Genomic DNA, 49805 nt, shown 5'->3' on the forward strand with positions numbered 1-49805 from the left:
GTCATGACAGTAGGTCCTCTCAATCAGGGCTTACACAGACCATTGAACACGCCCCGATTGTCAAGCACTGTCCCGGACTAACCCCCAGAGTAGGTGCCCACGGCACCGAGGTGGGGCATCGGAATCACTGGAGCCGCTGAATCCAGTGGTCGGCATCCTCAACGGCTGCTGCGGGCCCGATCCGATACCCGCATATCTCCGATGATTCCAACGAATCGTCCACGGCTGCCAACATCGCCTGCCTGACAACGTCCCGGGTTCGCCGAGGACGTCCTCATCGGCCCGAGAACGACCCAGGCCCGACCAAAACGTCCTCTTCATCCCCAAACCCTCCCGAACGTGGAGGGTTTGGGGATGAAAAGGTCGTCTTCGGCGCACCGGCACCCCACCGAAGACGACCGCTGCATCGCAGGCCCTGATCCGAATCACCACACCCACAAACGCCAAGAGCGTGTCACTAGTACCGATCTCGGCACGTAACAACTACCGACCTCGGCACGTCAGCCCACCACACCCTCAAACCGGAAGAGTTCCTGTCCCGCACTACGCCAACCAAAACCCCGATCCTAGGCAACAGGTTAGCGGCGATAACTCTGGCTGGTCGGTGCTTCGGCGGCCGTGGCGTGAGGCAGGCCGCATCAACGGGCCGTGCCTCCCCGGCCGTTCCCAGGCACAATGCCTAGTATGCCTCGCGCCGCGCGGCTCGCGGCACACGGATCTGAATCAAGGAGTTGCTTGTGGCCTCGAACCAGCCCCGCCCCACTAAGGCCGAGCGCCGGGAGGCGGCCCGCGCCAAGGCGCGAGCCATGCGTGAGGAGCAGGAGCGTCGCGAACGACGCGCCCGGATCGCTCGTCGCAGCCTCCTCGGTATTGGCGGCCTGGCTGTGGCAGGAACCGTGGCCGCGGTTGTGATCACCGGACGCAATGACGATCCCACCCTGGGTGGGGAAATCGCGCCGGAGGCGTCCGCAAGCGGCGTGCCCGCCACCGTTCGTGCCGACGGCTCCATCGTTTTCGGGTCGAATCTGCAGCCGGGCACTTTCACTGATGGCGCCCGCAACCTCCATATCTACTTCGACTACAGCTGCCACCACTGCGCCACCTTCGAAGAACTCCACAACGCGGAGATCGAGACGTTGCTGAGGGAGGGCACCGTCAACCTCGTGCTGCACACTGCGCGGTTCCTGGAGCAGACCGACCAGGGGTCGTGGAGCAACATGGTGTGCAATGGCATGGGAGTCGTCTTGGATCAGGAGCCCGCCTCCGCCTTCGCCTTCCACAAGGCCGCCGTGGCCCGGTTCGGTGAGATCTACGCAGCTCAGAACTTCGCGGCACTGAACGCGGAGTCGGTTGCGCAGGCGGCCACCGAGGCGGGTGTCAGTGACGCAGTCGTGCAGCAGATTGGAACCGCGATTTCCGAGAACACCTACTCCGCGTGGCTGAAGCTGAACCGTGAGACCTTCTCCAAGGGGCCGGTCGAGGGCACCCCGGCGGTGTATCTGGACACGGACAAGCTTGATCTGTCCACCATTGCCACGAGCAGTGGGATCACCGATCAGATCCGGGGGGGTGCCGAGTCCGCACCGCGCGAAACCTCGGCGCAGTAACGGCGGGCCGACCCACCGACCGGTCGCGTGGTGAACACACCGGTCAGGACCGGGTAGGCTCTGACCGCATGCCGCGTTAGCTCAGTTGGTAGAGCAGCTGTCTTGTAAACAGCAGGTCGTCGGTTCGAGTCCGACACGCGGCTCCACGTTTTCCCGCGCAATCATGCAGGTGGCCGGTCCGCGAGTCGCCGCCAGTCCCCGACAAGCGGGCCCGCCACAACCACCAGTGTCCAAATGCGACGAGCCGGTTAAGGGCGATCGGAGCGGAGCATGCGCCTGGACGAGGCCGCCTGCTGAGACCGGCATGGCGCTTTACGACGCGCGTCGATAAGGTGAGGCTTGCCTGTATGAGTGTTGGTCGGTGGGTGCCGACCGCGCAGTCGAACTATGAGGGGATGTGGCAGACATGGCAGTGGTCAGCGCTTGGGAGGTCTATGACGCCCTCATTGATGACATCCCCGAAGGTCTGACCGTCACGGCCTCCAACCGCGGCCCCCGTTGGACCCGCGTGTTCAACTCTGCCGACGGCGTGGGCTCGGCCTGGTCGATGGCCGTCACCAGCCGCCCGGCCGCGTCCGCCGGACTCCCGGACGTCGACCGCCCGCTGCGCGACGTAGCCGTCCTGGCCAAGAGCTGGAACCTGGCTGAGGCGAGCCTCGGCCTGGCCGCCATCAACTCCTGGTACTCGCGCGCCGACGTCGCCGCCACCCACGGCTTCACCCCCACCGGCGCGGATCTGACCTGGCGACAGGTCTTCGACCCCTACGGGGAGGCCGTCGCCGACCGAAAGGTCGCCGTCATCGGGCACTTTCCCTTCGCCCGGCGCGCACTGTGGCGTGCTAGCGAAGTGTGGATCCTGGAGCGCGACCCGCGTCCCGGTGACTACCCGGACACCGCCTGCGAGTACCTGCTGCCCCAGGCGCACTACGTGTTCATCTCCTCCTCGAGCCTGGTCAATAAGACCATGCCACGGCTGATCGACCTGGCCGTCGGCGGCGGTGCCCACACGGTGCTGGTTGGGCCCTCCACGCCCATGCATCCTCTGTTCCTCGACCTGGGGGTGGCCACCATCACCGGTTTCGTGCCCGCGCCCGAGGTTCGGCCCGGCGTCGACCTGGAGGAGCTGAGCGCCTCCGGCCAGATCGGCCCCGGAACGCGCATGCACCTGCACGCCGTCGGCGAATAGACGGGCATGACACCGTTGGCGAGTAGATGCGCGTGCGTCAGGGCAGACGCCAGTCGACGGGCGCCTGCCCCATCCGCTCCAGCTCCGTGTTCGCACGGGAGAAGGGGCGCGAGCCGAAGAAGCCGCGGGATGCGCTCAGCGGGGAGGGGTGCGGGGAGGCGATGATCGGCGTCGAGCCCAGCATGGGGGACAGGGACTGCGCCGGCCGGCCCCATAGGATGGCCACCAGCGGCCGCTGCCTGGCCACCAGTGCCTCAATGGCCCGCTGGGTGACCTGCTCCCAGCCCCAACCCCGGTGTGAGGCGGGCTTGCCCGGCTGCACGGTCAGCACCCGGTTCAGCAGCATGACCCCCTGCGACGACCATGGGGTCAGATCTCCCGAGGTCGGGCGCTCCACGCCCAGATCGCTGACCAGCTCGGTGTAGATGTTCTCCAGGCTCCGCGGCGGCCGCACCCCCGGCTGTACCGAGAAGCTCAACCCCATCGGGTGACCCGGAGTGGGGTAGGGGTCCTGGCCGACGATGAGCACCTTGACGGCGTCGAACGGGTAGGTGAAGGCGCGCAGCACATCGGTGCCCGCCGGCAGATAACCGCGGCCGGCGGCGATCTCCTCACGCAGCTTGGCGCCGATCTCGTGAATGGTCGGCTCCACCGGCGCCAGCGCCTCGGCCCAGGAGGGGTGGATGATCTCGGACAGCGGCTTCGGTTCGGTCACGCCCCGAGCCTACTCGTTGTGGATCGGCCCGGGATGTCGGCGCGCATCTGCTGCCGCGATGGCGCCCTCCCGGTATCCTCGTCATGTGAGCCGCTACGACTACCCCGATGACGAGTTCGACGCCGACGACGACGCTCCGGTGCCAGTCGGGGTTCATCGAGCCCAGGTCCCGGCCTGGCGCAGCTGGATCCCGCTGCTGGCCATCCTTATCATCGTGCCGCTGCTGGCCTGGGGCGCCGTCGGGCTGCTTGGCCGACACGCGACTGGGGCGGGCGGGCAGTCCACGGCCACGGCCGCCGCTCCGGCGCCGGGCGGGGCCGATGATCAGGACACGCAGACCGGCGGCCAGGAGCAGGGCTCCCCGGAGGCGACCGCGCAGGCCACCGCCGATCCGGCCGGGAACGCGGACTTCACCACCGGAGTTACCGTGCACAACGGTACCGACACCTCCGGTCTGGCCACCCGCACCGGCGAGAAGTTGAACAATGCCGGCTTCACCTCCGTCACCGTCTCCCAGGGCGTGTACGACCTTGAGGAGCCGGCCTCCACGACCGTCTACTACGCCTCTGAGGATCTGGTGCCCACCGCCCAGGCCGTTGCCGCCGCACTCGGGGCGGGCGAGATCGTCGAGTCCGCCGAGGAGGCCCAGTCCAACCCGATTGTGGTGGTCCTGCGCAACGACTACCAGGAGTAGTTCCTCCTCGAGGTCGATTGAGGGTGCGTGTCCGGGGCGATGGCGATGGTCGTGGTGGTCGGGCTGGAGATGGAGGCGCTCGACGTCCTGGCACATCGGTCCACCCTGCAGCGCCCGGACGGTGGCTTCACGGTCGCAGTGCGGTGGCACACATGTCCAGGCCCGCCGGGGGTGTGGCGCCGGGGGAGTCGTGGCGCGACGACGGCCTGCCCGCAGTCGAACTCCACCGCCGAGATCGGTAGAAGTTACGTGCCGAGATCGGTCGATATGGCTGCCGAGTCCGGCACAAGTGACGTACGGAGAGTTCTTTCACACCCCGTTTCGGGCCGACGGCGAACCTGAGCGTCTTGCACTCAAGGGTCGAGAGTGCCAGCATTGCGGTTAGCACTCGGACCCGGAGAGTGACAAGCCGCTCCCCGGATCCGGTGAACGACCCAGGCCGGCAGGTGAGGGTCGGCGTCGGACGGGACATGAGCGTCCGGCGCCGGTTCGTCCGTCGCGGGCACCCGCCGACCACCACCCGATACAGGAGCAGTAATGCCCAAGACCATCGCCTTCGAAGAGGAGGCCCGCCGCGGAATGGAGCGGGGCCTGAACACCCTCGCCGACACCGTCAAGGTCACCCTCGGCCCCAAGGGCCGCAACGTCGTCCTCGACAAGAAGTGGGGCGCCCCGACCATCACCAACGACGGCGTGACCATCGCCAAGGAGATCGAGCTCGAGGACCCCTACGAGAAGATCGGCGCCGAGCTGGTCAAGGAGGTCGCCAAGAAGACCGACGATGTCGCCGGTGACGGCACCACCACCGCCACCGTGCTGGCCCAGGCGCTCGTGCGTGAGGGCCTGCGCAACGTTGCCGCCGGCGCCAACCCGATTGCCGTGCGTCGCGGCATCGACAAGGCCGTCGCCGCCGTCGTCGAGCGCCTGCTGGCCGACTCCAAGGAGGTCGAGACCCAGGACGAGATCGCGGCCACCGCCTCCATCTCCGCCGCCGACGAGCAGATCGGCGCCTTCATCGCCGAGGCCCTGGAGAAGGTCGGCCACGACGGCGTCATCACCGTCGAGGAGTCCAACACCTTCGGCCTCGAACTCGAGGTCACCGAGGGTATGCGCTTCGACAAGGGCTTCATCTCCCCCTACTTCGTCACCGACGCCGACCGTCAGGAGGCCGTCCTTGAGGACGCCTACGTCCTGCTGGTCGAGTCCAAGATCTCCAACGTCAAGGACCTGCTGCCCGTGCTGGAGAAGGTGATGCAGTCCGGCAAGCCGCTGGCGATCATCGCCGAGGACGTTGAGGCCGAGGCCCTGGCCACCCTCGTGGTCAACCGCATCCGCGGCACCTTCAAGTCCGTCGCCGTCAAGGCCCCCGGCTTCGGCGACCGCCGCAAGGCGATGCTGCAGGACATGGCGATCCTGACCGGCGGCACGGTCATCTCCGAGACCGTCGGCCTCAAGCTCGAGAACGCCACCCTGGAGGACCTGGGCCAGGCCCGCAAGGTCGTCGTCACCAAGGATGAGACCACGATCGTTGACGGCGCCGGTGACAAGGCCGCTATTGAGGCCCGCGTCACCCAGATCCGTAATGAGATCGAGGGCTCCGACTCCGAGTACGACCGCGAGAAGCTGTCCGAGCGCCTGGCCAAGCTGGCCGGCGGCGTCGCCGTCCTGAAGTCCGGTGCCGCCACCGAGGTGGAGCTCAAGGAGCGCAAGCACCGCATCGAGGACGCCGTGCGCAACGCCAAGGCCGCCGTCGAGGAGGGTATCGTCGCCGGTGGTGGCGTTTCCCTGCTGCAGGCTGCCACCGCTCTGGACGCCCTGGACCTGGCCGACGACGAGGCCACCGGCGCCGCCATTGTGCGCGTCGCCCTGGAGGCCCCGCTCAAGCAGATCGCCATCAACGCCGGCCTTGAGGGCGGCGTCGTGGCCGAGCGCGTGCGCAACCTGCCCACCGGCGAGGGCCTGAACGCCCAGACCGGTGAGTACACCAACCTGCTGGCCGCCGGCATCGCCGACCCGGTCAAGGTCACCCGCTCCGCGCTGCAGAACGCCGCGTCCATCGCGGGCCTGTTCCTGACCACCGAGGCAGTCGTCGCCGACAAGCCCGAGCCTCCGGCTCCGGCTGCCGGTGCGGGCGCCGGTGATGACATGGGCGGCATGTACTGATCGGCTGACTGTCCGGTCGGTTCGACCGGTTCGGCCGGTCCGGTCCGTCGGTAGGCGCGCGCCCTGCGTGCAGCCTCCGGTGGGCCGCCGGCCCCTTCACGACGACGGCGGGCCGTCCCCTGCGCGGGCAGGAGGGCGGCCTGCCGTTGGACGTACCACTCATGCGGGCGGGGCCTGGTAGCTGAAGCGGCCGGAGTTGGTGGCTTCGGCGTCGTCGTAGGAGGTGGCGGACTGGTCCAGGGCCTGACTGATCGAATCCAGACTCGCCTGCACCTGCAAGGCGGTGACATGCCAGTCGGCGGCGCACGCGGCCATGGAGTCGGAGGCGCCGCCCGTCCAGGAGGACTGGAGCAGCGCTATGTCGCCCTTCATCCCGTCCACCTCCGTCTGGATGGTGGAGATGCGGGTGCGGGCGCGGGTGGCCGTGTCGGAGACGGCCTGGGTGTCGACGGCGAAGACGGGCATGACGGGAGCCTTTCGGTGAGACTGGCCGAGGTACTTCGGGCTCGGCCTGCGGGTGGCGCCGCGGCAGCGACGCCTGAAATCACCGTAGGGACTTGGGCCGGGGTGCCGCATCCACCGCCGTCGAGCCCTGTGGATTCACCCTGCACGAACCGTGCCTGTGGATACCGGTGAGCTTTGGGGCAGAGTGTCGCAGAACGGCACAAACGCGCCATGGGCGGCAGTCAGACCGGCGTAAAACGTTGGAATGACGCGGGTGCGGATTCGGCTCCAGCAGGCCGGAGCGCCGTTTGTGCCGATCTCAGACAGTCTGCCGGTTCCCACAGATGGGGTTCGTGCGGGGGCAGTCCACAGAGATCGCCGGGGGCAGTGGCGTGGTGCTGCCGGCTGCGGGCAGCCTCGGCCCATGCGACGATGCGACGACGACCTTCTGGCGTGGGTGAAGTCCTGCCATGGTGCGGTTCGGCTCCGGGACCTGGAACTCGACCGCACTGAGTACCGCCACGTCCAGAAACTGGTCGAGACTCATGCGCTGATAGCGCACCCCCATGGGGTAGTGAGTCTTCCCGGCGTGGGTTGGGATCTGGTTCTCGCACGTATCCACGGTGGGGTGATCACCTGCCTACATGCGGCTGCGTACTACGGTTACCCGCGCCCGCGTCTATGGCCGCCGGTGCACCTGGCCGTCCCGCACAGTGCGGATCGGGCACCGGTCCGCGGAGAGATGCTGCATGTCGAACGCTCCCTCGAACTGCCGCCTCCGACCGAGTTCCCGGTGGCACCGGTTCCGCTCATGCTGGCCCGCTATCTGCGCTGCGACCCCCGCAGGGAGGGGCCGTTGATGGCCTGTGACGCTGCGCTTCACCAGGGGCACACCGGCACGGACGCCGTCGCGGCGCTGCTGCGCGGCCCGGGATCGCGGCAGGCTCGGCAGCGCCTGGCCCTGACCAGTCCGCGGGCGCGCTCGCCGCTGGAGACCCTGGCCCGTCTGCAACTGCATGACGCCGGGATCCCGTTCGCCGACGGGGTGGACATTCCACGTGTCGGGGAGGTCGACCTACTCGTCGATGACTGGCTGGTACTGGAACTGGACGGCTACACCTACCACGAGGACGAGTTCCAATTCGCCCGCGACCGCACTCGCGATCGAGAGCTGGTCAGGCAGGGCTACCGGGTCGCTCGCTTCACGCGCCAAGATGTGGAGCTTGGTCGCGTGGGAGCCGAGATCCACCAACTCCTGGCCGCCCGCAATCGCGCAGTCGAAACTGTCGCAGATCGGCACAAACGTGCTGCCAACGGCAGCCTGCCCGGCGCAAAACGTTGGAATTACGCCAACGTGAAACCGGCGTGAAGCGCGCGCAGCGTCGTTTGTGCCGATCTCAGACAGTTGACGGTGTCAGTCGGCCGACGAGCCGACGATGGGTTCGGTGATGGCGGCGAACTCGCCCGTGCGCGCCTCCCGCAGCGCCTTGGCTTCCTCACGCTTGACCCGCAGTTTCTCCGCCAACTTCGCACGCTCTGCCTGCGCCAGGCTGGCCCGGTCTGCAGCGGCCTCCTCACCCGGGCGCGGCTTGGCCAGCAACTGGTCCAAGTCATCGGCGCAGGACTCCAATGAGGTCGTGTGTGCCTCGCCCGCGTCGGCGGACGTACGGGAACGGCCCGTGCGCGGGACGCCCTCCGGAGGTGTCGGCGCGGATGTGGAGGAGGAGCGGCTGGGCTGCGGGGGCGCAGGTGCCGAGCCCGGTGCGATACGCGAAACGGGCGGGGCGGCATACGGAACGTCGTCGTCCTCGCCCGCGGCCTCCAAGCCACCGAGGCGCGGATCCGACTCCCTGCGAGCAGGCGGTCGAGGGTCGACGGTGCCCTCTGCAGGTTCCGGCTCACGCATGGGCGGGTCCTCAGGTGCGGTGGCATCGCCGGGGCTGGGTGGCGCCGGCGAGACCGCGGGCGCCTTTGGCGCGGAGACGCCAGCCTGCTCGCACTGACAGGCCGTACCTTCGGCGCCGTCGACCTGCGGGAAGTTCGCCAGCTTGTCCTGCAGGTGCCGCTTCTCCGCCTCCAGGTTCTCCCGCGCCGGCAGCTCCCAGCGGGCGCCGAGCGGGGAGGAGAACAGCGTCTCGCGGTCCAGCAGCCGGGTGATGATCGCCAGGCGCGCCCGCAGGTAATCCTCCATGGGGATGTGCGCATACTCCTCACGCACGGCCATCCGATAACTCTTGTACTGCTGCGGCTCGACGGCGAGCGCCCCCAGATCCGCATCGTTGAGCGCCTGGGCGTCAATGTCGTTATTGGCGAGGTTGTGGCGCTTGAGGTTCAGAATGAGTGCGCACACGCGGTCGACCGTGTTGTCGGGAACACCGAGCGCTTGCAGGCTCTTGGCGGCGTAGGCGGCGGAGGCCACCTCGTCCTCACCGCCGTTGCGCCGGTAGGTGGACTCGCTGGCAGTGGAGAACACGCATCCGTGGTACCAAGTGGCCAGGCGCATGACATCGGGGTTGTGGGACTCGTCGGCAAGTTCGTCTACGCGCGCCAGCATGTTGATGACGTGCTTTAGGTTGTGGAAATGGCGGTCCGGGCTCGTCCACCGGGAGATCAGGTCCTCCCCAGTGGTGCGGATCTGCTCCACGGAAGCAGTGGCCCCGACCGCCTTGATACAGCGGACGAAGGCCGGGAGCAGCCACTGGGGGGCGTCGATCGCGTCCATTTGGCTCATGAGAAAGCCTCCGAGATGAGATGAAACGCAGCCATGGTAGGACCGTCGGCCGGGAACTTGAAGCCCCAGGGATGTTCTACCCGCCACCTTTGGGGACGTGGTGTACGCCCAGAGCGATGACGGTGTGAGATGCACCCGCGATCACTGCGCGGTTGGGTTCATGACGGTGCTTTCGATCAGTACCAGGTTGCTGAACTGGTCGAGGATGCTCAGAGCTTAGGGGCGGTTGACGATGAACTTGACCGGATCATTTGGCCGTGCTGTTCCGCCCCTCATCAAGGAGATTTCGGTGAGGGCTCCGGCCACCGTGCCTCCTCCTTGACCATGAGCCGGACTTGTTGGACGGCATGGTCCACGGCGCCCGGCTGCAGGTCGAGGGTGGGCAGGGCCGGTCGCACCTAGCGGCGTCGTCCATGGATGGCGTCCAGCTGTGCCGAGGCCTGCTGCCAGGTGCCTTCGGGCAGGTCTGTGGGGGTAGTGCCCTCATCGGGCAGGATCACGTCCATGACGAGTTGGGCGTCGTTGTCCCGCTCCCGGTAGGGCAGGCGTATGGCCTGCCAGCCGGTGCCCAGCGCGTAGGCGAGGAGGAACTCTTCGTCCATGAACTGGGCGGTGACGGTCGTGCCATCGGTGATTTCGATGCCGGAAGACTTGATCAGGCCGCCGGTGTGGCGCTTCTCCCACGCGTCAAGGGTCGCCTTCGCGCGGTCGCGGGTGGCGTGTTCGGTGGTGGCCGCATACCACTGGCGGGCGGCGTGCAGGTAGGACTGCTCTACTGCCGGGTCGTCGTCGACCAGCAGGACCCGGTTGGCGATGTGCAGCAGTGGGGTGTCCGGGATCTGCTCGGGGTCGACGTTATCGAACTGCGCATCGCTGGGGTCGTAGGCCAGCAGACTGTTGTGCAGTGCCGACCAGGTCAGGTCGCGGACGGGGCTCGAATCGGCCTGCGCGGCCTCGGCGGTCCGCACGCCGAACAGACCGGGGGCGGCATCGTTACTCACCATGCAGTCACGCTACGTGCCACAGACGGCAACAAACCATGGACAGTTATGCCCAGCCACGCCACTTCTACCGAACTCGGCACGTAACTTCTACCGAACTCGGTGCGTTACTGGTGTGCCGGTTCGGCGGCGGACTCGCGCAGGGCGGGCAACTCGATGTGCACCGTCGCGCCGCCGCCCGGCGTCTGGTCCATCCGTACGCTGCCGCCGTGACGGGCGATGATCGCAGACACGATCGCCAGACCCAGGCCGGAACCGCCGGTCTCACGATTGCGGGAGGTGTCGGCTCGATAGAAGCGTTGGAACACCTTCTTCGCATCCGCCGGGGCCACGCCCGGCCCGTGGTCGCGCACTTCGACCACGACGGTCTGCCCGTGTAGAGTCTGCGCCGCGCTCGGCACCGGGCCGGCTGGGCGCGGACGGCCGGAGGGAGTCCTCACTTCGGACGCGATCGGCCGGTCCACCGTACCGACCGCGATCTCAACCGGAGAGCCGTCGGGCGTGTGCCGCGTGACATTGCCGAGCAGATTCGTCATCACCTGGGAGAGTCGGTCCTGGTCGCCCAGAACCATGGCGGGCTGCGCCTCACCGTCGGCGTCATCGAGTGGGATGAGGGCGCATTCGCGGTCGGGGGCGAGCACCATCATGTCCGTCAGCGCTCCGGCGGCGATCTGTGTCAGGTCGACCGGCGCCATCGCCATCTCACGGCCCTCATCCATGCGGGCCAGCTGCAGCAGGTCGTCCACCAACCGTCCAATGCGGGAGGCCTCGGACTCGATCCGGCCCATGACCTCCGGTGTCCGCTCGGGCGGCACTCCGCCCATGCGGTACAACTCGCCGTAGCCGCGGATGGCGGCCAGCGGCGTGCGCAGCTCGTGCGAGGCGTCGGAGACGAAGCGGGTCATGCGTTCCTGGGCCACCACCTGCACGTCGAAGGCCTGCTCGTTCTGCTGCAGCATGGTGTTGAGCGCCCGTTGCAAGGAGCCGACCTCCGTTGTCGGCGGCTCGGTGACGGGGACGCGGGCGGACAGGTCGCCGCTGGCGATCTGCCCGGCCACACCCTCGATCTGCCGCAGGGTGCGGAAGGAGCGCCGCACCAGGTAGGCGGCGGCCATGGCACCCAGTAGAATCAGGGAGACGTCGGTCAGAGCGACTACCAGCCGCGTCTGCTCGACCGTCTCCACGACGCCGGTCAGTGGCAGCGCAATGGCGACCACACCGATGTGCTTCCCGGTGCTGCGATCGTCGATCGGCAGCATGATGACCCGCCACTGGTGGTTCAGCTGATTGGACTCGACCGTGAACAGCTTGGGGTCAGATGACTGGGCGACCGCCTCAGCGACCGACAATGTCCCGATCGTGGGAACCCCGTAGTAGGCGGCGGTTTCCGGAGAGATCATCTTCCCGCTCTCACCGCTCAAGTACTGGGCCTCCACGTAATAGGTGGACGGCATGGAGGCGTCTGCCTCGGAGTTGCTGATACGACTGGAACTGAGCGCAGTCAGTCCCTGGGTGCCGATGGTCTGGGCGGTGGTGCGTAACTGGTCGTCGACCTGACCCTCCAGGTGATTCTTAAGCAGGGAGGTGACGGCCAGGGACGAGGCGAACAGTCCGACGGTCAGTAGGCCGGTGGTGATCAGGGCGAGGCGGCTGCGCAGTGGCTGGGCGCGCCACGCCCGTTTGAAAGCGGTCAGCAGATGCCAGCGCCCGCGTCTGATCGGGCGGTGCTGGCGAGCCCTGGGTGGGCGGCGCACCGTGTTCCGCACGGTGGCGCACACGCTCAACCCGCCTTGGGTTCGCGCAGCATGTAGCCGACGCCGCGGCGGGTCTGGATCAGCGGAGTGACCGGCTCGCCGTCCGCCCCGGAGATCTGATCCACCTTGCGGCGCAGGTAGGAGATGTAGGACTCGACGATGGCGGCGTCGCCGTTCCAGTCGTACTCCCACACGTGGTCCAAGATCTGGGACTTGGACACCACACGGCCGGCGTTGAGCATCAGGTAGCGCAGCAGCTTGAACTCGGTGGGGGACAGGTCCACCTCCACACCGGCGCGGTGGACCTCATGCGCGTCCTCGTCCAATGCCAGATCGGCCACGCGCAATGTGCCGTCGTCCTCGCCCTCCAGGGCGCGGGTGCGGCGCAGGATGGCGCGGATACGGGCCACGACCTCTTCCAGGCCGAAGGGTTTGGTGACGTAGTCGTCGCCACCGACGGTCAGGCCCTGCACCTTATCCGCCATGTCATCGCGGGCGGTCAGGAACAGAATGGGGATGGTCACGTCGCGCTCGCGCAGGCGGCGGGCGACTGTGAACCCGTCCATGTCCGGCAGCATGACGTCCAGCACGATCAGGTCGGGGTCGGCCTGCTCGGCTCCGCGCAGAGCGCCGTTGCCGTCCGCCGCGGTGAGCACCTCGAATCCGGCGAAGCGCAAAGAGGAGGCGAGTAGATCACGGATGTTCGGCTCGTCGTCGACAACTAGGAGGCGCGCCTCGTGGGATGTCTGTTGAGAGTCGTGAAAACGGTCCATGCCGCCACTGTGCACGGCGATTCTGGGAGGCGCCTGAACGCGGAATGGGAGAGCTGCATGTGTTTCTCCGGCCCTCTTGGCGGGGACCGAGGATGCCGACGGCCGCGCCCAAGCGCCCTTGGAGCGCGCCGAGCCGACCGCGGCGGCAGGCGCTGTCCGGCACCCGCCACCGACTGGTCAGAGGAACTTGAGCGGGTCGAATTCGGCCAGCGGAATGATGCGGACACGCGGCAGCGCGATCGTGAAGGCATCGACGTCCGTCTCCAGGTCGTAGACGGTCAGACCACGAGACTCCAGGGAGGCGAGCTGCGCATTCAGGAACTCCCGGAAGCACAGCACATCCACCTGGCCGCCGGCATCCAGCAGACGCTCCACCTGGGGGACGTAGTCGCCGTCGTGCGAGCCCAGCAGGACGCGCACCGTCTCGCCGCGCTCGACGCGCTGCGCCAGCGCCTCCAGGGTGCGTTGAATACCGACGTCGACGACCTTCTCCTCCTGACTGCCGGATCCGGCCAGCGGAATGGGCCGGTAATCCATGGCCAGCAGCGCCTGGACGAAGCCCATCGGCATGTGCCCCGAGGTGGCGTTGAGGAAGAACAGAGCGCGGGTCTCACCGTCGCCGGCGGAACTGCTGGAGGCGAGATCGTCGCAGAATGACAGGACGCGGTCCCACCGGGGGCGCTCGTCCGGCTCGGGACGGCGGCCGAGTACGCTCATGCCGAGAGTGGCGTCGATATTCTCCCCGTCAACGAGAAGATATGTGGGTGTGGTCATGGCGTCATGCTAACGGGCCAAACTTGTGCACTCGCCGAAACGGTGCGCCCGTGACCCCGGTTGTTCGCTGTCCGAAGTCCGCGGTGAGGGAATGCGGCGGAGATTAGGCCATCATAAGTACATGAAGAAGATGCGGTTCCCCGCCGACCGACCCGGAGGCGCGGCGGCCTCCGCTGCCAGTTCGGCGGCCGCCGCTGTTCACCGGCCTCCGCTCGGTACCCGCGCCGGGGTCCGGGCGAATGCGGCCGCCGCAGTGCTGACCGCCGTCGGCTCCCTGGCCGAGGCCTGGGCGTTGATAGTCGTCGCCCGCGTCCTGGCCCACCTGGTGGCGGCCGCACCGGCCGCCGGCGGTGCAGTCGTATGGGAGCCGAGCATGTCGGCGTACCTATGGCACCAGCTGGGCGTTGCCGCCGTGGCGGCCCTCGCCTGCGCCCTGTGCGCCGCTGCGGTCCACTTCATTGCCCAGGTCGGCGCCGCCACCGAGGAGGGCGCCCTGCGCCGCCAGGTTCTGGCCCACCTGTTCGAACTCGGCCCGGCCCAGGCCTCCGACCGTTCCGGCGCCACCGTCACCCTGCTCACCGACGGCGCCGAACGAGTGGCCGTCTACCGCCAGACCTTCCTCGTGCCCACCATTGCCGCGATCGCCTCCCCGCTGCTGGTGCTGGGGCTCGTAGGGTTCCTGATCGACCCGCTCAGTGCCTGCGTGCTGGCGCTGGCCTTCGTGGCGGTCCCGGCGCTGATCGTCCTCCTGCACCGGCGACTGCGCCGGTCCTCCGCCGCCTCGCGCGCCCAGCGCATGCGGCTGAGCGCCGAGTACCTAGACGCCATTCAGGGCCTGACCACCCTCGTGCTCGCCCGTGCCGCCGAGCGCCGCGCCGCCGACCTGGAGGTCTTCGGCGAGGCCAACCGCCGTGCGGTGATGCGGCTGCTGGCCGGCAACCAGCTGGTCATCCTCATCACCGACGGCCTGTTCTCCCTGTTCCTGGTGACCGCCTCCGCCGCCCTGGCCCTGAGCCGCCTGGCCACCGGTGCGATCGGGCTCGACGGCGCCCTCGCCCTGGTGCTGACCTCCTTCATCCTGCTCCAGCCGCTGGACCGGGTCGGCGGCTTCTTCTACGTGGGCATGGGCGGCATGGCCAACCAGCGAGCCATGCGCCGCGTCCTGGCCCGACGTCGCCCGGCCGGGTCGGTGCCCGAGTACGCGGTGGGCGAACAGACCGGCTTCGAGCCGACCCGTTCTGTGGCGACGACGCCGGGAGGCCGCGGTGCGACGCCGCTGGTGTCCCTCCGTGGAGTCGCCGCGGCTTGGCCGCCCCGCCCCGAGGCCGCGCCCGGCGGGCACCCGGGCGGGCCTCCCGCCCACCCCCGCCCGGGCCGGGCCGGCACCCCACCGGGACGAACCGGGGACGGTGCCCCGGTGACCGTGCTGACCGGCATCGACCTGGAGGTCGCCGCCGGCGAGCACTTGGCGGTCGTCGGTCCCTCCGGTGCCGGCAAATCCACCCTCATGGCCCTGATCGCCGGCGACCTGCTGCCCGCCTCAGGGATAGTGCGCGTGGCGGGCGTCGTCTCCGCCGCCGCCACCCAGGACGCCATCCGCTCCGCCAGCGCGGTGGTCACCCAGACCACCTGGCTGTTCACCGGCACCGTCGCCGACAACCTCCGCCTGGCCGACCCGACCGCCACCGAAGAGCGCATGTGGCAGGCGCTCGCGGCCGCCAATCTGGCAGATGAGGTCCGCGCCCTGCCCGAGGGACTGCACACCGACGTCGGCGAGCGCGGCTCCCGGCTCTCCGGCGGACAGGCGCAGCGGCTGTCTCTGGCGCGCGCCTTTCTCGCCGACCGGCCGCTGCTGCTGCTCGACGAACCCACCAGCCAGGTGGACCTGGCCGGTGAGGCCCAGATCATCGACGCCATTGAGCGGCTGTCCGCAGGACGTACCGTCATCACCGTCTCCCACCGCGCCGCGGCGCTGACCCACGCCGACCGGGTGGTCACGGTCAAGGACGGGGGCCTGCGATGAGGACATCACCCACAACCGGCCGCACCGCTCCCGCTTCGGCAACCGGCCCGGATAAGTTGGCCACGCCCCCGAGTGCGGGCCCCGGTGCCGGGGGCGCCTCCGGCGGCCGCCGCCTGCTCGGTTGGCTGCTTGCCACCACCCGCCCGGTCCTACCGCCCCTGCTGGGTTCGACGGCCTGCCGGGTGGCCGACCAGCTGGCGGGCGTGTCCCTGTTCGCGTTGGCGGCTCATGCCGTGGCGGCCACCGGCCTGGCCTTGAGCGCAGGCGGACCGGTGCCGGCGCTCTGGCCGGTGGCAGGTGTCATGGCGGCCCTGTCTCTGCTCAAGGGGGCGCTGCGCTACGGGGAGCAGTTCCTCGGGCACACGGTCGCCTTCACCAGCCTTGAGCTCTTGCGCGCCGAGTTGTTCCGCGCCCTGGCCCGCCGCGGTCCGCGGGTGCTGCTCAACGCCCGCACCGGCGACCTGTTGGCCCGTTCCACCAAGGACGTTGACCGCATTGAGGTGTTCTACGCGCATACCTTCGCTCCCGCCGTCAGTGCCCTGCTGGTGCCGCTGACCGTGCTGGCGGCCATTGGGGTCGGCACTACCTGGTCGGTCGCGGGTGCGGCGGCCGCCACCCTGGCGGCGGGGATCGTGGTGGTTCCGGTGCTCGGGCAGCGTCTGGCCATGGCGGGCTCGAGGCGCGCCGCCGCCGCCCGCGGGGAACTGACTCAGCACGTCACGGACTCCGTGCAGGGGCTGGTGGAGGTGGTCGGATACGGGCGTGGCGCCGAGCGCCTGAGGCACACCCGGATTCTCGACGACGCCGTGGCCGCCGCCGCCCGGCCGGTGGCTGGGGCGGGGGCGCTGCGCCGCGGCGGGGTACAACTACTGGTTCTGGCCGGGCCGGTCGCCGTGGTGGCGGCCGGCGCCGGTCCGGTCGTCTCTGGGGCCGTCTCGCCCGCAGCGCTGGCCGCCGCGGCGGCCGCGGTTCTGCGTCTGGGGGAGGTGGTGCGTGGCGTGGAGGAGTTGGCGGGTGCTATGGGCACCGCGTTGGCGGCCGCTGAGCGGGTGCACGCCGTGGCCACTGCCCCCGCGGAGCTGACCGACGGCGCCGCGGTCCTGCCGCACGGCCCAATCGAACTCGCCTGGGAGGACATCGACTACACCTACCCGGGGGCCTCACGCCCATCCCTGCGCGGGGTGAGCCTGCACGCCGAGGCCGGGAAGTGGACCTGCCTGGTGGGGGCCTCCGGCTCGGGCAAGACGACGCTGGCGCGCCTGGCACTGCGCTTGGACGACCCCGCCGGCGGGCGGGTGCGCATCGGCGGCATTGACGTGCGCGAGTTGGCGGCCGAGTCCCTGCACGAGCGGGTCGCCCTGGTTGGTCAGGAGGCGCACCTGTTCCGTATGAGCGTGGCTGAGAACGTGCGCCTGGCCCTCCCCGGGGCCACGTTTGAGCAGGTGGAGGCGGTCTGCCGGATCGCCGCGGTGCACGCGGAGGTGGTGGCCCTGCCCGACGGCTATGACACCGTGCTCGGGGAGCGTGGCACCTCGATCTCCGGCGGCCAGCGCCAGCGGCTCGCGCTGGCCCGCGCCCTGCTGGCCGAGCCGGACTTGCTGGTGCTGGACGAGTTCACCAGTCACTTGGATCCGGCCGTGGACGCGCGTGTGCGTGACGGTGTGCGCGACTGGGCGGCCAGGCGTGGGGCGACGGTGGTGGAGATCACCCACCGGTTGCACCGTATCGAGCAGGCCGATCGGGTTGTCGTCCTCGACGGCGGGCGCGTGGTGCAGGACGGTACGCCGAAGGACCTGTTGGCCGCCGCCGACGGTCCGCTCCTGCGCCTGCGCGCCCGCCAGGAATGAAGGGGTACGTGCCGTCAGACGTCCTCGACGTCGGCGTAGGACAGCGGATCCTCGATCGGCTCCAGATGCGCCGAGACCCGCAGGCTGGGGTCGGCGGCCACCAGTTCGTCGATGAGCGCCTCGGTGTAGTCATGGCCCCGTTTGACCGTCCAGGCTCCCGGCACCAGCACGTGCAGATGGGCGAAGCGGCGGCTGCCGGCCTCGCGCACGCGCACAGCGTGGAAGTCGACTAAGCCCTCGCGGCGGCGTTCATCCAAGACGGCGTTGATCCGCTCCAGGGCCTCCCGGTCCGGGGCCGCGTCCATGAGGCCGGCCACCGACTCGCGGATCAGCTGGAAGCCGGTCCACATGATGTTCAGTCCGGCCCCGAGGGCGACGACGGCGTCGAGCACGGGGGAGTGGAACACCGCGACCAGCCCCACCCCGGCCAGCACGGCCGCGGAGGTGATCACGTCGGTGAGCAGGTGCTTGGCGTCGGCTACCAGGGCGGCCGAGTGCTCGGCCCGACCCTTGCGCAGCAGCACCCAGGCCACTACGGCGTTGATCAGGGAGGCCCCCACCGAGATAATCAGGCCCAGGCTCAGCCGCTCCGGCATGACCGGGGTGATGATGCGTTCGATCGCGGAGAAGATGATGAAGGCGGCGGCCACGAAGATCATGGCGCCCTCACACACGGAGGAGAAGTACTCCGCCTTGGAGTGCCCGAACTGGTGGTCGGCGTCGGCCGGGCGGATGGCGATCTTCAAAACGACTACCGCAACCAGCGCGGCTACGAGGTTCACCAGGGACTCGGCGGCATCGGACAGTAGCCCCACCGAGCCGGTCAGCCACCAGGCAAGCGCCTTGAGGGTGATGGTGGCCAGCGCTGCCCCGGCGGACAACCAGGCGTAACCGGACAGATCCTTGGGCGGGGCGTAGCGCGAGGATGGCACCCCCAGAGTATGGCTACATCGGCCGTCCGGAGGAAGCCGCGTCAGTATCTAGTCCGAATGGAGGAGGCGCCGTCTACGGAATGATGCCAGGCTGGTGCACGCCGGAGGCGCAGACCCGCTGGGACGGCGCGAATGTTGGGAGGCCCGTTCATGGCAGCAACGACTCGCTGCATGGTCAGATTCGCGTGTGTGCTGTTCGGCGGACTCATTGTGGGCCTGGTCGTCACGGTGATTGTGGGCCTGGCGGTGGCCCTGCTCGCCTACTGCACCGGTGAGGCGGTGCAGATTCCGGGGATGCTCCAGGTGTGGGTCACCCGGGAGAACGGCCTGCCGGCAGTCAACTTCATTCCGTACGGCGCCGGCTTGCGGGCGCTGACGCTGGTGGTTGCGGTGGGCGTTGTGTTCGCCGATGCGCGCCGACAGACGCGGCGGCTTCTGGCGGCCTAGCGCGAGGCCACTGCGGGGTCAGTCGGCCCGGTTGACGGGGCGGACCTCGGCATCGTCCACGGTGATCGAGGACGCTGAGGATGACGGTGCGGCGGAGGGCGTGCCGAACAGGCGCTCCTTGACGGCGTCGGCCACCTTGTCGGTAACGACCTCGCCCTGTCGGCGCACGAAGCTGGAGGCGCGGCTGGAGGCGGCGTTGACCCTGTCGCGCACGAAAGGCTGCTCCACCAGCCTGGTGGCCGAGGCCTTGATGCGCTCGTACTGCGCCCGGCCCGCGCGCGTGCCGAGGACGTAGCCGGCACCGAGTCCAATGATGAAGGGGAGCTTGCTAGCCATGGGTTCCTCCTGCACGGGTGCCGCCCGGCGCGGCCCCTGCTCACAACCCTACCGGCTTCACCCTGAGGCTGCGCTGGGTGAGGGCTGGCAGTGCGATCGTCAGGTAAACCTATCTTTGCTATACAAGCGACTTGATTGGTTTTACCTTCAGAGCATGGGTGTGTTGCAGCTCTCGTATCCCTTCCACTCGGGTCGCCCGTCCGGCCCGGGAGGAGCGGGTGCGCTCGGCCCCGCCGGCGTCGGTGGCCGTCGGGAACCGGAGGCCTGTCCGACGGCGTTGTGGCTCACGGCTCGCCCGCGGCGGTACCTGCCGCCTCCCGGGGGCGGCTCCGAGAGCGCCTCCGCCCTGGCTTCACGGCTCAACTGGCTGCGTGCCGGGGTCCTGGGCGCCAACGACGGCATCGTCTCGGTGGCCGGATTGGTCATCGGCGTCGCCGCCGCCACTCCCACCAATACCGGCGCCATTATGGCGGCGGGAGTAGCGGGCGTGCTGGCCGGCGCGGTATCCATGGCCGCCGGTGAGTACGTTTCCGTCTCCACCCAGTCGGATACTGAACGCGCCTACGTGGATCGTCAACGCGCCCGGCTCGCGGCAGATCCGGGCGCCGGCGTCGACTCCCTGGCCGCCCACTACCGTGCCAAGGGGCTGACGGAGGAGACCGCGCGGCGCGTGGCGCGGGAATTGACGGTGTACGACGCCGTCGGGGCGCATTTGGAAGTCGAGTTCGGTCTGCGCGAGGACGACTACACCAACCCCTGGCATGCCGCCTTCTCCAGCGCCGTGGCCTTCATCGTCGGTTCCATGCTGCCTTTGCTGGCGATTCTGCTGCTGCCGGTGGGTGTGAAGATTCCACTGACCTTCGTGTCCGTGCTGGTCGGGCTGGCGCTCACCGGAGCCGTGTCCGCCCGACTCGGCGATGCTCCCGCCCGGCCCGCGGTGCTGCGCAATATCTTCGGCGGCGCACTGGCCATGACCGTCACCTGGGGCATCGGCCACCTGATCGGCGTCGCCGTCTAGAAAGGTGTCGCCGTCTAGAAAGTCGTCTAGGCAGTCGTCTGGCGATCGGCATCGATCACACGAGTCATCACCAAGCACACGAGTTACTGTCGAGTACACGAGTCTTGTAGTTCTACACGGTCTAAACACCCGCAAAGCTTCAAAAACTCGTGCTCGTGGCGGAAATGCGTGTGCTCGACCCCGGCACGGAGCCTGCCGGGGAGAGGGTCACCGCCGAAGCCGCGCGGCGAAAACCTCCGGGCTCAGGGAACGCGCCAGCTCGAATCCGTCCGCTCCCACTGCCACCGGCACCCCCGACTCCGCCAGCGCCCGGGCCTCCGGCGCCAGCCCGGCGGGATGGGTCAACTGCGTACCCGCCAGCACCTGCTCGGTGGGACTGAGTCGTCGGATCGCCACCGCCGCCACCCGGTCGGAGTGCTCGCGTGCCGCCTCGCCGTAGATCAACGGATCGTGCTGACCGTCGTCGCCCACCAGCAGCCACTTCACCTCAGGCAGATCGATCATGAGCCGCCGCAACCCCGTGCGCTTGTGCTCAATGCCGCTGCGGAACAGACCCGTGTTCGTGGGGCCCCAGTCCGTCATGAGCATCGGCCCCTCCGGGAAGCCGTTGCGTTCGAAGAAGGAACGGTAGGTCGGCACCACATTCCAAGCGCCGGTAGACAGGTAGATCACCGGTGCTCCCGGATGCTGCTCCTGTACCCCGGTGAGGAGCTGTGCCATCCCCGGTACGGCTTCGCGCGACGAGGTGTGCTTGACCAGCTGGTTCCATGCGGCCACGAACATCCGGGGCACGTGAGAGACCATGACGGTGTCGTCAATGTCGCACACGATTCCCAGCCGCGGCCCCGGGGCAACCACGAGTACCCGTGTGGTCACCGCGACCGCGCCCGCCGCCTCCAGGGTCGCCTCGTGCCAGCCGGACGCCAGACCGTGCCCGCGCACGACGACGTCCACATACCCCTCCCGATCGGCGCGGGTGCGCACGCTCATGGCGCCGAGCCTGACGGTGACCGGCAGATGGGGCACGGGCACGTCAATGAACATGCGCCAACCGCGCTGCGCCTCCAACAGGCTCTCGGCCGCCTGGCGGCCGAGAGCCTGCGGCGTGGCCGGCAACTCCTCCGGCAGCCGCTGGAACAGTGGGCCCTCGCTGGGAGCGTTCGGTGGTCGCATGACCATGCGGGCCAGCACCCGCGCCATGTCGCGGGGCCCGCCGTCGTCCGCACGGGCCGGGGACGGGCGGTTGGTGGAGGTGCCGGATGACCCCACGGCGGCGGACCCGGAAGAGGACTCGGGCGCCGCCGACCCGTAGCCGGGGTAGGGGATAACCCGAGGACGCCAGCCGCGGCGCCGGAGCACGGGGATGGAGTCGCGGTGGAACTGGTCCTCGACGGCGCGGACGATGTCGGAAAACGGCACGGGGTCATCTTACGGATGAATCGCCCGTGATGTTCGGGGCGGACTCCCCACTTCCCCGCCGAGTTCGGTAGAAGTTACGTGTCGAGTTCGGTCGATACGGCGGCCGACCACACGCCAAAGCACCACGCCGGCGGTCAAGGCCCACCACGTGTAGGACGAGCCCACAATCGTGGCCCAAAGGGGCCAGTCCTGCTCGACGTGGTTCTGCTCTGGGAACCACCACTGCATGGCGAGGGCGAAGACCGCCCCGCCGGCAGCCGCCGTCGTCAACAGCGCCGGCGACCTCCAAGCCAGGCCCGCGGCCACCAGTCCCATGAGGGCGGGTAGGCACCACACCCAGTGATGCGACCAGGAGATCGGGGAGATCAGCAGCCCCAGCGTCATCGCGACCGCGAGCTGCAGCACCGCCACGACACCCCCATTGTGTGGTGCGGAAACGGACAGGTGGGGGGAGACGGTCGGCTCGTGCGGGTGGGGCGGGCGCAGCCGATTAAGTCGCACCAGCAGCAGCCAGGCGAGTCCGACGGCGCTGACGGCGAGCAGTGCCCAGGCCCCGTCCCAGGCCGGTGCCGGCAGCCAGCGGGCCACCAGACCCTTGAGATTCTGGTTGCCGGAGTAGTCGGTGAAGCCCGCCCGGGAGGGGTCCCACATGGCGGAGAGGAAGAATCGTGCCGACTCTTGCGGCGAGGCGACCCAGCACAGCGCCGTCACCCCCAGTGCCGTGCCGGCCATGGTCGCCGCGGCCCGCCACTCGCGCCGGGCCACCAGGACCAGCACCGCGATCGCCGGCGTCAACTTGAAGGCGGCCGCCAGGCCGGAGAGTGCGCCGCGCAGCCGCGAGGCGGGCGGCACCACCAGCAGGTCGAGGGCCACCAGCACCATGAGCACCGCGTTGATCTGGCCGTACTCCATGGACTTGGGGATCGGCTCGAGTACCAGCACCGAGCCCAGCGCCAGCCACGGGGCCGCACCCCAGGCGACCTGGCCGGCCGCTCCCAGGGCTCGCGTCACGGCCCATGCGGTGATCGCGGTGCACACCGGCGTGGCCACCACCAGTGCCACCTGGGTGGCCCGGTCCGGCCACCAGGTCAGGGGCGTGAAGGCCCAGGCGGCGAAGGGCGTGTAGGTGAAGGGCCACAGGTGCTGGTCGGGGTTGGCGTACCAGTCGTACAGGTCTCCGCCGGCCTGCCATTGTGCGACCGCGTGATGGTAGATCCAGGCGTCGAGTTTGAAGGTGGGGGTGCCGTCCTTGCCCCACAGGGTCGGGTATATGGACAGGGTCAGTGCCGCCCAGCCGATCAGGGCCGCTGCCGGTGATGTGAGTGCGCGTTTGAGGGACTCCACGCGCGCAGTGTATGGCGGGGTCGGCGGCAGGCCGGTCAGCCGGAGTGGCCTGCGCCGGCGTCGCTTGTGTCGGCTTCGCTGTCGCCGCCGGCCGACGTGCCCGTGGGCAGGCTGTGGTGCGGGCGGGCCCGCCGGAGTGCGCGCAGCCCGATCAGGCATATGACGACGGCGATCCACCCCATGGCGGCGACCAACAGGTAGCCGCCATGACTGCCGGCCGCGTCGATCGCATGGCCGCCGAGCAAGGAGCCCAGCGAGACCCCGATGTTCATGGCGGTGCCGACCCACGCCAGCCCCTCGGTCAGCTGTGAGGGGGCCACCGACACCTGGGTGATCGAGTTGCCGGTGGTGATCGTCGGGGCGATCGCCATGCCGGTCAGTGCCATGAGCACTCCCAGAACCAGCAGGTTCGGTGCGAACATGAGGGTGGAGGCGCCCACCGCCAGTGCTGTCGTTCCGAGCAGGAACTGCTGCCACAGGGGCCGGTGCCAGGCGCGCGAGCCGTAGACGAGCGCCGCCGTGAAGGAGCCGACCCCCCAGGCGGCCAGCACCGTGCCGGCCGCCGACTTCATGCCCAGCTCCGTGGCGAAGGCGACGGCGGCGACGTCGTTGGCGCCGAACATGGCGCCGGAGGCCAGGAACACGGCGATCACAGCCACGACGGCGCCGTGACGCAGCACCGGCCGCGGCTGCCCGCTGTGCGCTGCGGCCGCCGGTTCAGGGCTCAGCGCGTGTACCGGATCGTGGCGCGTTTGGGCACGGGCGCCGTTGCGACGACGGCGCCGCTGCGGTACCGGCTCGGTGGCCCGCTGGGAGAAGAACCACAAGCCACCGCACACTTGCAGCGCGACGGCGGCGATCCAGCCGCTGGTGGCGGGCAGCGCCGGGGAGGTGCACAGTACGGTGGCCAGCACCGGTCCGATGATGAAGGCGACTTCGTCGAAGGCGGCCTCTAGGGAGAAGGCGGTGTGTATCTGTTCGGGCGTGTCGAGCACGTGGGTCCAACGTGAGCGCACCAGAGAGCCGAAGGAGCCGCCCAGCAGGCCGGCCAGTGTCGAGAGCACCAGCAGCACGCCGAGCGGGGCGCGCATCTGCGTGGCGACCACTAGTCCGATCAGTGCCGCGGCCGAGCCGAGCGTGGCCGGCAGCATGATCCGGGACTGTCCGTGGGCGTCGACCAGCCGTGCCAGGGCCGGCGCGCCGACGGCCACCGCAACCACGTTGGCGGCGGACACCGTCCCCGCCGCCGAGTAGCTGCCGTACAGCTCCTGGACCGCCAGGATGGTGGAAATACCCACCATGGACATGGGGAAGCGGGCGATCAGGCCCGCGCTGGAGAAACCGAGGGCGCCGGGACGGCGCAGGATGGTGCCGTAGGTGGTGGACATTCAGTTCTGACGCGGTTTAAGGACGATGAGTTTCAGTTGGTCATGACGGCCGGTGCGGTCAGCGGCGGGTGTTGTCCGCGGTGGAGCGCGAGAGCCGGAAACCGTTGCCCGACACCTGGCTCCAGCAGTCGATCCCGGATTCGGTGGAGGTGCAGGCGAAGGCATGGTTCTTCGCCGACGCTCCGTAGCTCAGGGATGCGCCCGTGGCGGAGAAGGAGACGGAGCAGCTGCCAGTCGCCTCACCGTCGGTGCCCACGGAAGCCGTGAAGGCTTGTGCATTGGAGTTGTTGCAGGAGCTGTCGGTGGGCACGAAGTCGTGCTCGGCGATGGTGCAGGATACCGATTCGTCGCCGAGCACGCAGCTGATGTTGCCCGACGGCGTGGTGAAGGCGCTCATCTCGATGGCGTCATCGGGGGCGGGCGCGGTCAGCCTCAGGGACGCGCTCGGGGTGGGTGTCGGTGATGGGTTCGCCTCGGTGGTCTGTGCCGGGGCGGTGGCGGGAGTGCGGGGGGCCGCGGCCTGTGTGGTCTCGGCGGGTTCGGACTGCGATCCGCCGTGGTCCGAGCTGAGGTACCACACGATGAGGGCGACGACGAGCACCAGGGCGATGCCGCCGAGTATCCACAGCCACCGGCTGCTGCTGCGCCGCTCCTCCGGTTCGGGGGCGCCGACGCCGAAGACTCCCTGGTTGCCGGCGGCCGGCCGCTGGGGTGGCTGGGCCGGCTGCTGGTACGCCGGCTGTGCATGCTGGTAGGAGACCTGGGGCTGGGCCGGCTGCTGGTACGCCGGCTGTGCCTGCTGGTAGGCCGGCTGCTGGTAGGCGGTTTGTTGCGGGGGCTGCTGATAGGTGTGGCCGGTGGGCGGTGCCGCGTCACGGGCGGCCTGGTGCCCCTCCATAATGGGGCGTCGCTCGGGGGTGACTGCGCGCCTGACGTCGGCCTGGGATAGGGCCTGCGTGGGCGCTGCCGCGTCGGCCTGCGCTGTTAGGCCCGCATCCGGTCCGGTGGGGACGGCCTGCGTGAGTTTCGCCGCATCCAGGGGTGTACCCGGGTCGGTGGCGGGCGGCTGTGCGGTGGCGCCGACCGGTTCGGCCGCGGCGGCCTGCATGGCCGCCCGCGCCTGCGCAGGATTCATGGCCTGCGTGGTTGCGGAGGCATTGCGGCGCGCGAGGGCGGCGTCGACGGCGGGATCCCCCAGCGTGCCGAGCCACTCCAACAGCGCCGGGTAAGTGCGGGGATTCTCGGCGATATAGGGGCGCAGCCCCGGGTAATTGTTGGCGAGCTCGTGCAGGGTCGTGAGTTCCGCATTGGGGTCGCTCGCCCGTGCGACGAGGTCGTCCTGAGGCTGGGACATGCTGGATCCTTTGCGACTGCGTGGGCTCGGCCCGCGCGTCTTCGCGGGCCGCCGTCGGTAACGGTAACCCTGAGCTTACCTGAGAGGGCGGTTCGGCCGCCCGCCCGGTATCGTCAGGGCCACAAACCTGCACCTTGAGGAGGCGCCGATGCAAGAGGCCAGCGAGCTGGTCGACCCGGTCGATCTCGACCATTCGGCGGAAACCGCCGCCGTAGTTGCGCCGCAGCCACCGGAGGGCGGTGGGCCGTCCGCGCGCACCGTGGTCGGTGCGGCCACGGACATCGGTCGAGTCCGCAGTGTCAACGAGGACGGCTACCTGGCGATTGCGCCCGCCTTCATCGTCGTGGACGGCATGGGCGGCCATGTCTCCGGCCGGGCCGCGACCCGAACCGCCCTGAACACCATGCTGCCGCTGGCGGGCAGGCGGATAACCGACCGGACCGCCGTCGTCGACTCCGTGCTCGCCGCCGGCCGGGCGGTGTCCGCGATCCCATCGCATGCGGCCAATCCACCCGGCGCCACCATCGCCGGAGTCGTACTCGCCGAACTGGAGGACGAGCCGACCTGGATCGCCTTCAACGTCGGCGACTCGCGCGTCTACCTGTTGCGTGACCACCTGTTGTCCCAGCTGTCTCACGATCACTCCCAGGTGCAGGACCTGATCGACGCCGGTCACTTGACTCCCGCCCAGGCGCGTTTCGACTCGCGTCGCAACGTGGTCACCCGGGCGCTCGGTGCCGGTCTCGACCAGGACGCCTACCCCGAACTGCATCAGGTGGAGGCGCGCCGCGGCGACCGCATCCTGGTGTGCTCCGACGGCCTGAGTGATGAACTGGACGACGACGCCCTGGCCACCGTCCTCGGTTCCGGCCTGGGGGCGCAGCGCACCGCCGAGGCGGCCGTGGCCGCCGCGCTGGAGGCCGGCGGACACGACAATGTCACCGCCGTCGTCGTCGATCTGCCGCAGGAGACGCCATGAGCGCCGATGATGAGCCGGGGGACGAGATCACCGTGGTGGGCAGGTACGGCACCGCGATCCTGTCGGCACGGGCGCCGACGGGTGTGCGCGAGCGCGTACTGGCCGCGCTCGGCGGGCCCGATGACCGGGGCGCGCGGGCGGACGCGGCCGACGAGCAGCCCCCGAAGCGCCCCGACGGCACCGGGCTGGTCAAGACCGGGGTGTGGGTGGACCCCGACTACGTGGCCCTGCCGGAGACCGGTGCCTGGGGGGAGGATGCGGAGGAGACCGTCGTCGATCCGCGCCCACCGCTCGCCGTCTTGTCGCATCCCGAACCGGCACCCGGCTCCGGCAGGCGTCGGCGCCGCGGGTCTGCACCAGCTCCGAGCGCGGAGGCCACGAACCCGGCCCCGCCACCGCCTCCGACACCGGCTGCCGAAGCGGGAGTCGGCGCGGACACCGATCAGGAGGCCACCGGCACGGACGGGGACGCTGTCGCCGCCACGCAGGCCTCGGCCAGCGCCACCGAGGCGCTGGCCGAGGCCACTGCCCCGATACAGTCGGAGGCGCCGGTACCGCTGATCCCCGCCGCCATCTGCGCCGCCGGGCACCCGAACCCGCCCGACGCCGTCGCCTGCCAGGCGTGTGTCGCCCCGCTCACCGGCGAGATCAGACAGGTGCCCCGGCCGGTTCTGGCGGTCCTGACTGTGTCCACCGGACAGGCCGTACCCGTGCGCGGCGACGTCGTCGTCGGCCGCGCGCCTCAGGCCCGCCCCGGCACCGAGACGACCGCCGAGTTGGTGGCCGTGCCCAGTCCCACCCACTTCATCTCCCGCTCGCATCTGGAGATCAGCGTGGCCGGCTGGAACCTGCTCGCCCGCGACCTCGGCTCCGCCAACGGCACGGTTCTGGTGCGCCCGCAAACACCCCCCGTGCTGTTGGCCAGTGCCTTGCCGACACCGCTGCTGGTCGGGGACCTGCTCGACGTCGGCGACGGCGTGACTCTGCGCGTCGACCCGGCGCTGTGATTCGCCGTGAGGTGCCGGTGGTCGGGCGCGTCGACGGGCGCGCAGATGCCGCTGTAATACGCCAATCGGAGCCTTTACGCACCTGTAGGACGGGGCGGTGGGCTCCGCTATCCGTTACGCTGTTGTTAGTCGATGCAGTCAGCCGATGTGCGAGGAAGCGGAGGATCGAATGAGCGACCTGACCTGGACCGAGCTGCCCGAGGTCGACCCCGACCGCCCCGACGAGCTGGTCCTCGACTTCTCCGGGGAGGTCTACCGCGTGGGCACCGATGAGACCTTCGTCATCGGCCGCGGTGGCGACCTCGACATCGACGACAACCCCTACCTGCACCGCCGCTTCCTGGTGCTGCGCCACGACTCCGGTCTGTGGTGGATCGTCAACGAGGGATCGCACCTGTCCGCCACGCTTACCGACGGCGACGGTCTGGTCCAGTCCCGGCTCGCCCCCGGAGCCAGCATGCCGCTGGTGTTCCCCCGGGTCATCCTGACCTTCTCCGCCGGGCCTACCACCTACGAGATCGACCTGATAACCGCCGAGACCGGACGCTTCACCGGCATCGACGGGGTGCGCGAGTCCCGCGGTCAGACCACCATCGGAGCCACCCCCATGACCCGCTCTCAGCGCCTCCTCATCCTGGCCCTGGCCGAGCCGGTGCTCAAGCGGGCCGGCACCGGCTCGGCGCAGATCCCGTCCTCGGCGTCGGCCGCCGCTCGCCTGGGCTGGTCGCTGACCAAGTTCAACCGCAAGCTCGACAACGTGTGCGAGAAGCTCGACCGGGTCGGCGTGCGTGGGCTGCGCGGCGGACGCTCCGGCGGCGTCGCCTCCAACCGGCGGGCGGCACTCGTCGAGCACGCGGTGTCCACCCTGACGGTCACCGCCGATGACCTGCCCCTGCTGGACGAGGAGTACCGGGCGAGTCGGGCCGCCGCCGAGCGGCCCGCGGGCGGCGAGGCGCGCATCGACACCGCTCAGGTGCCGCCTCAGGACGCGGGCCGGGCCGAGGAGGATGCATGATCGACTCGGCCCCGGACGCGCCCGACGCTCAATTCGAGGCGGTGGTGTTCGGGGCGCCCGAGGTCGGCAGCGCAGACTCCGGCGATGCCGGTCCCGCCGCAGGTGACGATAAGGCCGCCTCCGGCGGGCGCTCACGACCCCGGCGACGCCGTCGGGGAGTGCTTGCGGGACTGCTCGCCCTCGTATGCCTGGCCGGGGGCGGCCTCGTGGGTGCCGAGCATTACGTGCGCTCGCAAGTCGACCCGACTGTGCGCGCAGCGCTTCCCGGACTGTCGACTGAGGCCGCCATCAGCACTGAGGGCCCGCTCCTGCCGCAAGTGCTCAGGAACCGGCTTGACACGCTCAGCATCCGCGCCGACACCCTCACCATCGAATCCGACGGCGCGGATGGCGCCGCGGACCCCTCCGACACCGGCGCCGCGGATTCCGGCCTGGCTGCGGTCACCGGCCTGGAACTGACGGATGTCGGCGTGAATCTGACCGACGTGGGTATACGGGCGCCCTATCGGGTCGGCCACGTGGACGCCTCCGGCGTGATCGGCTTCGAGGAGTTGGAGCGGATCGTTGCCGCGGCCGTCCCCGACGCCCCCGAGCTGACGATAACCCCCGAGACCTACGGCTCCGCCGCCGAGCCGGGGCGGGTCACGGCGACCACCAACACCGTGCTGGGACTGCAGGCGTCCTTGACCATTGAGCCGGAAGTGACCGATGCCGGTGGTCTGGAGCTGGACATCGTCAGGGTGCGTGTGGCGGGGATGAACATTGATGTGGATCCGGACGGTGAGGGAATGTTCGCGATGCCCTCGGTGCTGTCCCACTTCGGGCTGTCCTCCTCCACCATTGAGGTTGGCATCGATGCGCTGCCCGCCGGAATGAGGCTCTCCCGGGCCTACATAGCCCGCGACGGCGTGCGTGTGAGTCTGGTCGGCAACGACATCACACTGGCGGACGGGTAGTCGGCGCCGCGCGCGCACTGCCGCTATAGCTACCGAACTCGGCACGTAACTTCTACCGAACTCGGCGAAGGAGGTGGGTGGGGACGGTGCGGGTGGGGAGTAGTTCCCACCACAGTGCGGTGAAACGTCCAGGTGGCTCGTGTAGCCTCCCCGAGACAGTGTTCTTGCAGCGTGCTTGCGGCGCCTGGCCTTGGGCGGGCGGTCCGGGGAGAACCAGAGGAGATTAATGAGCAATCAGCCAGATCCGTCGGGACTCGGCCCCAGCGCGTCGCGCACCGGCTCCACCTCGGGTATCGGCTCCAACCCGGGCGGCTGGACCGCTGCCGGCGTCAACGCCCCTGCGGGAACGACCCCCGCGGGAGCGGCCGCGCCGGCCGCGTCCCCCAGGTCCGCCCAGGCGGCCGTCCCCGCAGTCCCGCAGTCGCCCGCCGTACCACCGTCCGTCCCTCCAGCGGTTCCGCCCGTCCCCGCCCACTCCGGCTCCGGCCGCCGCGCGCGGCGTACCGCCAACCCCACCGGCACCGCCGTCGACGCCGGCTACCCCGGCACCCAGTCACTGCCGTCCTCAGCCGAACTCGAGCGCGAGGCCGAGCGGATCTCCCGCTCCAACGCGTCCCCGCGTGCTGACGTGGAAAGGGCCGGTGAGCTGCTGGGGCGCGTCACCCAGATCTTCTCCCAGCGTGTCGTCGGCCAGGACCAGCTGCGCCTGGCCATGGTCTCCACCCTCATAGCCGGCGGGCACATCCTCCTGGAATCCGTCCCCGGACTGGCCAAGACCACCGCCGCCCAGACACTCGCGGCCGCCGTCTCCGGATCCTTCCACCGCATCCAGTGCACCCCCGACCTGATGCCCAACGACATCGTCGGAACCCAGGTCCTCAACTACGCCACCGGCGAGATGACCACCCAGCTCGGCCCGGTCCACGCCAACATCGTGCTGCTGGATGAGATCAACCGCTCCAGCGCCAAGACCCAGTCGGCCATGTTGGAGGCCATGCAAGAGCGGCAGACCTCCATCGGCGGGGAGATCTACCCGCTGCCACAGCCCTTCATGGTGCTGGCCACCCAGAATCCCATTGAGGAGGAGGGCACCTACGTCCTGCCCGAGGCGCAGATGGACCGTTTCCTGATGAAGGAGGTGCTCACCTACCCCAAGCCGGGGGAGGAGGCTGACGTCCTGGACCGCATCTCCAACGGGGCCTTCGAGGAGCCCATCCGCACCCGTCCCATCTCCACCGCTGACGTCGAATGGCTGGCGGGCGCCGCCCAGCGGGTGTACGTCGACCCGGTCATCAAGCACTACATCGTCGCCCTGGTCAACACCTCCCGTGGTGGTGGTCCCCGGCCCGTTCCCGGACTGGAGCGGCATGTGCGGGTCGGCGCCTCCCCGCGTGGGGGCATCGCCCTGATGAAGATCGCCCAGGCCGTCGCCCTGCAGGCCGGCCGCACCTACGTCACCCCCGATGACGTGCGCCTGCTCCGCTATCCGACTCTGCGTCACCGCCTGGTGTTCACCTACGACGCCCTGGCCGATGACATCGCACCGGAGTCGATCATCGACGCGATCTTCGCCGCCGTCCCCGCCCCCTGAGGATGCTGCCGGCCATGACCAGCGATCCCGTTTCCGCCGACGCCCCGGAGCCGGGCCCCGCCCGACGGCGGTCCGGCTCCCGAGTGGCGCGCGTGCGCGGCCGCCTGTCCCTACCCACGCTGCGTCGCTCCACCACCCTCCTCGACGGGCGCCACCGCTCCGTTTTCGTCGGCCACGGCCAGGACTTCGACGACCTGTCCGCCTACCGGCCGGGCGACGACGTCACCGACATCGACTGGAAGTCCTCCGCCCGCCTCGGCCAACCGGTCATCAAGCGCTATCAGCGCGAGTCCAACCTGCCGCTCGTGCTCGCCGTCGACACCGGCCGCACCATGGCCGCTCAGGCGCCCAGCGGCGAGGACAAGCGCGACCTCGCCCTCGCCGTCGCCGAGGTGTTCGCCTACCTGGCGCGCCTGCGCGGAGACACGGTGGCCCTGGTGGCCGCGGACACCTCCCGGGTGGTCTCCCGCCCGCCCCGCTCGGGCAGCGAGCATGCCGAGATGATCCTGTCGCTGCTGGAGCACCAGTTCGATGCCCTCACCCGCGGTGACGCACTCGCCCCCGGCGCCCCCGGCCCGGACCTGTCCACCCTGCTGGAGCGGGTGGGCACCTGGCACCGCCGACGCAGCCTGGTGGTGCTGATCACCGACACCTCCCACCCCGACGCCGCCGAGCCCGCCGTCGCCGACCGGCTGCGCCGCCTGTCCGCCCAGCATGAGCTGATCGCCATCCAGATCGCCGACGACACCCCGCTCGCCCCCGGTCGCGGTCGCACCCGCGACGTCGAGCTCGACGGCGAGATTCCCGCCTTCCTGCGGGAGGACGCCGCCCTGGCGGCCCAGCTCACCGCCGCCGACGACGCCCGTCGCGCCGCCGTCGCCGGTCTGCTGGACGCCCGCCACATCGAACACACCGCCATCCGCTCCGATGCGTCGATGGTGGACTCCATCGCCGCCCTACTGGCCCGCCAGCGACTGGCCGCCGGCCGGGGCAGAAGGAGGCACTGATGGAAATCAACCCGCCGGTGCTGATGCCCCTGTGGATGCCGATCGCCGGCGTCGTCATCCTGATCGCGGCCGCCGCCGTCATCCTGCGCGCATTCCTGGTCACCCGCCGCGACACCGCCCGCACGGTCGGGGACATCCCCATGGCCGCCTCCGAGCGCGGCCAGTGGGTGCGGCGGGTGGACGATGCCGCCGCCCGCTACCGCAACCACGAGCTGGACCTGCGCGGCCTGCACCTGGAACTGGCCGGAGCCCTGCGCGGCTTCGCCACGGCTCGCAGCGGGGAGGACATCGTCTCCGCCACAGTCCTGGAGATTCTCGATATGGCGGACACCGCCGGTCCGCGTTCAATAGCCGAGCGCCTGCGCCTGGTGCGCGCCAGCCGCCGCCCCCTGGACACCAATCCGCTCGGTCACGTGGGCGAGCTCCTGGCCGTGTGGGAGCAGCCCTCCTTCGACCGCGATCCGGATGCCGCCGCCGACGCGGCCATTGCCGAGGCCAAGGAGGTGGTCACCCGATGGTGATGCCCTGGTTGGTCTGGCTGATCGTCTTGGTGGCGCTCGTCGTCCTTGCCCTGGCCGCCTCCGGCCGGCTGCGCGGGACCGGACGCCGCGGCCGTGGACCGGCACCCCGGCGGGTGGCCAACTCCTCCGCCCTGCTGACCAGCCCCGTGCTGCTCGAGCGGATCACCCGCCGCCGGGTGCTGTACGCCGGGCTGGGAGCCACGCTCGTCGTCGCCCTGGCTGCCGCCGCCGCCCTGGCGGGACGGCCCGTGGAGCGCGTCGTGCGCAACGAGTCCCTGGCCAGTCGGGACATCGTGCTGTGCCTGGACATATCCACCTCAATGGTGACTACGGATTCCAAGATCCTGGACACCTTCGCCAAGCTGTTGGAGACCTTCGAGGGGGAGCGGGTGGCCCTGGTGGCCTGGAACTCCACCGCGCAGACGATCGTGCCGCTCACCGACGACTATGCGCTGCTACAGGATCAATTCAAGGAGATCGCCGACGTCCTGGACTTCCGGCCCTACCGCGGCAGCCCCGCCCTGGACCGCTACTACCAGACCTTCCCCGGCACCCTGTCAGAAGACATCCTCGGCTCCTCCCTCGCCGGGGACGGGCTCGCCTCCTGCACCCTCGCCTTCGACCACCAGGTGGCCGACCGCTCCCGCTCCATCATCCTGGCCACCGACAATCAAATCATCGACCCCTTCGATCAACAGCTCTACTCCGTGTCCGAGGCCGCCGACCTGGCCCAGGAGGAGAACATCCGCCTGTTCTCACTGTTCGGCGCCGATCCGGAGCTGGCCGACCCGGACGTGTCGGGCAAGGACGTGGATGAGGCCCGTGAGGATCTGCGCGATATCACCACCGCGCACGACGGGCGCTTCTACGAGGTGGACGATGCCGATACCGCCGGCCAGATCGTGCAGGAGCTGGAAGCCGACCAGATCAGCGAGTTGGACACCGACACGCAGGTGCGCATCACGGATGTGCCAGAACGGGCCGCCGCGGTCCTGGGAGTCGTCGTCCTGGTCTTCCTGGCCGTGACGGCCTGGAGGCGAGTATGAGACTGGTACCCCTGTTCGGCTGGCCACTCACGCTGGCGGCTGCGGCCGTCGTCGCCGCGGCACTGTACGGGTCCGCCCGCTGGCTGTTGCGGCCCGGCGCCGACCCGGGCGCCGGTACGAGTTGGTGGCGGCGGGCGCTACTGGGTCTGGTCACCGTGTTGATACTGGCCGGCCCCAGTCTGCCCGTCTCCGAGGCGGTGGCGGTGTCCAACGTGGAGATCTACCTGGTGGTGGACCGTACCGGCTCCATGGCGGCCGAGGACTGGGCGGGCGGCCCCGACGCCGGGGGCGGTACCCGGCTGGACGGGGTGCGCGCCGACCTGACCGCCATCCGAGACGCCTACCCCGAGGCCCGTTTCTGCATCATCGCCCTGGACTCCGCGGCCGCTCGCGAGCTGCCCCTGACGCGCGACGTCGACGCCGTCTCCTCCTGGATCGGCGCGCTGCAGCAGGAGGTGACCGACCGGTCGAAGGGCTCCTCCCTTGAACGCGCCCTGCCGCTGCTGGCGCAGACCCTCACGGCAGCCTCCGAGTCCAGCCCCGAGAACGCCCGGCTCGTCTACATCCTCTCCGACGGCGAGGCTACCGATGATGGCGCCGGCGCGAGTGCGGCCCGCGCCGCCGGGGTGAGTTGGGAGCAGTTGTCGGAGGTCACCGACGGCGGTGCCGTGCTCGGCTACGGCACTCCGGACGGAGCGAGCATGCGCGCCTTCGACGGCTCAAGTGCCGGGGGCGACTACATCATCGATCCGGATACCGGTCAGCCAGCGGTCTCCGTGCCCGACACCGCCGAACTGCAGGCGGTGGCGAGCGCCCTGGGCGTCACGCACATCCAGCGCACGGGCACCGAGGACGATCCCGCGACGGCCTTCACTGACCAGAACGTCCAGGAGGCCCTATCCGACGGCCGTGAGCGCAAGCACTACTCGCGCTACGTGATCTGGCCTCTGGGCCTGGTGGCCGCCGGTGCGCTGATATGGGAGGGAGTCGCCCTCATCGGCGCCGATCGGGCTCTGCGGGATCTGATTCGCCCCGCCGTGGGCGCACCGTCGGCGGGTCAGACAGGAGGAGAGCGATGAGTCGGTCCGGACAGATCGTCCCCGACGACGCACATGCGGGCGCCGGTGCGGACCTGCCCGCTGGGAACGACGCCTTTCGCCCCGGCGTTCACGATGAGCAGTCCGTAGCGGAGTACGCCGCCAGCGTCGCCGGACCCAACGACCCCGACGCCGAATCCACCCACCATCGCCGTGCCCGACTCGCCCGGCGCCGCCGGTTACTGACCTGGCAGGGGATCCCGGCGCTCATCGCCGCCTTGGTGGCCGTGTGGATACTGACGATCTACGGGCTGACCTTCGCCGGGAACCATGCGGCCCTGGGTGGAGACTACGCCGCCGCGGTCGGCCGTTACCGGGTGGTCGCGCGCCTGAACCCCTGGCTGGAGCAGTGGCGCGTCCACTACAACCTGGGCACCGCCCAGTTGATGAACGAACAGTTGGACGCCGCCGTCGGCGAGTTGGAGGAGGCGCTTAAGACCGCTCCCGCGGCCGGCACGATTCAGGTGCCGGACGAGGAGGGGAACATGGTGACGATCCTGGACCCGGCGGCACCCGAGTGCCTGGTGCGAGTGAACCTGTACGTGACCCACCTGTCGCTGGCCAGTGTGGCCTCGAATGCGGGTGACACCGCCGCCGCCGAGGCGGAGGTGGACGCTGCCGTCCAGGCCGCCGGCCAGTGCGAGGTGCCTCCTGTGCCACAGCTCTCGGAGGAACCGGACCCGGACCCCACATCGTCTCCAACCCCCACCGCCGAGCCGACGCCGTCGGACGACTCGACCGGCGGCGCGCCCACCCCGGAGCCAACTCCCACCGGGCGGGGTGAGCAGCTTTCGACGTCGTCGCCGGACTCCTCGCCCACCCCCACCGACTCCAAGCGCCAGGAACTGGTGGACCGCAACGGCGACGCCAACTCCACCGAAGATCCCGGCATCATACGTGGCGGTGACGGACGCGACTGGTGACATGCCGACAGGGGGCCGGGGTGACGTCCCGTGGCCTCCCGTGGCCGGGGTTCAGCCGGCGGCGCGGGCGGGGTGGGGTGCCGATTCGGTCCCGTGCGGGGGGCGGATGGACGGGACGGCGTGGTCCGGCGTCGGAGCACCCACGGCCCGCAGCACGAACATGTCCAGGGCGTCCAGGTAGGCGGTGCGGGCGCGCGGCTCGGTCGGTGTGGGGCGTCCGCCCAGGACACAGGCGTGGATCAGCGGAATCAGCAGGGCCGGGTCCTGGCGGGCGATGACGCCGGCGTCCATGGCGTCGGTCAGGATGCGGGTGAGCATCGCCGTCATGTGGCCGGCGTGGGCGTGCAGGCGGCCGGCGGTGTCACGGGATACGGAGTTGGCCAGTGGCCCGGTGGCGGGGAAGTGATAGTGGCGTTTGACAAGCGCCTGCTGGCGCACATAGATGCGTAGCCGGTCGATTGGGTCGGCGACGTTAGCGAGGATGCGGGTCAGCTCCCTGGCGTAGCGGCCCGTCTCGTGCTCCATGAAGGCCAGGAGGAGGTCCTCCTTGTCCGTGAAGTGGTTGTAGACGGCGGTGCGGCCCACGCCGGCGCGAGCGGCCACGTCGGACAGGGTGATCTTGTCGAAGGGACGCTGGCTCAGCAGCTCGGACAGGGAGTCGAACAGAGCGCGGCGGGTGCGCTCGCGGTGCTCGGCGAGGGAACTACCCATGATCTTCGGCATGAGGACACCCTAACCCTTAAGGTGACGCAGCGGCGAGAAGCGTCAGCAAGTCGGCCCCCACGCCGCCGAGATCGGTCGAAGTGGCTTGGTGCCTGAGGACGGTTGCTTCGGGAGTGGGTATTGGGGCGTGCCGACACTGAGCGGTTAGCGCGCGTGCGCGAGCATGCGGTTGAGCGCCTCCAGGATCGGCCTGTCGGCGGGCAGCCAGGGCAGGGTGCCGACCTCGTCCAGCGGCACCCAGCTCAGCGTCGCGTGGGCGCCACCGAGCCTGGCGGTGCCCATGGGCTCCGCCAGCCAGACGCGCATGCGATAGCCGTGCATCGCCGGCCAGGCCGGGCGGTCGTCACCGGGGAGGGCGGCGGTGTCTGTATCGGAATCCGGCCCGGCGGTCGGTGGCGGCACCGCCAGATCGGGGGAGGGGAGAATCTCTGCGCCCAGTCGTACCCCCATGCTGAGCTCCTCCGCGAGTTCGCGCACCAGGGCCGCCTTCGGCGTCTCGCCCGGTTCGACCTTCCCCCCGGGGAACTCGTACTGACCGGTGTGCTCGGCCGGGTAGGCGCGGGCCGCGCACAGCAGCCTGCTCGGCGCAGCGCGCGTGGGGCAGGGGGCGGCCGTTGCGGCTGAGGACGCGGTCGGTGCCCGGCCTGCATCCGTCTGATCCGCGTTCGGCAGTCGGTCCAGAACGGCGGCGGCCACCACCAGGCGGCTGGGGCGGGCGCGACGCGTTTCGAGCATGGACCGACCCTAGGCCACGCGCGCCGAGACCGGCCGGGACCGCGTGCGGGTGCGCACAGTTGTCACGAAATGCACCACTTTCAACCCGCCCGGCGGTTAGACCATCTTCAAATCCGCGTAGTCATGCGGCCCGGCGATGTTACTAGGGAGCGGTCCCGTCTTAAAGTGGTGCATTCTGTGACAGTATTCGCCCGATTCAGGGCGGGAGCACCGGTCCAACACCGGTCCAGGCTGTGCTTGGACAACACCCGCACAGGAACGCCTGGCAGACTGCGGCCGGTGATCATGATCAGCACGGCCGCAATCAACGTGGTAGCCCTCGGCGCGGCGGGGATGTCCCTGGGCGCCGCCGATGCCGCTGCGGTCACCGACGCGGTCGGCTTCTGGGACGGCGCTCTCGCCCGCCTCGCCGCTACGGCCCCGCCCGACCCGCGGCTGCTGTGGCCCGCGGGGGTCGTGGTGTTCCTGGCGTGGGCGCTGCCGTGGTTGCGCCGCTGGGCACGGGCGCTGACCACACTCGTACATGAGGCCGGACACGCCGCCGTCGGCATGCTGGTGGGGCGGCGCTTCCACGGCTTCGTCGTGGAGGGCGACCTGTCGGGGCGGGCAGTCACCTCCGGCCGCAGCCGTGGGCCCGGCCGCTGCGTCACCGCCTGGGCCGGGTACCCGATGCCAGCCCTCGTTGGGGCGGGCGCAGTGCTCGCGGCCCTGGCGGGCTGGGCGGGCACGGTGCTGGCGGTGGCGCTGGGGGTGCTGGCAGTGCTGCTGGTGATGAGCCGGTCGGTGCGTACCGCGGGACTGGTGACGCTGTGCGGCGCGGCGGTGGCGGCCCTGTGGTGGTGGGGCGACGCCGCCGCGGTGCCGCTGCGCGCAGGCCTGGTGGTGGGTGTCGGACTTCTGCTGCTCGCCGGGGCGTGGGAGTCGCTCGGCGCCGTCGCCCGCTCGCGCGACGGCGGTGCCGACCACCGCACGCTGGCGCGGCTCACGCCGCTGCCTGCCGGATTCTGGTGGTTGACCTGGGCGCTGGTCGATGCCGGCGCGACCTGGCTGGTGCTGCGCTCCGCAGCCGAGCTGTGGTAGGGCTGCCGCAGTCCATATCAAGACCCACGTAACAAACACGTGTTAGAAAACACCGGTATTCCTGTTACAGACATTTTCTCATGGACACCTAGCGCAGGGCTTGGGCGGGGTGGATGCGTCCTGCTTTACGCGAGGCGATCACAGCTGCGGCTAGGCCGGTGAGGATACCTGCGACGATACCGAGGGGGAAACTGAGCGGGTCGATTACTGGGCGCCAGTGTTGGAAGATTGTGATTGCCAGGACCACGAGGAGTGAGAGTATGGATCCGCATGCTCCCCCGATAAGCCCGATGAGAAGGGATTCAGCTGATATGAGGGTGCGCAGGTGGTTCCTCTTGGCTCCCATAGCCCGACGTAGGGCGAGTTCACCGGTGCGGGTTTGAACGGAGTTGTTCATTGCGTTGGATAGGATCGCCAGACCTGACAGAGCGGACACGACCGTGAGGGTCTGCAGTGCGGTGCGCACGCTGGTCTCCAGCTCTTCGCGCATCTGCGTGGGGTCGGGTGGCGAGTCCGTGATGGCGGTCTCCACGTGTGTGGGCACCCATGCCAACGCGGCCACGTTTGCGATTGCGGAGGCAGCGCCCGGCGCTGTACGGATTTCGAGGACGTTTTCTGCGGCTGGGGCAACGGCGCTGGCTTCTTCCTGGCTCATTACAACACCGCCGAGCAACTCCGAGCGGATACCGGCATCTGTGATGATGCCGACTACCTCGTAGGGCTTACCCCGAACCCAGAGGGTCGGGGAAGCGTCCAAGGGGCCCAGGCCGCAAGCGGAAGCAGCGGCCTCACCGATAAGGACTTGATCATGGTCTAAGGGCAAGGTTTCGCCCCGCGTGGTCAACAAATCCTTCAGCGGCGTGATCGGGGTCAGTCCGTAGACGGGAAGATTAACGACGCGTAAGGAGGGGTCAGAAGTGGCGGGGTGATTGTCGTGCCGCGAGACGAGCATGGCTTCTTGCAACCCGTTGATAGAGGCGATCCGGTCAACAGCCTCAGGATCGGGTTGAGCGACGACTTGGGGAATGTATCCGGTGTCCGTCGGATCCGTCAACGCAACGGCTACGCGCCTATTGCGTTGCGCGTCAAAAACATCCGAGACCTGGTAACTGGCCGTGTATGCCAGACTAATGACGGTGAGGAACAGCGTAACGGCGATAACTACTACCCCGATCAGCCGTGAAGAGCGGCCAGGGTCGCTGACCAGGGCTTGGGAAACGTCATGCCACAGCATTCGAGGATGAACGCGCGACGCCGTTGTCGGAGTGCCGCCACGAGTGCATCTGAATGGCGATCTCCGACGATGCCGACTAGGTGACGCGGCCGTGCCCTGGAAGAGCGCGGCCCCTGGCTCAGTGGTTTGACCGCCCTGTGCAGCCGGGCCGTCCGCCGTATCATTAGCGGAAGCATCGGACTGTTGTGTGACCACACCATCGACCACGCGAAGACGTCGGGATGCTTTCGCGGCGACCGCCGGATCATGTGTGACTACGATGATCGTCGTCCCACGGTCGTTGAGGTCGGCCAGCATGTCCATAATGAGCTGAGACGAACGACTATCCAGATTCCCAGTGGGCTCATCGGCCACAACAACTGGCGCGCCACCGCAAATAGCTCTTGCAATAGCGATACGTTGACGTTCGCCACCTGATAAACGTTCGGCAGGAATATCAGCCCGCTCGCTCAGGCCCACGAAAGCCAGCGCCTCATACGCGCGCATTCTGGCTGACTCAGGGTCCCCGCCTTGGTAGGCCATGCCAAGCATAACATTCTCAACCGCTGTACGCAGTGGAAGCAAATGGAAAGACTGGAAGACAAATCCGAAGATGCTACCTCGCAGATCGGCAGCCCGGGTGTCACTCAAGCCAACAACGTCGACGTCGTCGATCCGGTACGAACCGTGCGTCGGCTTATCAAGAAGAGCCAGAATATTGAGTAACGTCGACTTCCCGGCTCCGGACGGCCCCTCAATTGCCACGAAGTCGCCCTGGTTGATCGTGATGCTGACCGACTTCAGAGCATGGACCGGTACAACAGCCTCATAAGTGCGACTGGCATTCTCTAAGGTCAGAACCGTCATGATCCGTCCACACGCACACGATCACCCACGGTCAACGACTCCTCGCTCACGGCACACTGACTACCTACACAACCCAGGACCTCAACCTGTACAGCCACAAACTGTCCAGACGATTCTTGCCGTAGCACGGTGTGCTGCCCATTGGGGGCGGTCACCACAGCACGTTTAGGGATGACAATGACATCAGTCAGTGTCGGGCTTCGATCAATAGTAAGCAGAACTGACTCGTCCTGCGTCAAGTCCGCCGGTAAAGGGAGATCTGGACTGAACGTCAACGTGTAACTCGCACTGGTCGCAGCTGCACCACCCGCAGAATCGGACGACGATGACTGTCCGCCGCTACTCCCGGCAATGTTTCCGCTGGCCTCGGCACCCCCGGGGGTGCTAGGTGACTCAATTGTGTCTAAAGTGAAGGTGTATTGCTGATCTTTAATCGTAGCCGTTGCCGACACACCCGCCTGTAAGCTCTCTGCGATAGCCTGTGGCACTTCAGCCTTGACGCGCGCAAGCCCGGACCGCAGCGTGATCACCGCAGAAGAGTCCGTCAGTGTGGTTCCCACCGATGGAATCGAACTCACCACGGCACCGGCACCCGATTGAGGTATGTAGATGATTTCACCACGCGGAACCGTGACCCGACGCTTCACAACCTCCTCCGACGCCTTGTTTTGCGCCGAGGAGTCGCCACTGTTTTCAGAGTGTGAAGATCCTTTGGAGGTCGACGAATTAGAACTCTGTTGTGACGACGCACCATCGGCCCGCGTTGAATCCGACGTAGTTGATACTAATGGCTCAAAATCGATAGCACGATACAACTGTGTGACAGCACTAGCGGTTGCTGAACCGAACTGCCCATCGATAGTCAGTGAATATCCTATCTCGACCAGTGCGATCTGTAACTGTCGTACGTCGTCACCTTCGTCCCCCTCCGTGAGATCCCGGTACGTAGGAAAATCTCCCATCAGCGCGATAAGCGGGCGGCCGTTAATCCGTAGTACGGACTGGCCAGGAATCAGCTGGTGACCAACAGCCACTCCCGTATCAGTCACTACATTCGTCCCGTCACCAAGAGGAACTGAGATGGTCGTGACACCCTCTTTGCTTACGGACCCCTTGGCAGTGAGCTGGTCAACCAGAGTCCCCCGCTGTGCCACCACCGCGATCGGATCCAATGTTGGTGATGCGGCAGCAGCCTCGCGCTGTGCGGGAGACTGCACGGTTTTAGCTATAAACCATACCCCGCCAAGTGCTACAGCTGCGGCCGACAACACGGCTAAAGTAATCAGCGCACCCCGGAACTTCACATTCACCCCGTCAGCACCACGTTTCGGTTTTCTTCGATATATGCTTTCAGCTCTGTTTCCTGATTCTCTATCGCTTCACGTCTGGCCGTCAAATCTGACAGATTTGCCTTTACATATCGGTCTCTCGCCACCCATACAAGTCCGTATTCCGTCTTATCATACCCACTGTCAGCATCACATTGAGCATCCTGAGTCGCAATAGCGATCTCTTCCGCGCTCACCGAAGTCGGATTCAGTGCTTCAAGACTGTCAGGGTTATCAAGACCGAACTTGCTAGCCAGAGACGGTGCCAAACCGGGCGCCTCCTCTGGCAGGTCGGGAATGCCCAGCGGTTTCATGCATTCGCGCCACTGCGCTGCCGCCTCGTCCAATAAGGGGTTGCTTTCCACTCCTTCTGCGAAGGGTAAATCGTCAGTCACCGTCTCTTGAAACAATGGCGGCTCTGCCGTACCCTCATAGCAGGACTCGTAAGCGCTCCTCCAATCAGTCGGCTGCGAGTCAATGAACTGGGATGCGCTACGAATTCGTTCCGCCCTGGTGGACGCAGGAGGCTGGTGGTAACCGTACTGCTCCGCCTCCTCAACGGACATCCGCCGACTCCAGCCGCCGATGCTTACAACGGCCGGGTCATTCCAGTCATACTCAATAACCGGAGGCGGCGTGTGTCCATTGTCGATCATGCACTTGGCCACAGAAACGTCCCACGCGTAGTTACGCAGATCAGGATTGACTGAACGATAAGGATCAGTCGGCAACGTGGCCTTGTTGTAATCCTTTATGGTCAAGCCGCCGTCGGCGGACTGTGCACCGTCTGCAGGAATGTCGGAGGCTGCAATGCTGGAGGCATCAAGCGTGTCATCAGTTGAGTCGGCTGCTTCGCCGCCGCATCCCGCAGCGAAAACCAGTACGGCGATCGCTGCGGTTGCGACGACTGAACGTCGACCCCTGGCGGGAGTCAGCATGACCTGTAGCCGGTGAAGTAGCCGGAGGAGATCACATCATTGAAAGAATGGTGGGCAAGGTTGTACCAAGATGATCCTCGGCCCATGCGGCGCGACTCTCCGCCGCCGTACGCGTGCTTGAAGAAGCAGGTGTCTTCGTACCTTCCGCGTTGTTTGGCGGAAGAAGCGACATCGTTCGCCTTCTTGCCGTTGGTCAGTTTCCACTGAGCCAGGTCGGGAATATAACGCTGAAATGAAACAGCGCCGCCCTGATAGCCGCTATGCTCCCACAGACACGTGTAGCCGGAACCGCAGTCACCCTGGGCGGCATAGGATGCCGGGGTGAGAGACATGGCGCCCAGGGCGAGTAGGCCAACAGAAGCGGCGGCAAGGAACTTGGATTTCATGTTGACTCCAATCTCTCGATGGGATGCGTCAACCTTGACGTGGTATGAACGTAACTGGACGCAGCTAGCTTGTCAACACCTTAGTTAGGTGTGGCGTACCGGAGTCGGCGGACGGGGTTCGGTTACGCTCGCCGACTCCGAGTCGAGCTCGGCATCGGCTAGATCGCGTTGCACCGCGGGGGTGTCCGGATCGGTGTCGAATACCAGTGATGAGCCATCCTGGGCCTGGACGGTGGCACCTGCGAGCTCCGGGATGAGGTCGGACGGTGACGGGACCTCCACGCCCGGGGGATGAGTCAGCTGGTCTCCCTACAACTCGTGCTGTGCGAGCGTGGCGACCTCGGTAGCTGCCGGAGCGGCGGACGCCGCAGCCTCGGTGGCGTCGGCCGCAGCCGCAGCGGGAGCACGCCCATTGCCGACGACGGCGAAGAATCCGGAGGCGGCAACCACGACCAGTGCCACGACGCCGGCAATTGCGGTGGCCCTCCGCCTGCTGCGCCGACGTTCGCGCTGGTTCACAGAGTCTCCTCGTTGAGCGGGAATCATCTGGGTGGCTTCCATGATCCCCGGGCTGTCAAGAAGTCCAGGGATGCTTCCGGGGCGGGGCACGGGCGGGTCGGCGGCCGGGCGTGCTGGGGTGGATCGCCGCGGACGGCGGCAACCGCGCTGCGGCGCCTGCGGGGCGAAAACGCCGGGAACTGGGAAACGGGAACAAGGAACCCGGGAAACGCCGCCGCGCGCGACCGCCAGTGGAGCGGGTGACGGGAATCGAACCCGCGCCGTCAGCTTGGGAAGCTGAAGTTCTACCATTGAACTACACCCGCGCGCCTCACCTGGATGAGGTGCCCGAACAGGTTACCACGCCGTCGGCCTGGCGCAACGCGCCGCCGTCCCGACCGAGGCGGCTGTCGGGAGCCACCTCGGCTAAGGTGCGGCCCGATCCGGTCCGGTGAAGGGGAAAGCCGATGCGGCTGTGGCCGACACGACGCCGATGGACGTGAGATGCGTCGCCCATGGGGAGACCAACCCATGAAACGGTCTGCGCGCCTGTGTGCGAATCTGCCAGCATGGCCCCATGACTACCTCGCCCTTCAGTGCGCCCGAACCGCAGAACACCGACGGCTCTTACGGGGCGGGCGCGTCCGGCGCCGACTACCCGCAGGGCTACCAGGGGAGCGCAACCTCACCCGGTGCCGCCGCGGCCAACCCCTATCAACAGCTCGACACCTACCAGGGGGCACAGGCCTACGCGGGCGGTGCCTACCCGCCGGGGTACGAGCAGGCGCAGCAGGCCGGCTATCAGCAGCAGGGCTACCAGAACGGCGGCTACCAACAGGCCTATCAGGATCCCGCCTATCAGCAGAACGCCTACCAGTCCGGATACCAGCAGCCCGGTTACCAGGCGCCCGCCGCGGCCTACGGTCAGCCCTACGCCGTGTACAACCAGAAGTCGAAGGTCGCCGCGGGCCTGCTCGGCATCTTCCTGGGCTGCCTTGGCATCCACAACTTCTACCTCGGCTATACCGGCAAGGCGGTGGCCCAGCTCCTCATTACGCTGCTGTCACTCGGGTTTCTGGCGTTCGTTTCGGCGATCTGGGGCCTGGTCGAGGGGATCATCATCCTCACCGCCGCCCCCGGCGCCCAGCCGTGGGGCGTAGACGCCAAGGGCATGCCGCTCAGCAACTGAGGGGCCAGGCGCCCCGATCCGGGTGGGTGCCGGGCCGGGGCGCAACCTGGCACAATCGGGCCCGTGCTGCTTTCCGACCGTGATATCCGCGCAGAACTCGAATCCGGTCACGTCGGCCTGGACCCGTACGACCCGGAGATGATCCAGCCCGCCTCCATTGACGTGCGCCTGGACCGCTGGTTCCGCCTGTTCGACAACCACCGCTACCCGGTGATCGACCCCGCCGTGGAGCAGGACCGACTCACTCACCTGGTGGACGTCGGCCCCGATGAGCCGCTCGTACTGCACCCCGGCGAGTTCGTGCTCGGCTCCTCCTACGAGCGCGTCACTCTTCCGGATGACATCGCCGCCCGGCTGGAGGGCAAATCCAGCCTCGGCAGGCTGGGTCTGCTCACCCACTCCACCGCCGGTTTCATCGACCCCGGCTTCTCCGGTCACGTCACTCTGGAACTGTCGAACACCGCCACCATGCCCATCAAACTCTGGCCGGGCATGAAGGTCGGACAGCTTTGCTTCTTCCGGCTGTCCTCGCCTGCCGCCGCCCCCTACGGGCAGGGCGCTACCGGCTCGCGCTATCAGGGTCAACGGGGGCCGACGGCGTCGCGCTCCCACCTCTCCTTCCACCGCATCCGTATCACTGACCCGGGGGCGCCGCCCGATGAAGGGGCCGCATGTGGCCCGGTGCTGAATTCCGAAGGAGCCCAGGCATGAGTCGACCGCAGGACGCCCCCCACCGCTCCGGGCAGAGCCGAGGCGTATCAACCGGTGATGCCGTGGCGCTTCCGGACTTCTACGCCGCCGGCGCCGACCTGGCCACCACCCTGCCGGACACCGCTTTGTCCGCCGTCGGCTCATTCCCGGTGGGGCGGGCCGACACTCAGCACCTGCTGCTGCTCGCCGACGACGTCACCATTGACGAGGTCGAGGCCCTGGCACTGTCCCTTGACGAGCATGCGGGCTGGGTGGGCGCCTCCCGCCTGCAGGTGGCGCCCGGCGCCGAGCTGCAGGGGCCATGGGACGTGGACGCCGAGCTGCGCAGGGTGCTGGAGCTGCCGGAATGGGTCTGCCAGGTCATGGTCCTGGACTGTCCGCCGCAGCGGGCCGGGGCACTGCCTGCGGAACTGGTCGGCGTCGACCCCCTCACCGATGCCTTCCCCCTGGCCCAGCCGACCGGTGCGGAGCTGCTGGCCCTCATTCGACTGCGTGCCATCGCCCGCCGCCTGGCCGGCGGACTGCGGCTCGCCGGAGACCCGGCCGGGTCCGGCGGCAATACCACCCCGGCGCTGGTGATCCCCAGTCCCGAACGTTCCACCACACTGACCGTGTACTCGCCGGTGTGGATCGTGCCCGACGGCGTCGTCACGCTCGCCGCCCCGGTGGCCCCGGGGGCGCGCCTGCTGCTTCACGCCGAGCCGCCGCAGGGACCCACCGGCCTGGCCGCCATCCCTCAGGAGGAACTGGTCCGACTGGCGCAGACGCTCGGGGAGGACGTGCTCGATGCCGCCTGGAGGGCGGCCGAAAAGCGACGTCACGAGCAGGCGGATCAGGAGGCGCGCGCCCGGGCTGCGGGGACACCCGTGGAGGAGCTGCGTGACGGGTATGGCGTCGTCGCCGACGTCGACTCGGCCCACCCCGACTGGGGCGGGATCGAGATACGTGTTCAGGCGGCGGAGGAGGTGCCATTGGCCGTGAGCGGCGAGCCTTGGTCGCGTGACGGTGTGATCTCCTACGAGGTGGTCTGGATTCCGCAATATCCAGCCCAGGCCCACTGCGAGTATCCGCCCGCTGGCGTGCGACAGGCGCGCGCCGCCGCACGGACTCTCATCGAGGAGGTCGCCTCCGCACTGTTGGCCGCGGCCGGGGGATCAGTCGTGGACAATGACGGCTTCCTGGTCGCCCTCTGACCGGCAGCCTGCCCCGCTCCCAGCCGAGGCCGGTTGTGGTCGCGTTCCGGGGGCCTGCGCCACAGCCGCCGTCCCTCGGAACACGCCTGTGGGTCAGGGCTCAATGGTGAAGGACACCTCCGCTCCCATGCCCTCCCCTTCCAGGCCTTCCCCGGCGACCCTGACCGAGACCTCACCTACGCCCGTCGGACGGATCACTGCGAGCGCACGGCCCTGATACGTGGTGAACGTGTCGGACAGGAAGGACTCCTCGTGGCTCGGGCGGGCGGAGCCAAGCCCCTGCAGCACCGCCGGTCCCGCGACTTCCACCGTGACTGGCCGGTCCGCGGCCGGGTTGAGGCGGCCGACGGCGTCGAGCAGCGAGATCGGCACGAAGGCCAGTGATGCGTCGTCGGCCCGCACCGGCCCCGCCTCGACCTCCGCCCTGAGTGCGGTCACCGGCCCCGCCGTCTCCAGGCTCGTGCGGCCGAGCTCCTCGCCGTCGCGGTAGGCGACCACAGTGAGTTCGCCAGGCTGGTAGGTGGTGTCCGCCTTCGCGTAGAAGGGCAGATCGGTGCCGACGGGCGTGCGTGCTACCTCGGCGCCGTTGACGAGGAAGGCGACCTCGTCGGCGTCGGCGTAGGCCTCGACCGTGATGGGGCTGCCGGCCGGCGCATCCCATGTCCACGACGTGACCGAGTCCGTCCATGTCCACGAGTGCGGTGCGACCGGCTCGGTGAAGTACTCCGGCCGCTGAACGGCCAGTACCGGATTCTTGCGTAGGCCGACGGCGACCTCCCGGTACAGGGAGATCGTCTTGCGGTTGCCGAGGATGTCGATGTCGCCGGAGCCCGCGAGCAGGTACGGGTAGGCGGCGCCCATGCCGGAGGCGTGGTCGTCGGAGTAGATGGGGCGGGCGATGCCGGCCTCGCCCAGATAGTCCCAGCCGGTCCAGGTGAAGTCGCCGATGACGTAGGGCAGTTCCTGTACGAGCCGCCAGTAGGTGGCGATGCGCGGGGAGAAGGTCTCCGAGCCGACGACGATTCGGTTCGGGTCGGCCTCGTGTTCGATCCGGTAGCGCACGTCCGCATAGTTGTGTCCGAGGATATCGACGGCGTCGGCCGCCTCCGTGATCTTGCCGGTGATCTCGGGAAGGCTCATGATCGCCGACATCATCTCGGCGGCGTCCGTCATGGCGGTATTGATGTCGCCGGCGCCAGAGTCGGCACTGGTGCTCGGGACGGTGGTGGAGTTCGCATCGGGGCCCTGACCGGAGGCCTGCTCGCGCATCTGCGCGAGCTCGTCCAGGATCGCCATCATCGCGTTGAGGGAGTTCAGGACGTACCGGCTGGAGTCCAGGGAGCGGAGCTTGTCCGCGATGGTGCGGGCGCGGCGGGCGCCATGGGGCGTGCCGATTTCGGGAATTTCGTTGCCAATCGAATAGAGGATGACGCTGGGGTGGTTCAAGTCCTTGGCCACGAGAGATTCGACGTCGCGCTCCCACCACTCGGGGAAGGCCAGGGAGTAGTCGTCGGTGGTCTTTGCGTCGGTCCACACGTCCCAGGTCTCGTCCATGACGAGCATGCCGTGGCGGTCGCAGGCCTCGAGCATGGCCACGCTCATGGGGTTGTGTGATGAGCGCAGGGCGTTGAAGCCGGCGGCCTTGAGCAGACGCACACGGCGGTCCTCGGCGGCGGCGATGCAGGCGCCGGCGAGGACGCCGTTGTCGTTGTGCACGCAGGCGCCGTGCAGGTTGACGGTCCGGCCGTTGAGACGCAGCCCGTGGATGGGATCCAGACGCAGGCTGCGAATGCCGAAGCGGGTCTGGGCCGTGTCTTCGTCGTCGTCGCCGCCGAGGGTGACGCGGGCCGTGTACAGGGCGGGGGAGTCGGTGCTCCACCGCTGTGGGGTTTGAATGTAGAGGCGCTGGCGGCCGGTTTGGGTTTCGCCGGCGAGGGTTGATACACGCAGTGTCCCGGTGGCGGCGAGGGTGCCGTCGGGGCCAAGGATTTCGATGCGGGCGTCCGTAGTGGCGGTGGTGTTGGAGCCGTTGACCACGGGAACGGCGACTTCGACGACGGCGAGTTCGTCGTCGATCTCCGGGGTGGTCACCTGGATGCCGGTGGGGGCGGTGTGGATGAGTGGGCCGACGAGCAGGTGTACGGGTCGGGTGATGCCGCCGCCGGAGTACCAGCGCGAGTCTTTGTGGGCCTGGGCCTCGACGGTGATGAGGTTCTCCTCGCCGTAGCGCAGGTACGGGTCGAGGTCGACGTGGAAGAGGGTGTAGCCGCCCGGGCGCTGGGCCGCGTAGGAGCCGTTGACCTTGACGACGGCGTCGCGGTAGACGCCTTCGAACTCCACAGTGACGCGGCGGTTGCGCCATTCGGTGGGCACGTCGATGGTCTTCTCGTAGACCCAGGCGCCGGAGCGGAAGTAGGCATTGTGGGTCTGGTTCTCGCTGTCGGGGTCACGGCCGCCGGCGAGGACGGCATCGTGGGGGAGATCGACGATCCTCGTGGGGGCGGCGCCGAGGAGACTGGCGAAGGCGCCGGTGTTCTCACGGAAGGTCCAGCCGCGGTTGAGGTCGGTGCGTTTCATGGTGTTGTGGTCCCTTCGGGTCGGCGCTCCGTCGCGCCGGCATTGGTTCTATGGCGCTTATCATGACCGATTCGGTGCCGGGTCGTAGGGGCGTGTTCGGGCCGGCAAGATTGTCCTCGGGCTGGCGAGGACATGGTCGGCGGTTAACCCGCGTCCTCGAACAACCCCACCAGGCCATGCAAACCGACTCTTGATGCTTGACGATCTGGCTGCCGTCGTGTCGTGGGGCGAAGGACGCGGTAAGCCATCCTGGTTCACTGTGCCGGACTTGGCTG

45 protein-coding genes and 2 tRNA genes are annotated in these 49805 nt (G+C 68.6%); 24 read left to right on the plus strand and 23 right to left on the minus strand.

The features are described 5' to 3' along the window. The first annotated feature begins 737 nt into the window (after window positions 1–737). The 3 genes from Q4A20_RS05680 to Q4A20_RS05690 all read left to right on the plus strand — a co-directional run bounded on the left by Q4A20_RS05680 (window position 738) and on the right by Q4A20_RS05690 (window position 2793). Window positions 738–1607: a thioredoxin domain-containing protein gene (locus tag Q4A20_RS05680; protein ID WP_303121200.1), complete on the plus strand. Its 870-nt coding sequence runs from the start codon at window positions 738–740 to the stop codon at window positions 1605–1607. A 70-nt stretch (window positions 1608–1677) separates the two neighbouring features. Beyond that, a tRNA-Thr gene (locus Q4A20_RS05685) sits at window positions 1678–1753 on the plus strand. A gap of 266 nt (window positions 1754–2019) precedes the next feature. Beyond that, complete coding sequence (locus Q4A20_RS05690; protein WP_303121272.1) at window positions 2020–2793, plus strand: DUF364 domain-containing protein; 774 nt, start codon at window positions 2020–2022, stop codon at window positions 2791–2793. 37 nt (window positions 2794–2830) lie between these two features. On the opposite strand, the gene Q4A20_RS05695 is transcribed toward Q4A20_RS05690, so the two are convergent. Next, window positions 2831–3508, minus strand: coding sequence for a uracil-DNA glycosylase (locus tag Q4A20_RS05695; protein ID WP_303121201.1), 678 nt, complete (start codon window positions 3506–3508; stop codon window positions 2831–2833). 85 nt (window positions 3509–3593) lie between these two features. Between Q4A20_RS05695 and Q4A20_RS05700 the strand changes: the two genes are divergently transcribed. Beyond that, complete coding sequence (locus Q4A20_RS05700; protein WP_303121203.1) at window positions 3594–4202, plus strand: LytR C-terminal domain-containing protein; 609 nt, start codon at window positions 3594–3596, stop codon at window positions 4200–4202. 537 nt (window positions 4203–4739) lie between these two features. Next, window positions 4740–6365 (plus strand): chaperonin GroEL, encoded by a 1626-nt coding sequence (gene groL, locus Q4A20_RS05705; protein ID WP_303121205.1) that lies wholly within the window; start codon window positions 4740–4742, stop codon window positions 6363–6365. Between the two features lie 159 nt (window positions 6366–6524). Here groL and Q4A20_RS05710 read toward each other — a convergent pair whose 3' ends face one another. Further along, a complete protein-coding gene (locus Q4A20_RS05710; protein WP_303121207.1) occupies window positions 6525–6830 on the minus strand; it encodes a WXG100 family type VII secretion target in 306 nt (101 codons plus the stop codon). 403 nt (window positions 6831–7233) lie between these two features. Here Q4A20_RS05710 and Q4A20_RS05715 point away from each other — a divergent pair, with 403 nt between their 5' ends. Further along, entirely contained in the window at window positions 7234–8178 is a 945-nt protein-coding gene (locus Q4A20_RS05715) for an endonuclease domain-containing protein (RefSeq protein WP_303121209.1), read from the plus strand. A gap of 45 nt (window positions 8179–8223) precedes the next feature. Here the strand turns inward: Q4A20_RS05715 and Q4A20_RS05720 are convergent, their stop codons facing one another. The 5 genes from Q4A20_RS05720 to Q4A20_RS05740 all read right to left on the minus strand — a co-directional run bounded on the left by Q4A20_RS05720 (window position 8224) and on the right by Q4A20_RS05740 (window position 13842). Next, window positions 8224–9540 (minus strand): hypothetical protein, encoded by a 1317-nt coding sequence (locus tag Q4A20_RS05720; RefSeq protein WP_368502443.1) that lies wholly within the window; start codon window positions 9538–9540, stop codon window positions 8224–8226. A gap of 398 nt (window positions 9541–9938) precedes the next feature. Beyond that, on the minus strand, window positions 9939–10544 hold the full coding sequence (locus Q4A20_RS05725) for a hypothetical protein (RefSeq protein WP_303121210.1): 606 nt from the start codon (window positions 10542–10544) through the stop codon (window positions 9939–9941). Between the two features lie 104 nt (window positions 10545–10648). Continuing rightward, window positions 10649–12235, minus strand: a complete 1587-nt coding sequence (locus Q4A20_RS05730; RefSeq protein WP_303121275.1) for a cell wall metabolism sensor histidine kinase WalK — start codon at window positions 12233–12235, stop codon at window positions 10649–10651. 86 nt (window positions 12236–12321) lie between these two features. Further along, window positions 12322–13068, minus strand: a complete 747-nt coding sequence (locus Q4A20_RS05735) for a response regulator transcription factor (protein WP_303121213.1) — start codon at window positions 13066–13068, stop codon at window positions 12322–12324. A gap of 177 nt (window positions 13069–13245) precedes the next feature. Next, window positions 13246–13842, minus strand: a complete 597-nt coding sequence (locus Q4A20_RS05740; RefSeq protein ID WP_303121215.1) for a nuclease — start codon at window positions 13840–13842, stop codon at window positions 13246–13248. Window positions 13843–13963: 121 nt separating this feature from the next. Here Q4A20_RS05740 and Q4A20_RS05745 point away from each other — a divergent pair, with 121 nt between their 5' ends. Together Q4A20_RS05745 and Q4A20_RS05750 are read left to right on the plus strand one after the other, a co-directional pair. Then, window positions 13964–15865: an ABC transporter ATP-binding protein/permease gene (locus Q4A20_RS05745; protein WP_303121217.1), complete on the plus strand. Its 1902-nt coding sequence runs from the start codon at window positions 13964–13966 to the stop codon at window positions 15863–15865. Beyond that, on the plus strand, window positions 15862–17712 hold the full coding sequence (locus tag Q4A20_RS05750) for an ABC transporter ATP-binding protein (RefSeq protein WP_303121219.1): 1851 nt from the start codon (window positions 15862–15864) through the stop codon (window positions 17710–17712). Before Q4A20_RS05745 ends, Q4A20_RS05750 begins: the two co-directional genes overlap by 4 nt. A gap of 14 nt (window positions 17713–17726) precedes the next feature. On the opposite strand, the gene Q4A20_RS05755 is transcribed toward Q4A20_RS05750, so the two are convergent. After that, window positions 17727–18644, minus strand: coding sequence for a cation diffusion facilitator family transporter (locus Q4A20_RS05755; RefSeq protein WP_303121221.1), 918 nt, complete (start codon window positions 18642–18644; stop codon window positions 17727–17729). A gap of 150 nt (window positions 18645–18794) precedes the next feature. On the opposite strand from Q4A20_RS05755, the gene Q4A20_RS05760 reads away from it, so the two are divergent. Beyond that, window positions 18795–19091 (plus strand): hypothetical protein, encoded by a 297-nt coding sequence (locus tag Q4A20_RS05760; protein ID WP_303121223.1) that lies wholly within the window; start codon window positions 18795–18797, stop codon window positions 19089–19091. 18 nt (window positions 19092–19109) lie between these two features. On the opposite strand, the gene Q4A20_RS05765 is transcribed toward Q4A20_RS05760, so the two are convergent. Next, window positions 19110–19427 carry a YtxH domain-containing protein gene (locus tag Q4A20_RS05765; RefSeq protein ID WP_303121225.1) on the minus strand — a complete coding sequence of 106 codons (318 nt, stop codon included), beginning with the start codon at window positions 19425–19427 and terminating at the stop codon, window positions 19110–19112. 154 nt (window positions 19428–19581) lie between these two features. Between Q4A20_RS05765 and Q4A20_RS05770 the strand changes: the two genes are divergently transcribed. Beyond that, entirely contained in the window at window positions 19582–20445 is an 864-nt protein-coding gene (locus Q4A20_RS05770; protein ID WP_303121227.1) for a VIT family protein, read from the plus strand. 207 nt (window positions 20446–20652) lie between these two features. Here Q4A20_RS05770 and Q4A20_RS05775 read toward each other — a convergent pair whose 3' ends face one another. From Q4A20_RS05775 to Q4A20_RS05790, 4 genes are read right to left on the minus strand one after another with little or no spacing between them, the layout of a single operon-like run. Continuing rightward, window positions 20653–21864 carry an App1 family protein gene (locus Q4A20_RS05775; RefSeq protein WP_303121228.1) on the minus strand — a complete coding sequence of 404 codons (1212 nt, stop codon included), beginning with the start codon at window positions 21862–21864 and terminating at the stop codon, window positions 20653–20655. A 9-nt stretch (window positions 21865–21873) separates the two neighbouring features. Next, a complete protein-coding gene (locus Q4A20_RS05780) occupies window positions 21874–23208 on the minus strand; it encodes a glycosyltransferase 87 family protein (RefSeq protein WP_303121230.1) in 1335 nt (444 codons plus the stop codon). Window positions 23209–23243: 35 nt separating this feature from the next. Next, a complete protein-coding gene (locus Q4A20_RS05785; RefSeq protein ID WP_303121231.1) occupies window positions 23244–24596 on the minus strand; it encodes an MFS transporter in 1353 nt (450 codons plus the stop codon). Between the two features lie 58 nt (window positions 24597–24654). Then, window positions 24655–25950, minus strand: coding sequence for a hypothetical protein (locus tag Q4A20_RS05790; RefSeq protein ID WP_303121233.1), 1296 nt, complete (start codon window positions 25948–25950; stop codon window positions 24655–24657). Window positions 25951–26098: 148 nt separating this feature from the next. On the opposite strand from Q4A20_RS05790, the gene Q4A20_RS05795 reads away from it, so the two are divergent. The 10 genes from Q4A20_RS05795 to Q4A20_RS05840 all read left to right on the plus strand — a co-directional run bounded on the left by Q4A20_RS05795 (window position 26099) and on the right by Q4A20_RS05840 (window position 36092). Further along, window positions 26099–26929: a PP2C family serine/threonine-protein phosphatase gene (locus Q4A20_RS05795; protein ID WP_303121235.1), complete on the plus strand. Its 831-nt coding sequence runs from the start codon at window positions 26099–26101 to the stop codon at window positions 26927–26929. Beyond that, window positions 26926–27936, plus strand: a complete 1011-nt coding sequence (locus Q4A20_RS05800) for an FHA domain-containing protein (RefSeq protein ID WP_303121237.1) — start codon at window positions 26926–26928, stop codon at window positions 27934–27936. The genes Q4A20_RS05795 and Q4A20_RS05800 overlap by 4 nt, the downstream gene beginning before the upstream one ends. Window positions 27937–28105: 169 nt before the next feature. Further along, a complete protein-coding gene (locus Q4A20_RS05805) occupies window positions 28106–28951 on the plus strand; it encodes a hypothetical protein (RefSeq protein ID WP_303121239.1) in 846 nt (281 codons plus the stop codon). After that, on the plus strand, window positions 28948–29907 hold the full coding sequence (locus Q4A20_RS05810) for a DUF2993 domain-containing protein (protein ID WP_303121240.1): 960 nt from the start codon (window positions 28948–28950) through the stop codon (window positions 29905–29907). Before Q4A20_RS05805 ends, Q4A20_RS05810 begins: the two co-directional genes overlap by 4 nt. 226 nt (window positions 29908–30133) lie before the next feature. Further along, entirely contained in the window at window positions 30134–31498 is a 1365-nt protein-coding gene (locus Q4A20_RS05815; RefSeq protein ID WP_303121241.1) for a MoxR family ATPase, read from the plus strand. 14 nt (window positions 31499–31512) lie between these two features. Further along, window positions 31513–32505, plus strand: coding sequence for a DUF58 domain-containing protein (locus Q4A20_RS05820; RefSeq protein ID WP_303121243.1), 993 nt, complete (start codon window positions 31513–31515; stop codon window positions 32503–32505). Continuing rightward, window positions 32505–33026, plus strand: a complete 522-nt coding sequence (locus Q4A20_RS05825) for an alpha-amylase (RefSeq protein ID WP_303121244.1) — start codon at window positions 32505–32507, stop codon at window positions 33024–33026. Before Q4A20_RS05820 ends, Q4A20_RS05825 begins: the two co-directional genes overlap by 1 nt. Beyond that, a complete protein-coding gene (locus Q4A20_RS05830) occupies window positions 33020–34072 on the plus strand; it encodes a VWA domain-containing protein (RefSeq protein ID WP_303121246.1) in 1053 nt (350 codons plus the stop codon). The genes Q4A20_RS05825 and Q4A20_RS05830 overlap by 7 nt, the downstream gene beginning before the upstream one ends. Next, window positions 34069–35151, plus strand: a complete 1083-nt coding sequence (locus Q4A20_RS05835) for a VWA domain-containing protein (RefSeq protein ID WP_303121248.1) — start codon at window positions 34069–34071, stop codon at window positions 35149–35151. Before Q4A20_RS05830 ends, Q4A20_RS05835 begins: the two co-directional genes overlap by 4 nt. After that, complete coding sequence (locus Q4A20_RS05840) at window positions 35148–36092, plus strand: tetratricopeptide repeat protein (RefSeq protein WP_303121250.1); 945 nt, start codon at window positions 35148–35150, stop codon at window positions 36090–36092. The genes Q4A20_RS05835 and Q4A20_RS05840 overlap by 4 nt, the downstream gene beginning before the upstream one ends. A gap of 51 nt (window positions 36093–36143) precedes the next feature. Here Q4A20_RS05840 and Q4A20_RS05845 read toward each other — a convergent pair whose 3' ends face one another. Then, window positions 36144–36815 (minus strand): TetR/AcrR family transcriptional regulator, encoded by a 672-nt coding sequence (locus tag Q4A20_RS05845; protein ID WP_303121251.1) that lies wholly within the window; start codon window positions 36813–36815, stop codon window positions 36144–36146. Between the two features lie 144 nt (window positions 36816–36959). After that, on the minus strand, window positions 36960–37550 hold the full coding sequence (locus Q4A20_RS05850) for a (deoxy)nucleoside triphosphate pyrophosphohydrolase (RefSeq protein WP_303121253.1): 591 nt from the start codon (window positions 37548–37550) through the stop codon (window positions 36960–36962). 333 nt (window positions 37551–37883) lie between these two features. Here Q4A20_RS05850 and Q4A20_RS05855 point away from each other — a divergent pair, with 333 nt between their 5' ends. Further along, window positions 37884–38630 (plus strand): M50 family metallopeptidase, encoded by a 747-nt coding sequence (locus Q4A20_RS05855; protein WP_303121277.1) that lies wholly within the window; start codon window positions 37884–37886, stop codon window positions 38628–38630. 88 nt (window positions 38631–38718) lie between these two features. Here Q4A20_RS05855 and Q4A20_RS05860 read toward each other — a convergent pair whose 3' ends face one another. The 7 genes from Q4A20_RS05860 to Q4A20_RS05890 all read right to left on the minus strand — a co-directional run bounded on the left by Q4A20_RS05860 (window position 38719) and on the right by Q4A20_RS05890 (window position 44186). Next, complete coding sequence (locus Q4A20_RS05860) at window positions 38719–40710, minus strand: ATP-binding cassette domain-containing protein (RefSeq protein WP_303121255.1); 1992 nt, start codon at window positions 40708–40710, stop codon at window positions 38719–38721. Next, complete coding sequence (locus tag Q4A20_RS05865; protein WP_303121257.1) at window positions 40707–42020, minus strand: peptidoglycan-binding protein; 1314 nt, start codon at window positions 42018–42020, stop codon at window positions 40707–40709. The genes Q4A20_RS05860 and Q4A20_RS05865 overlap by 4 nt, the downstream gene beginning before the upstream one ends. Next, window positions 42017–42976, minus strand: a complete 960-nt coding sequence (locus Q4A20_RS05870; protein WP_303121258.1) for a hypothetical protein — start codon at window positions 42974–42976, stop codon at window positions 42017–42019. Before Q4A20_RS05870 ends, Q4A20_RS05865 begins: the two co-directional genes overlap by 4 nt. Next, a complete protein-coding gene (locus tag Q4A20_RS05875) occupies window positions 42970–43362 on the minus strand; it encodes a peptidase inhibitor family I36 protein (RefSeq protein WP_303121260.1) in 393 nt (130 codons plus the stop codon). Before Q4A20_RS05875 ends, Q4A20_RS05870 begins: the two co-directional genes overlap by 7 nt. 84 nt (window positions 43363–43446) lie before the next feature. Continuing rightward, window positions 43447–43644 carry a hypothetical protein gene (locus Q4A20_RS05880; protein ID WP_303121261.1) on the minus strand — a complete coding sequence of 66 codons (198 nt, stop codon included), beginning with the start codon at window positions 43642–43644 and terminating at the stop codon, window positions 43447–43449. Window positions 43645–43671: 27 nt separating this feature from the next. Next, window positions 43672–43881 carry a hypothetical protein gene (locus Q4A20_RS05885; RefSeq protein ID WP_303121262.1) on the minus strand — a complete coding sequence of 70 codons (210 nt, stop codon included), beginning with the start codon at window positions 43879–43881 and terminating at the stop codon, window positions 43672–43674. Window positions 43882–44112: 231 nt separating this feature from the next. After that, window positions 44113–44186: transfer RNA gene (locus tag Q4A20_RS05890), tRNA-Gly, on the minus strand. A 251-nt stretch (window positions 44187–44437) separates the two neighbouring features. Here Q4A20_RS05890 and Q4A20_RS05895 point away from each other — a divergent pair. From Q4A20_RS05895 to Q4A20_RS05905, 3 genes are all read left to right on the plus strand, one after another. Continuing rightward, window positions 44438–45049, plus strand: a complete 612-nt coding sequence (locus Q4A20_RS05895) for a TM2 domain-containing protein (protein ID WP_303121264.1) — start codon at window positions 44438–44440, stop codon at window positions 45047–45049. Window positions 45050–45112: 63 nt separating this feature from the next. Continuing rightward, complete coding sequence (gene dcd, locus Q4A20_RS05900; RefSeq protein ID WP_303121266.1) at window positions 45113–45760, plus strand: dCTP deaminase; 648 nt, start codon at window positions 45113–45115, stop codon at window positions 45758–45760. Continuing rightward, window positions 45757–46953 carry a hypothetical protein gene (locus tag Q4A20_RS05905; RefSeq protein WP_303121268.1) on the plus strand — a complete coding sequence of 399 codons (1197 nt, stop codon included), beginning with the start codon at window positions 45757–45759 and terminating at the stop codon, window positions 46951–46953. Before dcd ends, Q4A20_RS05905 begins: the two co-directional genes overlap by 4 nt. 93 nt (window positions 46954–47046) lie before the next feature. Here the strand turns inward: Q4A20_RS05905 and Q4A20_RS05910 are convergent, their stop codons facing one another. Next, the gene (locus tag Q4A20_RS05910) at window positions 47047–49530 is read right to left on the minus strand and encodes a glycoside hydrolase family 2 TIM barrel-domain containing protein (RefSeq protein ID WP_303121270.1); all 2484 of its coding nucleotides are present in this window, start codon (window positions 49528–49530) and stop codon (window positions 47047–47049) included. Window positions 49531–49805: the final 275 nt, after the last annotated feature.

The organism is Actinomyces sp., from assembly GCF_030530635.1.
In the GTDB taxonomy this organism is placed as follows: domain Bacteria; phylum Actinomycetota; class Actinomycetes; order Actinomycetales; family Actinomycetaceae; genus Actinomyces.

Excerpts from the sequence above, each read along its gene's own strand:
- groL (WP_303121205.1), top strand. The coding sequence starts at position 4,740 with ATGCCCAAGACCATCGCCTTCGAAGAGGAGGCCCGCCGCGGAATGGAG.
- Q4A20_RS05710 (WP_303121207.1), bottom strand. The coding sequence starts at position 6,830 with ATGCCCGTCTTCGCCGTCGACACCCAGGCCGTCTCCGACACGGCCACC.
- Q4A20_RS05715 (WP_303121209.1), top strand. The coding sequence starts at position 7,234 with ATGCGACGATGCGACGACGACCTTCTGGCGTGGGTGAAGTCCTGCCAT.
- Q4A20_RS05720 (WP_368502443.1), bottom strand. The coding sequence starts at position 9,540 with ATGAGCCAAATGGACGCGATCGACGCCCCCCAGTGGCTGCTCCCGGCC.
- Q4A20_RS05725 (WP_303121210.1), bottom strand. The coding sequence starts at position 10,544 with ATGGTGAGTAACGATGCCGCCCCCGGTCTGTTCGGCGTGCGGACCGCC.
- Q4A20_RS05735 (WP_303121213.1), bottom strand. The coding sequence starts at position 13,068 with ATGGACCGTTTTCACGACTCTCAACAGACATCCCACGAGGCGCGCCTC.
- Q4A20_RS05740 (WP_303121215.1), bottom strand. The coding sequence starts at position 13,842 with ATGACCACACCCACATATCTTCTCGTTGACGGGGAGAATATCGACGCC.
- Q4A20_RS05745 (WP_303121217.1), top strand. The coding sequence starts at position 13,964 with ATGAAGAAGATGCGGTTCCCCGCCGACCGACCCGGAGGCGCGGCGGCC.
- Q4A20_RS05750 (WP_303121219.1), top strand. The coding sequence starts at position 15,862 with ATGAGGACATCACCCACAACCGGCCGCACCGCTCCCGCTTCGGCAACC.
- Q4A20_RS05760 (WP_303121223.1), top strand. The coding sequence starts at position 18,795 with ATGGCAGCAACGACTCGCTGCATGGTCAGATTCGCGTGTGTGCTGTTC.
- Q4A20_RS05765 (WP_303121225.1), bottom strand. The coding sequence starts at position 19,427 with ATGGCTAGCAAGCTCCCCTTCATCATTGGACTCGGTGCCGGCTACGTC.
- Q4A20_RS05770 (WP_303121227.1), top strand. The coding sequence starts at position 19,582 with ATGGGTGTGTTGCAGCTCTCGTATCCCTTCCACTCGGGTCGCCCGTCC.
- Q4A20_RS05785 (WP_303121231.1), bottom strand. The coding sequence starts at position 24,596 with ATGTCCACCACCTACGGCACCATCCTGCGCCGTCCCGGCGCCCTCGGT.
- Q4A20_RS05790 (WP_303121233.1), bottom strand. The coding sequence starts at position 25,950 with ATGTCCCAGCCTCAGGACGACCTCGTCGCACGGGCGAGCGACCCCAAT.
- Q4A20_RS05795 (WP_303121235.1), top strand. The coding sequence starts at position 26,099 with ATGCAAGAGGCCAGCGAGCTGGTCGACCCGGTCGATCTCGACCATTCG.
- Q4A20_RS05800 (WP_303121237.1), top strand. The coding sequence starts at position 26,926 with ATGAGCGCCGATGATGAGCCGGGGGACGAGATCACCGTGGTGGGCAGG.
- Q4A20_RS05805 (WP_303121239.1), top strand. The coding sequence starts at position 28,106 with ATGAGCGACCTGACCTGGACCGAGCTGCCCGAGGTCGACCCCGACCGC.
- Q4A20_RS05810 (WP_303121240.1), top strand. The coding sequence starts at position 28,948 with ATGATCGACTCGGCCCCGGACGCGCCCGACGCTCAATTCGAGGCGGTG.
- Q4A20_RS05815 (WP_303121241.1), top strand. The coding sequence starts at position 30,134 with ATGAGCAATCAGCCAGATCCGTCGGGACTCGGCCCCAGCGCGTCGCGC.
- Q4A20_RS05820 (WP_303121243.1), top strand. The coding sequence starts at position 31,513 with ATGACCAGCGATCCCGTTTCCGCCGACGCCCCGGAGCCGGGCCCCGCC.
- Q4A20_RS05825 (WP_303121244.1), top strand. The coding sequence starts at position 32,505 with ATGGAAATCAACCCGCCGGTGCTGATGCCCCTGTGGATGCCGATCGCC.
- Q4A20_RS05830 (WP_303121246.1), top strand. The coding sequence starts at position 33,020 with ATGGTGATGCCCTGGTTGGTCTGGCTGATCGTCTTGGTGGCGCTCGTC.
- Q4A20_RS05835 (WP_303121248.1), top strand. The coding sequence starts at position 34,069 with ATGAGACTGGTACCCCTGTTCGGCTGGCCACTCACGCTGGCGGCTGCG.
- Q4A20_RS05840 (WP_303121250.1), top strand. The coding sequence starts at position 35,148 with ATGAGTCGGTCCGGACAGATCGTCCCCGACGACGCACATGCGGGCGCC.
- Q4A20_RS05845 (WP_303121251.1), bottom strand. The coding sequence starts at position 36,815 with ATGCCGAAGATCATGGGTAGTTCCCTCGCCGAGCACCGCGAGCGCACC.
- Q4A20_RS05850 (WP_303121253.1), bottom strand. The coding sequence starts at position 37,550 with ATGCTCGAAACGCGTCGCGCCCGCCCCAGCCGCCTGGTGGTGGCCGCC.
- Q4A20_RS05855 (WP_303121277.1), top strand. The coding sequence starts at position 37,884 with ATGTCCCTGGGCGCCGCCGATGCCGCTGCGGTCACCGACGCGGTCGGC.
- Q4A20_RS05860 (WP_303121255.1), bottom strand. The coding sequence starts at position 40,710 with ATGACGGTTCTGACCTTAGAGAATGCCAGTCGCACTTATGAGGCTGTT.
- Q4A20_RS05870 (WP_303121258.1), bottom strand. The coding sequence starts at position 42,976 with ATGCTGACTCCCGCCAGGGGTCGACGTTCAGTCGTCGCAACCGCAGCG.
- Q4A20_RS05875 (WP_303121260.1), bottom strand. The coding sequence starts at position 43,362 with ATGAAATCCAAGTTCCTTGCCGCCGCTTCTGTTGGCCTACTCGCCCTG.
- Q4A20_RS05895 (WP_303121264.1), top strand. The coding sequence starts at position 44,438 with ATGACTACCTCGCCCTTCAGTGCGCCCGAACCGCAGAACACCGACGGC.
- Q4A20_RS05905 (WP_303121268.1), top strand. The coding sequence starts at position 45,757 with ATGAGTCGACCGCAGGACGCCCCCCACCGCTCCGGGCAGAGCCGAGGC.
- Q4A20_RS05910 (WP_303121270.1), bottom strand. The coding sequence starts at position 49,530 with ATGAAACGCACCGACCTCAACCGCGGCTGGACCTTCCGTGAGAACACC.